55 protein-coding genes and 2 tRNA genes are annotated in these 54969 nt (G+C 71.0%); 29 read left to right on the forward strand and 28 right to left on the reverse strand.

Going from position 1 to position 54969, the window contains the following annotated elements:
* Both AB0G16_RS04150 and AB0G16_RS04155 read left to right on the forward strand, forming a co-directional pair.
* Positions 1-768, forward strand: a 768-nt coding sequence (locus AB0G16_RS04150; RefSeq protein ID WP_362798303.1) for an ice-binding family protein, incomplete at its 5' end; no start/stop codon positions are given.
* A 140-nt stretch (positions 769-908) separates the two neighbouring features.
* Positions 909-1181, forward strand: a complete 273-nt coding sequence (locus AB0G16_RS04155) for a GlsB/YeaQ/YmgE family stress response membrane protein (protein WP_362798306.1) — start codon at positions 909-911, stop codon at positions 1179-1181.
* A 926-nt stretch (positions 1182-2107) separates the two neighbouring features.
* Here the strand turns inward: AB0G16_RS04155 and AB0G16_RS04160 are convergent.
* Positions 2108-2193 (reverse strand) — tRNA-Leu (locus AB0G16_RS04160).
* A gap of 165 nt (positions 2194-2358) precedes the next feature.
* On the opposite strand from AB0G16_RS04160, the gene AB0G16_RS04165 reads away from it, so the two are divergent.
* The 7 genes from AB0G16_RS04165 to pknB all read left to right on the forward strand — a co-directional run bounded on the left by AB0G16_RS04165 (position 2359) and on the right by pknB (position 11236).
* Complete coding sequence (locus AB0G16_RS04165; RefSeq protein WP_362798309.1) at positions 2359-3099, forward strand: DUF3662 and FHA domain-containing protein; 741 nt, start codon at positions 2359-2361, stop codon at positions 3097-3099.
* A 17-nt stretch (positions 3100-3116) separates the two neighbouring features.
* On the forward strand, positions 3117-3584 hold the full coding sequence (locus tag AB0G16_RS04170; protein ID WP_362798312.1) for an FHA domain-containing protein: 468 nt from the start codon (positions 3117-3119) through the stop codon (positions 3582-3584).
* Positions 3581-4891: a PP2C family serine/threonine-protein phosphatase gene (locus AB0G16_RS04175; RefSeq protein ID WP_362798315.1), complete on the forward strand. Its 1311-nt coding sequence runs from the start codon at positions 3581-3583 to the stop codon at positions 4889-4891. The genes AB0G16_RS04170 and AB0G16_RS04175 overlap by 4 nt, the downstream gene beginning before the upstream one ends.
* 4 nt (positions 4892-4895) lie before the next feature.
* Positions 4896-6272, forward strand: a complete 1377-nt coding sequence (locus AB0G16_RS04180) for an FtsW/RodA/SpoVE family cell cycle protein (RefSeq protein ID WP_362798318.1) — start codon at positions 4896-4898, stop codon at positions 6270-6272.
* Positions 6269-7726: a penicillin-binding protein 2 gene (locus AB0G16_RS04185; RefSeq protein ID WP_362798321.1), complete on the forward strand. Its 1458-nt coding sequence runs from the start codon at positions 6269-6271 to the stop codon at positions 7724-7726. Before AB0G16_RS04180 ends, AB0G16_RS04185 begins: the two co-directional genes overlap by 4 nt.
* The gene (locus tag AB0G16_RS04190; RefSeq protein WP_362798324.1) at positions 7723-9276 is read left to right on the forward strand and encodes a serine/threonine-protein kinase; all 1554 of its coding nucleotides are present in this window, start codon (positions 7723-7725) and stop codon (positions 9274-9276) included. The genes AB0G16_RS04185 and AB0G16_RS04190 overlap by 4 nt, the downstream gene beginning before the upstream one ends.
* An 82-nt stretch (positions 9277-9358) precedes the next feature.
* On the forward strand, positions 9359-11236 hold the full coding sequence (gene pknB / locus AB0G16_RS04195) for a Stk1 family PASTA domain-containing Ser/Thr kinase (protein ID WP_362798327.1): 1878 nt from the start codon (positions 9359-9361) through the stop codon (positions 11234-11236).
* A gap of 119 nt (positions 11237-11355) precedes the next feature.
* Here the strand turns inward: pknB and AB0G16_RS04200 are convergent, their stop codons facing one another.
* The 3 genes from AB0G16_RS04200 to AB0G16_RS04210 form a co-directional block, all read right to left on the reverse strand.
* The gene (locus AB0G16_RS04200) at positions 11356-11928 is read right to left on the reverse strand and encodes a gamma-glutamyl-gamma-aminobutyrate hydrolase family protein (protein ID WP_362798330.1); all 573 of its coding nucleotides are present in this window, start codon (positions 11926-11928) and stop codon (positions 11356-11358) included.
* Positions 11925-12083 carry a hypothetical protein gene (locus AB0G16_RS04205; protein WP_362798333.1) on the reverse strand — a complete coding sequence of 53 codons (159 nt, stop codon included), beginning with the start codon at positions 12081-12083 and terminating at the stop codon, positions 11925-11927. The genes AB0G16_RS04200 and AB0G16_RS04205 overlap by 4 nt, the downstream gene beginning before the upstream one ends.
* Positions 12084-12286: 203 nt before the next feature.
* Positions 12287-12907, reverse strand: a complete 621-nt coding sequence (locus tag AB0G16_RS04210) for a class E sortase (RefSeq protein ID WP_362798336.1) — start codon at positions 12905-12907, stop codon at positions 12287-12289.
* Between the two features lie 211 nt (positions 12908-13118).
* Here AB0G16_RS04210 and AB0G16_RS04215 point away from each other — a divergent pair, with 211 nt between their 5' ends.
* A complete protein-coding gene (locus AB0G16_RS04215; RefSeq protein ID WP_362798339.1) occupies positions 13119-13364 on the forward strand; it encodes a cell division protein CrgA in 246 nt (81 codons plus the stop codon).
* Between the two features lie 50 nt (positions 13365-13414).
* Here the strand turns inward: AB0G16_RS04215 and AB0G16_RS04220 are convergent, their stop codons facing one another.
* The gene (locus AB0G16_RS04220) at positions 13415-14290 is read right to left on the reverse strand and encodes a rhomboid family intramembrane serine protease (protein WP_362798342.1); all 876 of its coding nucleotides are present in this window, start codon (positions 14288-14290) and stop codon (positions 13415-13417) included.
* A gap of 326 nt (positions 14291-14616) precedes the next feature.
* The gene (locus AB0G16_RS04225; protein ID WP_362798345.1) at positions 14617-15153 is read right to left on the reverse strand and encodes a peptidylprolyl isomerase; all 537 of its coding nucleotides are present in this window, start codon (positions 15151-15153) and stop codon (positions 14617-14619) included.
* Between the two features lie 219 nt (positions 15154-15372).
* Between AB0G16_RS04225 and AB0G16_RS04230 the strand changes: the two genes are divergently transcribed.
* Positions 15373-15900: a hypothetical protein gene (locus tag AB0G16_RS04230; protein WP_362798348.1), complete on the forward strand. Its 528-nt coding sequence runs from the start codon at positions 15373-15375 to the stop codon at positions 15898-15900.
* A gap of 251 nt (positions 15901-16151) precedes the next feature.
* Positions 16152-17243: a hypothetical protein gene (locus tag AB0G16_RS04235; protein WP_362798351.1), complete on the forward strand. Its 1092-nt coding sequence runs from the start codon at positions 16152-16154 to the stop codon at positions 17241-17243.
* A 245-nt stretch (positions 17244-17488) separates the two neighbouring features.
* Here AB0G16_RS04235 and AB0G16_RS04240 read toward each other — a convergent pair whose 3' ends face one another.
* Positions 17489-18082, reverse strand: coding sequence for a hypothetical protein (locus AB0G16_RS04240; protein WP_362798354.1), 594 nt, complete (start codon positions 18080-18082; stop codon positions 17489-17491).
* 130 nt (positions 18083-18212) lie between these two features.
* Here AB0G16_RS04240 and AB0G16_RS04245 point away from each other — a divergent pair, with 130 nt between their 5' ends.
* Positions 18213-18881 carry a response regulator transcription factor gene (locus tag AB0G16_RS04245; RefSeq protein ID WP_362798357.1) on the forward strand — a complete coding sequence of 223 codons (669 nt, stop codon included), beginning with the start codon at positions 18213-18215 and terminating at the stop codon, positions 18879-18881.
* 1 nt (position 18882) lies between these two features.
* Positions 18883-20439 (forward strand): HAMP domain-containing sensor histidine kinase, encoded by a 1557-nt coding sequence (locus tag AB0G16_RS04250; RefSeq protein ID WP_362798359.1) that lies wholly within the window; start codon positions 18883-18885, stop codon positions 20437-20439.
* Positions 20440-20477: 38 nt separating this feature from the next.
* Here AB0G16_RS04250 and AB0G16_RS04255 read toward each other — a convergent pair whose 3' ends face one another.
* The 5 genes from AB0G16_RS04255 to AB0G16_RS04275 form a co-directional block, all read right to left on the reverse strand.
* Positions 20478-20945, reverse strand: a complete 468-nt coding sequence (locus AB0G16_RS04255; RefSeq protein ID WP_362798362.1) for a hypothetical protein — start codon at positions 20943-20945, stop codon at positions 20478-20480.
* Positions 20942-21367 carry an SgcJ/EcaC family oxidoreductase gene (locus tag AB0G16_RS04260; protein ID WP_362798365.1) on the reverse strand — a complete coding sequence of 142 codons (426 nt, stop codon included), beginning with the start codon at positions 21365-21367 and terminating at the stop codon, positions 20942-20944. The genes AB0G16_RS04255 and AB0G16_RS04260 overlap by 4 nt, the downstream gene beginning before the upstream one ends.
* 308 nt (positions 21368-21675) lie before the next feature.
* Entirely contained in the window at positions 21676-22287 is a 612-nt protein-coding gene (locus AB0G16_RS04265; protein WP_362798367.1) for a PadR family transcriptional regulator, read from the reverse strand.
* Between the two features lie 127 nt (positions 22288-22414).
* Positions 22415-23641 (reverse strand): hypothetical protein, encoded by a 1227-nt coding sequence (locus AB0G16_RS04270; protein ID WP_362798370.1) that lies wholly within the window; start codon positions 23639-23641, stop codon positions 22415-22417.
* Positions 23638-24150 (reverse strand): SigE family RNA polymerase sigma factor, encoded by a 513-nt coding sequence (locus AB0G16_RS04275; protein WP_362798372.1) that lies wholly within the window; start codon positions 24148-24150, stop codon positions 23638-23640. The genes AB0G16_RS04270 and AB0G16_RS04275 overlap by 4 nt, the downstream gene beginning before the upstream one ends.
* 283 nt (positions 24151-24433) lie before the next feature.
* Between AB0G16_RS04275 and AB0G16_RS04280 the strand changes: the two genes are divergently transcribed.
* Together AB0G16_RS04280 and AB0G16_RS04285 are read left to right on the forward strand one after the other, a co-directional pair.
* The gene (locus AB0G16_RS04280) at positions 24434-25366 is read left to right on the forward strand and encodes a GNAT family N-acetyltransferase (RefSeq protein ID WP_362798374.1); all 933 of its coding nucleotides are present in this window, start codon (positions 24434-24436) and stop codon (positions 25364-25366) included.
* A 321-nt stretch (positions 25367-25687) separates the two neighbouring features.
* Entirely contained in the window at positions 25688-26722 is a 1035-nt protein-coding gene (locus AB0G16_RS04285; protein ID WP_362798376.1) for a L,D-transpeptidase family protein, read from the forward strand.
* Between the two features lie 88 nt (positions 26723-26810).
* Here the strand turns inward: AB0G16_RS04285 and AB0G16_RS04290 are convergent, their stop codons facing one another.
* Positions 26811-27752, reverse strand: coding sequence for a ribose-phosphate pyrophosphokinase (locus AB0G16_RS04290; protein ID WP_362798378.1), 942 nt, complete (start codon positions 27750-27752; stop codon positions 26811-26813).
* Positions 27753-28000: 248 nt separating this feature from the next.
* Here AB0G16_RS04290 and AB0G16_RS04295 point away from each other — a divergent pair, with 248 nt between their 5' ends.
* Positions 28001-28672 (forward strand): hypothetical protein, encoded by a 672-nt coding sequence (locus AB0G16_RS04295; RefSeq protein ID WP_362798380.1) that lies wholly within the window; start codon positions 28001-28003, stop codon positions 28670-28672.
* A 56-nt stretch (positions 28673-28728) separates the two neighbouring features.
* Here the strand turns inward: AB0G16_RS04295 and AB0G16_RS04300 are convergent, their stop codons facing one another.
* The 3 genes from AB0G16_RS04300 to AB0G16_RS04310 form a co-directional block, all read right to left on the reverse strand.
* Positions 28729-29973, reverse strand: coding sequence for an RNA polymerase sigma factor (locus AB0G16_RS04300; RefSeq protein ID WP_362798382.1), 1245 nt, complete (start codon positions 29971-29973; stop codon positions 28729-28731).
* A 30-nt stretch (positions 29974-30003) separates the two neighbouring features.
* Entirely contained in the window at positions 30004-30384 is a 381-nt protein-coding gene (locus tag AB0G16_RS04305; RefSeq protein ID WP_362798384.1) for a YciI family protein, read from the reverse strand.
* 231 nt (positions 30385-30615) lie between these two features.
* On the reverse strand, positions 30616-31899 hold the full coding sequence (locus tag AB0G16_RS04310) for a hypothetical protein (protein WP_362798386.1): 1284 nt from the start codon (positions 31897-31899) through the stop codon (positions 30616-30618).
* A 221-nt stretch (positions 31900-32120) separates the two neighbouring features.
* Between AB0G16_RS04310 and AB0G16_RS04315 the strand changes: the two genes are divergently transcribed.
* Positions 32121-32693, forward strand: coding sequence for a GNAT family N-acetyltransferase (locus AB0G16_RS04315; protein ID WP_362798388.1), 573 nt, complete (start codon positions 32121-32123; stop codon positions 32691-32693).
* Positions 32694-33852: 1159 nt separating this feature from the next.
* Entirely contained in the window at positions 33853-34653 is an 801-nt protein-coding gene (locus tag AB0G16_RS04320; protein ID WP_362798390.1) for an aminoglycoside phosphotransferase family protein, read from the forward strand.
* Here the strand turns inward: AB0G16_RS04320 and AB0G16_RS04325 are convergent.
* The 6 genes from AB0G16_RS04325 to AB0G16_RS04350 all read right to left on the reverse strand — a co-directional run bounded on the left by AB0G16_RS04325 (position 34541) and on the right by AB0G16_RS04350 (position 39329).
* Positions 34541-35161: an NUDIX domain-containing protein gene (locus AB0G16_RS04325; protein WP_362798392.1), complete on the reverse strand. Its 621-nt coding sequence runs from the start codon at positions 35159-35161 to the stop codon at positions 34541-34543. The genes AB0G16_RS04320 and AB0G16_RS04325 overlap by 113 nt on opposite strands.
* A gap of 187 nt (positions 35162-35348) precedes the next feature.
* The gene (locus AB0G16_RS04330; protein WP_362798394.1) at positions 35349-35690 is read right to left on the reverse strand and encodes a VOC family protein; all 342 of its coding nucleotides are present in this window, start codon (positions 35688-35690) and stop codon (positions 35349-35351) included.
* A gap of 303 nt (positions 35691-35993) precedes the next feature.
* Positions 35994-36599: a S26 family signal peptidase gene (locus AB0G16_RS04335; protein ID WP_362798397.1), complete on the reverse strand. Its 606-nt coding sequence runs from the start codon at positions 36597-36599 to the stop codon at positions 35994-35996.
* Positions 36596-38407 carry an ABC transporter ATP-binding protein gene (locus tag AB0G16_RS04340; protein WP_362798400.1) on the reverse strand — a complete coding sequence of 604 codons (1812 nt, stop codon included), beginning with the start codon at positions 38405-38407 and terminating at the stop codon, positions 36596-36598. Before AB0G16_RS04340 ends, AB0G16_RS04335 begins: the two co-directional genes overlap by 4 nt.
* Complete coding sequence (locus AB0G16_RS04345) at positions 38404-38916, reverse strand: TlpA disulfide reductase family protein (protein WP_362798403.1); 513 nt, start codon at positions 38914-38916, stop codon at positions 38404-38406. Before AB0G16_RS04345 ends, AB0G16_RS04340 begins: the two co-directional genes overlap by 4 nt.
* A gap of 254 nt (positions 38917-39170) precedes the next feature.
* Entirely contained in the window at positions 39171-39329 is a 159-nt protein-coding gene (locus tag AB0G16_RS04350) for a hypothetical protein (protein ID WP_362798406.1), read from the reverse strand.
* A 464-nt stretch (positions 39330-39793) separates the two neighbouring features.
* On the opposite strand from AB0G16_RS04350, the gene AB0G16_RS04355 reads away from it, so the two are divergent.
* From AB0G16_RS04355 to AB0G16_RS04365, 3 genes are all read left to right on the forward strand, one after another.
* Complete coding sequence (locus AB0G16_RS04355) at positions 39794-43186, forward strand: serine/threonine-protein kinase (protein ID WP_362798409.1); 3393 nt, start codon at positions 39794-39796, stop codon at positions 43184-43186.
* A 189-nt stretch (positions 43187-43375) separates the two neighbouring features.
* The gene (locus AB0G16_RS04360) at positions 43376-44023 is read left to right on the forward strand and encodes a class I SAM-dependent methyltransferase (RefSeq protein WP_362798412.1); all 648 of its coding nucleotides are present in this window, start codon (positions 43376-43378) and stop codon (positions 44021-44023) included.
* Between the two features lie 191 nt (positions 44024-44214).
* Positions 44215-44910, forward strand: coding sequence for a DUF6188 family protein (locus AB0G16_RS04365; RefSeq protein WP_362798415.1), 696 nt, complete (start codon positions 44215-44217; stop codon positions 44908-44910).
* A 214-nt stretch (positions 44911-45124) separates the two neighbouring features.
* Here AB0G16_RS04365 and AB0G16_RS04370 read toward each other — a convergent pair.
* The 4 genes from AB0G16_RS04370 to AB0G16_RS04385 form a co-directional block, all read right to left on the reverse strand.
* Positions 45125-45200, reverse strand: a tRNA-Ala gene (locus AB0G16_RS04370).
* A 313-nt stretch (positions 45201-45513) separates the two neighbouring features.
* Positions 45514-46251, reverse strand: a complete 738-nt coding sequence (locus AB0G16_RS04375; RefSeq protein WP_362798418.1) for an HAD-IA family hydrolase — start codon at positions 46249-46251, stop codon at positions 45514-45516.
* Positions 46252-46280: 29 nt separating this feature from the next.
* A complete protein-coding gene (locus AB0G16_RS04380; protein WP_211264163.1) occupies positions 46281-46400 on the reverse strand; it encodes a DLW-39 family protein in 120 nt (39 codons plus the stop codon).
* Between the two features lie 531 nt (positions 46401-46931).
* The gene (locus AB0G16_RS04385; protein ID WP_362798421.1) at positions 46932-47216 is read right to left on the reverse strand and encodes a GNAT family N-acetyltransferase; all 285 of its coding nucleotides are present in this window, start codon (positions 47214-47216) and stop codon (positions 46932-46934) included.
* A 485-nt stretch (positions 47217-47701) separates the two neighbouring features.
* Between AB0G16_RS04385 and AB0G16_RS04390 the strand changes: the two genes are divergently transcribed.
* The 3 genes from AB0G16_RS04390 to AB0G16_RS04400 all read left to right on the forward strand — a co-directional run bounded on the left by AB0G16_RS04390 (position 47702) and on the right by AB0G16_RS04400 (position 49292).
* Positions 47702-48076, forward strand: a complete 375-nt coding sequence (locus AB0G16_RS04390) for an STAS domain-containing protein (protein ID WP_362798424.1) — start codon at positions 47702-47704, stop codon at positions 48074-48076.
* A gap of 183 nt (positions 48077-48259) precedes the next feature.
* Positions 48260-48631 carry an STAS domain-containing protein gene (locus AB0G16_RS04395; RefSeq protein WP_362798427.1) on the forward strand — a complete coding sequence of 124 codons (372 nt, stop codon included), beginning with the start codon at positions 48260-48262 and terminating at the stop codon, positions 48629-48631.
* Positions 48632-48827: 196 nt separating this feature from the next.
* A complete protein-coding gene (locus AB0G16_RS04400; RefSeq protein WP_362798429.1) occupies positions 48828-49292 on the forward strand; it encodes an ATP-binding protein in 465 nt (154 codons plus the stop codon).
* A 133-nt stretch (positions 49293-49425) separates the two neighbouring features.
* Here AB0G16_RS04400 and AB0G16_RS04405 read toward each other — a convergent pair whose 3' ends face one another.
* Positions 49426-50142, reverse strand: a complete 717-nt coding sequence (locus AB0G16_RS04405; RefSeq protein ID WP_362798432.1) for a DUF2071 domain-containing protein — start codon at positions 50140-50142, stop codon at positions 49426-49428.
* Between the two features lie 370 nt (positions 50143-50512).
* Between AB0G16_RS04405 and AB0G16_RS04410 the strand changes: the two genes are divergently transcribed.
* The 4 genes from AB0G16_RS04410 to AB0G16_RS04425 all read left to right on the forward strand — a co-directional run bounded on the left by AB0G16_RS04410 (position 50513) and on the right by AB0G16_RS04425 (position 53987).
* Positions 50513-50842: a putative quinol monooxygenase gene (locus AB0G16_RS04410; RefSeq protein WP_362798435.1), complete on the forward strand. Its 330-nt coding sequence runs from the start codon at positions 50513-50515 to the stop codon at positions 50840-50842.
* 913 nt (positions 50843-51755) lie between these two features.
* The gene (locus AB0G16_RS04415; RefSeq protein WP_362798939.1) at positions 51756-52046 is read left to right on the forward strand and encodes a MerR family transcriptional regulator; all 291 of its coding nucleotides are present in this window, start codon (positions 51756-51758) and stop codon (positions 52044-52046) included.
* 102 nt (positions 52047-52148) lie between these two features.
* Positions 52149-52691: an isochorismatase family cysteine hydrolase gene (locus AB0G16_RS04420; RefSeq protein ID WP_362798438.1), complete on the forward strand. Its 543-nt coding sequence runs from the start codon at positions 52149-52151 to the stop codon at positions 52689-52691.
* A gap of 396 nt (positions 52692-53087) precedes the next feature.
* Positions 53088-53987: a manganese catalase family protein gene (locus AB0G16_RS04425; protein ID WP_362798441.1), complete on the forward strand. Its 900-nt coding sequence runs from the start codon at positions 53088-53090 to the stop codon at positions 53985-53987.
* Positions 53988-54359: 372 nt separating this feature from the next.
* On the opposite strand, the gene AB0G16_RS04430 is transcribed toward AB0G16_RS04425, so the two are convergent.
* The gene (locus AB0G16_RS04430; protein ID WP_362798444.1) at positions 54360-54968 is read right to left on the reverse strand and encodes a hypothetical protein; all 609 of its coding nucleotides are present in this window, start codon (positions 54966-54968) and stop codon (positions 54360-54362) included.
* Between the last annotated feature and the right edge of the window lies 1 nt (position 54969).

Here is a 54969-nt window from a genome sequence, read left to right on the forward strand (position 1 = left end):
ACCGTCACGCCGGGCACCTACACCTCCGCCGCCGGCACCTTCGGCATCACCGGAGAGCTCACCCTCGACGCCCTGGGGGACCCGGATGCGATCTTCATCTTCAGAACCGCCTCCACGCTCATCACCGCCTCCGCCAGCACCGTCACCCTCACCGGCGGCGCCCAGGCGCGCAACGTGTTCTGGCAGGTGGGAAGCTCGGCCACGCTGGGCACCGGCTCCGAGTTCACCGGTACCGTCCTCGCCCTGACCTCGATCACCGCCACCACCGGCGTGACCGTCAACGGCCGCCTGCTGGCCCGCAACGGCGCCGTCACCCTCGACACCAACGCCGTGACCGTCCCCACGACCCCCGGCCCCCTGTCGATCAGCGTGCCTCCGGCCGCCGATCTGGGCTCCGTGAGGGCCGGTGCGGCCGGCCTGCCGGGCGATCTCGGCGAGGTGACCGTGACCGACGACCGGGGCGACTCACCCGCCGCCTGGGTGGTGACCGTCAGCTCGACGGACTTCACCACCGGCGGGGGCGCGGGGGCCGGGACCATCCCCAGGGAGTTCATCGGCTACTCGCCGGGGCCGGTCACGCGGACGACCGGTGACGCGACCTTCACCCCCGGAGCCCCCGGCGATCTGGACCCCGCGCGTATCGCCTTCTCCGCCTCCGAGGGCAGCGGGAACAACTCGGCCACCTGGAACCCGACGATCACCGTGACGCTGCCGGTCGGGGTGGTGACCGGGATCTACACCGCCACCATCACCCACTCGGTCGCCTGACACCCCCGCCGTGACCGGGCGAGACGTCCGGAAGTGGCCGGGCGAAGACGGATGTTCACGCGGTGTCGTCATTCCGTTATGCATCATGCCCCTCGCCAGGGGCATACGCCTTGCAAGTCAATCAATGAGGAAGTGTGGACATGACAGTCACCGGCATCATCACCGCCATCGTTATTGGAGCCATCATCGGTCTTCTGGGACGACTCGTCGTACCCGGGAAGCAGAACATCCCGATCTGGCTGACCATCGTGGTCGGTATCGTCGCCGCCCTCATCGGCACCGCGATCGCCCGGGCCCTCGGGGTCTCCAACACGTCGGGCATCGACTGGATCGAGATCATCATTCAGGTGGCCGTCGCCGCCGTCGGTGTCGCCATCGTCGCCGGCATGTACGGCAGGCGCGGCGTCCGCTAGCCGGTCGGCGTACGGCGTCCGGAGAGATCCGGGCGGGTCCGTACGCGTCGGCATGCCGTGACACGCGGCGGTCCCGGCCCGCGACCGCGGGCCGGGACCGCCGACGGCGTGGACCCGGATCATCGGCCGCCGACGCCCGGCGACCCGGGGCCGCGGCGATCCCGGCCACCCCGTGCCCTCGCCGGCCCCGGTGGTCTCGACGCCCCTGTGCGGCGCCGCCGTCAGGTGCCACATTTCTCCATAGCCGCACGAATCGCGATCACCACGCCGGTCGGCCGGCGCCGGGGGCCGCTCACCGGCCCATCGGCGCGCGGACTCCGGCGACGACTCCACGGGAAGATCGTCCCCGGTCCTCGCCCCGGGTGAGACACGCTTTCCTGCCCGCCGATCCGGTATGGAGCGCGGCCGTCGACAAGGACGACCCGGACCCGGTCGAGATCGCACCGCGATGCCCGGCGCCGGACGCCCACGAGGCCGTCGAGCGCAGCTCAGGGGTGCCGAACCGTGGCATCGCCGCACAGAGCCAGCAGGGAGCCAGCAGGGAGCCCGCAGGGAGCCCGCAGGGGCCTTCCAGCTGCCCGCCGACTCAGGAAAATTCTCAGCCGGCTTGCCGCCCCGCACCGACGGCGGCCCGCAGGCGCGTCCGCCGCAGAGCCACCGAGCCTCCGGACGGCCGGAACCCCGAACGATCACTCGCGGCTGAGAACCGCACGGGACCGGCAGACCAGGCCGACCGCGTGGCGACTCTCTCAGCCATGAGCGTAATACGCGCAACCCGCACGAAAGTGATCTGCAAGCCAGACGGGATAGACATCTCCGCATGCCCGGACACGCCGCGGAACCTCGTACAAGCAAAGAAGCCCCGGCTCTTGCGGAGCGGGGCTCTCTTTCGTCACTGTGGACCCACCGATTTCATCGGTGTTTCCTGGTGGGCGAGGAGGGATTTGAACCCTCACGTCCTTTCGGACACACGGACCTGAACCGTGCGCGTCTGCCGTTCCGCCACCCGCCCTTGTTGGGTGCGGTCGAAACATTAGCACGGATCGGCCGTTACCCATGAACCCGGATACGATCCTCCTAGATGCCGAAGCGGAGCAGCTGGGTGCGAGAGAGCGAGGACCGACCGACAAGCCCCCAAGCGGCCGCGACCACATAGACGGAGGAGGGGAGGTACCCGGTGGGAGTCCTTCAGCGTTTCGAGCGGAGGCTCGAAGGCTTGGTTGAAGGTGCCTTTGCACGGGCGTTCAAATCTGACCTTCAGCCGGTAGAGGTCGCCAGTGCGGTCCAACGCGAGATGGACGAGCGGGCGGCGATCGTCGCCCAGGGGCGCACCCTGGTGCCCAACGACTTCGTGGTCGAGCTGTCCACGACCGACAGCGAACGCCTGGAGGTCTACGCCGACAGCATCAGCCTGGAGCTGGCCAACCTCGCCAGGGAGTACGCCAAGGAACAGGGCTACTCCTTCGTGGGGCCGGTCAGGGTCCGTTTCGAGATGGCCGACGACCTCGCGGTCGGCCTGTTCCGCATCCGCTCGGGCGTGATCCGCGGCGCGACGGTCGAACAGGACGAGATCCGCACCCCGGTGAGCGACGTGCCCACCGGGAACCGGCAGGCGTTCCAGGGACGCCCCCGCCTGCTGGTCTCCACCCAGGACGACCCGCAGGGCCAGCGGTCCTTCGACCTGACGACACCGGTGACCCTGCTCGGCAGGGGCACCGACTGCGATCTGCGGCTGGTCGATCCGGGCGTGTCCCGGCACCACGCCGAGCTGCGAGTGGAGGGCCCCCAGGTCGCGCTCGTCGACCTCGGCTCCACGAACGGCACCTTCGTCAACGGCCAGCCGGTGCGCCGGGTCGAGCTCCAGAACGGCACTCGTGTCACGCTGGGGCGCACGACTCTGGTTTTCCGGCGCGATTAAAGGTAAACAGACGGTCCATGTCCGAGCTCACGCTGCTGCTGATCCGGCTCGCCTTCCTCGCGGTGCTGTGGTTCTTCGTGATTGCCGCGGTCGGTGTGATCCGGACAGACTTGTTCGGGTCCCGCACGGCCGCCGCCGTCCCCGCGCGCAAGGTTCCCAAGCCGGCGAAGCCCGCGGCCAAATCCAAGAAGGGGGAGCCACGGCAGATGGTCGTCATCGGTGGCCCCCTCCAAGGCACCACCATCGATCTCACGGAGACGCCCATCACCATCGGCCGGGCGAACGACGCGACGCTGATAGTCAGCGACGACTACGCCTCCAGCCGGCACGCCCGGCTCTTCCCCCAGGACGGTCAGTGGATCGTGGAAGATCTCGGCTCCACCAACGGCACGTATCTCGACCGCTCCAAAGTCACCCGTCCGACTCCGGTGCCGCTCGGTGTTCCGATCCGCATCGGTAAGACCGTCATCGAATTGCGCAAATGACCATCGCACTCCGTTACGCCGCCCGCTCAGACGTCGGCCTCCTCCGCGAAGGCAACGAGGACTCCGCCTACGCCAGCGGCCGCCTGCTCGCCGTCGCGGACGGCATGGGCGGCCACGCACACGGCGAGGTGGCCAGCTCGGTCGCCATCGCCGCGATGTCCTCGCTCGACGTGGACGCGCAGGGGGGTGACCTGCTCAGCGCCATCGAGGCGGCGGTACGCGACGCGAACCGCAGGCTGCACGAGATGGTGGGCCGGGATCCCAGCCTCAAGGGCATGGGCACCACCCTCACCGCCATGCTCTGGTCGGGGACGCGGGTCGCCCTGGTCCACGTGGGCGACTCCCGGGCCTACCTGCTGCGCGCGGGTGAGCTCTACCAGATCACCCACGACCACACCCTGGTGCAGTCGCTGGTGGACGACGGCCGGATCACCCAGGACGAGGCCGCCACCCACCCCCAGCGGTCGATCCTGCTCCGGGCGCTCGACGGCAGCGGCGAGGTCGACCCCGACCTGTCCCTGCGCGAGGCCCAGCTCGGCGACCGCTACCTGCTCTGCTCCGACGGCCTGTCCGGGGTGGTCAGCGCGGAGACCCTGCACCACACGCTCTCCACGATCGAGGATCCCGAGGGGGTGGTGCGGGCCCTGATCGATCTGGCCAACCGGGGCGGCGGTCCCGACAACATCACCTGCGTGGTCGCCGACGTGCTGGAGGTGGACGAGGGCTTCACGTCGCGCACCGAGGCCGCCGTGGTCGGCGCCGCCGGTTCCGGGATGCCCCGGTCCGAGCCGCCGGACACCCCGGCCGGTCGTACCGCCGAGGCGGTCACCATGCCCCAGCCGGTGATCTCCGACGCCGATGACGACGACGAACCGGTCATCAGGGCCGCGGCCCGACCGGTCAGACGCCGCCGGATGTGGCCCCTGCTGGCCTCGACCGGCGGCGTCGTCGTGCTCGGGAGCGTCCTAGGCTGGTACTTCGGCAGTCAGTGGCTGGAGGACCAGTACTTCGTGGGAGCGAGGGGCGACGAGATCGTGGTTTTCCAGGGCGTGAAGACCAATCTCGGCCCCTTCGAGCTCTTCGACGTGGCCCGGAGCACCACCGAGTCGGTCACCGCCCTTGGCGCGTTCCAGCAGGGCCAGGTCCGCGACGGCATCCCGGTGGAGACGGTCGAGGCGGGTCTGAAGAAGATCGAGGAGCTCAAGACGACCGCCGCCGGAGCGGGTGGGAAGAAGCCGAGCGCGACGCCGAGCGCCTCGGCGTCCTCCGCACCCGCGAGAACCCCCGAACCCACGAGGTCACAGTAGAGACATGAGCACCCCTAGCGCCGAGCCCGTCCTGCTCCCCGCCAAACGGCGGGTGGCCCAGCTGGCCATGCTCGCGTTCGCGATCGTCATCGTGATGCTGGCGTACGCCAACGTGGGGCTGGCGCTCGACAACCAGATCCCCTCGGGGATGCTCACCTACGGCCTGGGGCTGGGCGGCCTGATGCTGGCCGCCTACCTGGTGCTGGCGAAGTTCGCGCCCTGGGCCGACCCGCTGATCCTGCCGCTGGTGACACTGGTCAACGGCATCGGCCTGGTGGTCATCTACCGGCTGGAGGCGGCCGACATGCCCGGCGCCTCGGCCTCCAACCAGCTGCTGTGGACCGCGGTCGGGGTCGTCATGTTCTCGGTGACGCTGATCGTGGTGCGTGACCACCGCGTGCTGCAGCGCCTGACCTACACCATGGGCGCGGTCGGCCTGCTCCTGCTGGTCGCGCCGCTGCTGCCCTTCATCGGCAAGGAGATCAACGGCGCCCGCATCTGGATCGGCGTCGGCGGCCTCACCCTGCAGCCCGCGGAGTTCACCAAGCTCGCGCTCGTCATCTTCTTCGCCGGTTACCTGGTCGCCAAGCGCGACGTGCTTGCCCTGGCCGGGCGGCGGCTGCTCTTCATCGACCTGCCCCGGGCCCGCGACCTGGGCCCGGTCCTCATCATCTGGGGTCTCAGCCTGAGCGTGCTGATCCTGCAGAAGGACCTCGGCTCCTCGCTGCTGATCTTCGGCACGTTCATCGCGATGCTCTACATCGCCACCCAGCGCACCTCGTGGGTGCTCATCGGCATCCTGCTCTTCGTCGGCGGCGCGGTCCTGGCGGGAATGCTCTTCAACCACGTGCAGCAGCGCTTCACGGTCTACCTCAACCCCGAGGACCCGGAGCTCTACTACCAGGTCGGCGGCAGCGGGCAGCTCATGGAGGGCCTGTTCGCCCTGGGTGAGGGCGGCATCCTCGGCACCGGTCTGGGCCAGGGCCACCCCAACCTGATCCCGCTGGCCTTCTCCGACTTCATCTTCCCCGCCGCGGGCGAGGAGCTCGGCCTGACCGGGCTGATGGCCCTGCTGATGGTCTACGCGCTGCTGGTGGAGCGCGGCCTGCGCACCTCGATCTCGGCCCGCGAGCCGTTCTCCAAGCTGCTGGCCGGTGGCCTGTCGTTCATCCTCGCCTGGCAGGTCTTCATCATCGTCGGCGGCGTGACCAACCTGATCCCGCTGACCGGCCTGGTCACGCCGTTCATGTCGCAGGGCGGCTCCGCGCTGCTGGCCAACTGGATCCTCATCGCCCTGCTCGTACGCATGTCGGACACGGCGAGGAAACCCCCGCCCCAGGCCATCCAGGACGAAGGAATGACGCAGGTGTTCCAGCGATGAACGGTCCCCTCAAGCGCGCCGCCCTCGCCTGCATGCTCATGTTCGGCCTGCTGATGATCAACGTGAACTACCTGCAGGCCGTGCGGGCCGACGACCTGCGCGACAACGCGCGCAACACCCGCAACTTCTACGCGCGGTACGAGGTCGAGCGCGGCCGGATCACCGCGGGCGACAAGGTGCTCGCCGAGTCCGTCAAGACCGGCGACACCGAGTTCCCCTTCAGCCGGCGCTACCCCGAGGGCAAGGTCTACGCACCCGTCACCGGGTTCTTCGCCCCCGAGAGCGCGAGCGACATCGAGCGGGCGAAGGACAAGCTGCTCGACGGCACCAGCCCGAGCCTGCTGATCCGGCGCAGCATCGACCTGTTCACCGCCCAGCAGTCCAAGGGTGCCAACGTCGACCTGACGATCAACCCCAGGGCGCAGGAGGCGGCCTACAAGGCGCTGGGCGACAGCGGCAAGAAGGGCGCGCTGGTCGCGATCGAGCCGAAGACCGGGGCGATCCTCGCGATGGTCTCGATCCCCACCTACGACCCGAACCCGCTCGCCAAGCCCGACAAGGAGGCGGTCAACGCCGCCTACGAAAAGCTGGCCGAGAAGGACGACAGGCCGCTGGAGAACCGGGCGATCAGCCGCACCTACCCGCCGGGGTCGACCTTCAAGGTGGTCACCATGGCGGCGTACCTGGAGAGCGACGACACCCTGGGCCCCGACAGCCAGGTCGACGCCCCGCAGGTGCTCGACCTGCCCGACACCACCGCCGACCTGCCCAACTACGGCGGGGCGGCGTGCGGCGCCGGGCGCGTGACGCTCTCGTTCGCGCTGGAGAAGTCCTGCAACACCCCGTTCGGCAAGATCGCCATGGAGCTGGGCTACGACGCGCTGGCCGAGCAGGCGCGCAAGTTCGGCATCAACGGCGACCCGCTGCAGATCCCCATGGCGGTCGCGCCCAGCAACATCGGCCGCGAGGAGGACAAGGCGGCCCTCGCCCAGGCCTCCATCGGCCAGCGCGACAACCAGATGACCCCGCTGCAGATGGCCATGATCGCCGCCGGGATCGCCAACAACGGCGTGGTCATGAAGCCGTACCTGGTGGAGAAGATCGCGGACGCCGAGGGCGGCCAGGTCGAGAGCGCCGACCAGGACGTGCTCTCCACCGCGATGAGCGAGGACAACGCGCGCAAGCTCCAGGAGATGATGGTCAACGTCGTCGACAAGGGCACCGCGAGCGCCGCGCAGATCCCGGGCGTGAAGGTCGGCGGCAAGACCGGCACCGCCGAGACCTCCCAGGGCCGCGACCCGCACGCCTGGTTCATCTCCTTCGCCCCGGCCGAGGACCCCCAGGTCGCCGTCGCGCTGATCGTGGAGTCCGGAAGCGCCGGCAGCGACGCCTCCGGTGGCCAGACGGCCGCTCCGATCGCCAAGAGGGTGATGGAAGCGGTGCTGGGTAGATGACCGCGTTGCTCGGGGGCCGGTACCGCCCGCTGGGGCGTATCGCGTCGGGCGGCATGGGTGAGGTGTGGCGGGCCGAGGACGAGCTCCTCGGCCGCGAGGTCGCGGTGAAGCTGCTGCGCGCGCACGTGGCCGAGGACCCGGAGTTCCGCAGGCGGTTCCGCTCGGAGGCGCGCATCGCGGCCGGGCTCTCCGACCCGGGCGTCGCGCAGGTCTTCGACTACGGCGAGGCCGAGGGCGTCGCCTACCTGGTCATGGAGCTGGTGCCCGGCCAGTCGCTGGCGGGCATCCTCAAGCGGGACGGCAGGCTGACCCCGGAGATCACCCTCGACGTGGTCCACCAGACCGCCAGGGCGCTGCACGCGGCGCACAGCGGCGGGATCATCCACCGGGACATCAAGCCGGGCAACATCCTGGTGACCGAGACCGGTGTGATAAAGATCACAGATTTCGGCATCGCCCGAGTGCTGGAGGCGGCTCCGGTCACGCAGACCGGCATGCTGCTGGGCACCGTCCAGTACGTCAGCCCGGAACAGGTCTCCGGCGACCCGCTGACGCCCGCCACCGACATCTACTCGCTCGGCGTGGTCGCCTACGAGTGCCTGGCGGGGCGCGCGCCGTTCGTCGCCGAAACCCAGGTGGCGGTCGCCCTGATGCACATCGGCGAGCCGCCGCCCCCGCTTCCCGACGACGTGCCGACGATGGTCCGTGACCTGGTGATGGCGTGCCTGTCCAAGGACCCGGCGCGGCGCCCGGCGGGCGCCAGGGAGCTGTCGGAGCGGGCGGACGTGCTGCTCGACGCGCTCACCGCCTCCGGCGCCACCGGGCTGGGCACGCTCACCGACCCGGCCGGCTGGCGGGCCGAGCCCGCCACCGAGTGGCCGCGGGAGGTCGTCTCGTCGCCGGACCCCGCGGGGACCCCACCCGCGCCCCCCGGCGCGTACCGGGAGACGGGCGGGGAGGCCGGAACCGCCGGGGGGCGGGGCGGCACCGGCGACGTGCGACCGGGCGCGTGGCGGCCGGGCACCACACCGCAGGCCCCGCCGTCCGCCGTGCCGCCCGCCGTGCCGCCGACCCTGCCGCCCGTCGCACCGCCCACCGTGCCGCCCTCCGGGCCGGCGCGGAACGCCGGGCGCGGCAGGCGCAGGACGACGATGATCGCCGCCGCCGTGGCGGGGTGCGCCGCCGCGGTCGGCCTGGGCACGCTGGCCGCCCGCGAGCTGGGGGACCGGCCCGGTGACGGTGATCCGGCAAGGCCCGTCGTACGGTCGAGCCCGGCCACCGAGACGCCCACCGCGCGGCCGGGCAGGAGCAGTCCCCCGGCGAGCAGACCGCCGATCCCACCGACGAAGTCGAGCCGTCCGGCGGTCACGCCGTCGGCTACGGTAAGCACATCGGCCACGCCCACGGCACGGCCGAGTACGTCGCCACCGTCCAGCCCGAGCCCGACGACTCCCACCGCCACGCCCACCGCCCCGACGGCGACACCGAGTCCAGAACCCAGTGCGACTCCAGACCCCGGCGACACGGACCCGCCGAATGAGGAGACGTGATGCGGCAACGGGTCGATGATGGACACCGGTGGCCCAAGAGCTCACCGGCACCCAAGATGAACGGTAAGGGACAGTGCAGGAAATGACTCAGCCCCGACGCCTCGGCGATCGCTACGAGCTTGACGGCGTCGTCGGGCGTGGCGGCATGGCCGAGGTCTATCGCGCCCGAGACATCCGGCTGGATCGGATCGTCGCCATCAAGACCCTCCGCGCGGACCTGGCCAGGGACCACATCTTCCAGGCGCGTTTCCGCAGGGAGGCGCAGTCCGCCGCGTCGCTGAACCACCCGTCCATCGTCGCGGTCTACGACACCGGCGAGGACGTCTCCGAGGGCGCGCCGGTGCCCTACATCGTGATGGAGTACGTGGACGGCCGGACCCTGCGCGACCTGCTGCGCGCCGACCGGCGGCTGCTGCCCGAGCGCGCCGCCGAGCTGGTCGACGGCATCCTGCGCGCGCTGGACTACAGCCACCGCGGCGGCATCGTCCACCGTGACATCAAGCCGGCGAACATCATGATCACGCGCAACGGCGACGTCAAGGTCATGGACTTCGGCATCGCCCGCGCGATGGCCGACTCGGCCGCGACCATGACGCAGACCGCCCAGGTGATCGGGACCGCCCAGTACCTCTCGCCGGAGCAGGCCAGGGGCGAGCGGGTCGACGCCCGCAGCGACCTCTACTCCACCGGCTGCGTGCTGTACGAACTGCTGACCGGGCAGCCGCCCTTCACCGGTGACTCGCCCGTCGCGATCGCCTACCAGCACGTGCGCGAGGACCCGATCCCGCCGTCGCAGATCGACCCCGACATCCCCCCGTGGGCCGACGCCATCGTGCTCAAGGCGATGGCCAAGGACCCGGCGCACCGCTACCAGAGCGCCGGGGACATGCGGGCCGACATCCAGCGGGCGATGTCCGGCATCCCCACGGACGCCCAGACGATGACCATGGCCGCCGGGAACACCACCGCCTACAACCCGGCGACGCGGACCATGCAGGCCCCGCCCCCCGGCGGCCCCGCCACCCAGCGCACCACGGCCGTCCCGGCGTACGAGTACGGCACCGAGACGGGCCGGCCCGCCGGCGAGCGCGGACGGCGCCGCCAGCAACCCGGCGGCAACACCGCGGTCAAGACCGCCGCGTGGATCCTCATCCCGCTGCTGGTCATCGGCGCGTTCATCGGCGTGGGGTACATATTCCTCTCGCCGGACACCGCCACCGTCAGCGGCAAGGTGAAGATCCCCCCGCTGGCCTCGCAGAACGCGGAGGCGGCGGCCAAGACGCTCAGCGGCCTCGATCTGAAGGTGAAGACGGTCGAGGAGTTCGACGAGGAGGTCCCCAAGGGCGTCGTGATCGAGACCGACCCGGCGGCCGACACCGAGGTCGACAAGGGCGCCGAGGTGACCCTCAAGGTCTCCAAGGGCGCCGAGAAGATCGAGGTGCCCGACGTGATCGGCAAGACCGCCGAGGAGGCCCGGACCATCCTCGAGGAGGCCGGTTTCGATCCCGTCCTGCAGACCAAGGCCTCCAGCCGTAAGCAGGGCATCGTCTTCGAGACCGTGCCGGAGGCGGGCAAGAAGCACAACAAGGGCGAGAGCGTCCGGATCTACGTGCCCAAGGAGGCCGTGGAGGTGCCGTCGGTGACGAACCTCACCGTCAAGGACGCCAAGGACATGCTCAAGCAGCTCGGCTTCAAGTCGAAGGTCGTGACGCAGCCGAGTGACCTGCCCAAGGACACCGTGATCAGTCAGTCCCCCGAGCCCGGCAGCAAGTACCAGCCCGGCACGACGATCACGCTGGTGGTCTCCAGCGGCGAGGCGCCCCAGCCGACCGAGCAGCCGACCCAGCCGTCGGACGAGCCGACCGTCCCCGACGAGCCGACCGACCCGGACCCGAACCCGGAGCCCACGGAGACCGACGACGGCACGATCTTCGACGAGGCACCGCAGGACGGGAACTGACCCCTCGGGCCGGGGGACGAGAAGGGCTCCCGGCCCGGAGACGAGAAAGAGTCCTTCCGCCACTCGGGGGCGATGGCGGAAGGACTCTCACTGGTCAATCGTCCAGCGGTGGGCCCGCGTTACACCAATCTTCCGAGCCAGTTCCCGAGCAGCCGGTGACCGTGCTCGGAGATCACCGACTCGGGGTGGAACTGCACGCCCTCGACCGGTGCGGTGCGATGCCGTAACCCCATGATCACGCCGTCCTCGGTGACGGCGGTGACCTCGAGCGTCCGGGGGACCGTCCCGGCGAGCACCGTCAGCGAGTGGTAGCGCGTCATCGTCGCCGGCGAGGGCAGTCCGGCGAAGACGCCGCGTCCGTCGTGCGTGACCGCGCTGGTACGGCCGTGCATGGGCTCGGGAGCCCGCGTGACGGTCGCGCCGTGGGCGACGGCGATGGCCTGATGTCCCAGGCAGACGCCGAGCAGCGGGATGCCGCGGGCCTCGCAGTGACCGACCAGCGGGACGCTCACCCCCGCGTCCTCGGGCGTGCCGGGGCCGGGACTGATCAGGACCCCGTCGAAACCGGAGGCGTCCTCGACCGACACCCGGTCGCGCGGGCGCACGTCACAGACGGCGCCGAGCTGCCGGAGGTACTGCACGATGGTGTGGACGAAGCTGTCGTGGTTGTCGACGACGAGGACGCGGCTCATGGGCCCGCGACGGTCGGGTCGAGGGAGATGCGGGGTTCGATCCAGGGGAACACGACATACCAGAGTACGACCGTGGCCAGCCCGACCAGCACCACGGCGGTGAAAACCTTGGTCGCGAGGCTTCCGGGGAGCACCCGCCAGATCCATCCGTACATGAGACTCCTCGTCCGGTCCTTCGGGTACGCCGCTCCTCGCGGGTACGCCTTTCCTCACGGGTATGCCGTCCTTCGATCCGGGCGGGATCGTCGGGTCCGCCCGGGGCCGTCGGGTCCACTCGGGGGCCGTCGGATCCGTCCGGGGAACGCCGGATCCACTCCCGCCCCCGTCCGGGCCGGCCGGCTCACCGGGCTCACCGGGGTCACTCGGGGCGTTCACGGCGGCCCCGGCGCTCGTCCAGCTCTCCGAAGACGATCAGGCGCTGGGCCGCCGAGTACTCCGGGTGGCAGGTGGCGAGCGTGATCACCGCCTTGGTCGGCTTCCGCCCCGGCCGTCCGGGAACCGGCGCGATCACGTCCACCTCGGTGGGCTCGACGACCCGCTTGCCGGTGACGCGGTAGGTGTAGCGGGCCTCACGGGTGTCCACCACCAGGGGATCTCCCGGCTGAAGCTCGTCGAGGCGGTTGAACGGCGCCGCATAGGTCGTCCGATGGCCAGAAAGGACGAAATTACCGACTTTTCCTGGCATCGCGGTCCCGGGGTAGTGGCCCGGTCCCATCCGCAGCCGGTCCGGGTCGACGCCCTCCACGACGGCGTACCGGTAGTCGCCGCCCAGCCGGGGGATCCTCAGCATCGCCACCGCCCCGCCCAGCCTGATCGGGCCGAGACCGGCCTTCTCCTTCTGGACGAGTTCCCGCTGCAGCAGCAACTGCTGCCCGGCGGTGTAGGAACCGGTGCCCCACAGGAGGTAGGCGCAGAAGAGCAGGACGATCAGGCCCGCGGTGACGCTCAGGTCGCTCACGGCCCTCAGCATGGCTCTCATGGGGGCAGGGTATTCACGGCGATACCGCGCCGGCGGCGCCTGATCGCCGCCTCTGTGCAACATTTGCCACAGGATGGTGCCCCGCGGAATCGCCATCGCCCGTGCGCGCGGACTATCCTTACACGGAACTTCACCCACCAGCGACCACGCTGACCGACACGGCCTGCGCACGATCCGGATCGCGCAGGATTGACGCAGGAGAAGAACCCCAGTGCCCAAGCCCAAGACGCGCAAGAAGCCGGTCTACACCCCGCCGCAGGCCTCCCAGCAGGTCAAGATCAGTCCGCGCTGGCTGGCACCGGTCATGGTGACCTGCTGGATCGTCGGCATCCTGTGGATCGCCATCTACTACGTGGTCCCCACCGCGCCCCTGTTCGGCACCCTGCAGAACTGGAACCTGCTGGTCGGATTCGCCTTCATCATCTTCGGCGTGATCCTTTCGACCCGCTGGCGTTGACGTTTTCCACAGGCGCCGTCCACACCCTGGGGAAGCATCAGGGTGTGGATCTACCCCAGGAGCCCGAGCCTGGCGTTCACGGCGAACGGCGGTAGCACCAGCACCAGCGCCACCAGGACGACCAGGATCGCCACGCATCCACCCCACTGGACCGCGTTGCGGTTCCTGCTCGGGGCGAAGGCGAGGACGGCGGCCACCACGGTGCCGGTGACCAGGCCGCCGAGGTGTCCCTGCCAGCTGATGCCCGGGATCACGAAGGTGAGAACGGTGTTGATGCCGATCAGCCAGAGCACGCCGCGGACGTCGTAGCCGAGCTTCCTGCCGAGCACGAACATCGCGCCGAACAGGCCGTAGATCGCGCCGGACGCCCCGACCGCCGAGAGGCCGAACAGGTAGATCGCGACGGACCCGCCGAGCGCGGAGAGCAGGTAGAGGGTCAGGAACCTGGCCGCCCCCAGTCGCCTCTCCAGCTCCGGGCCGAGGGCGTACAGGGCCCACATGTTGAACAGGATGTGGGTCAGCCCCAGCCCCCCCGACGTCATCGGCTGGTGGAGGAAGGCACCCGTGACCAGCCTCCACCACTCGCCGTAGTAGGCGACCATGCCGGAGTTCATCGCGAAGGTGCTCAGCACCAAGTCGGTGCGCGCGAGCTCCGCGGCGTAGGCCAGGAGGTTGATGATCAGCAGCGCCCAGGTGACCCTGGGCGTGGTGACCGCCTTGCCGCCGAAGACGGCCTGCGCCTGGCGCATGCCCCTGCTGCCCTCGGCCACGCACTCGGGGCACTGGAAGCCCACCGAGGCGTCGCGCATGCAGTCGGGGCAGATGGGACGTTCACAGCGCTGGCAGCGGACGTAGGTCTCGCGTCCCGGGTGACGGTAACAGGTCGGGACGACGGTGCCGGGCTCGTCGGACGGCTGGGTGGTCATGATGCGTGGCTGGCCCCTTCGAGCGGTGTGTCGTCCACAGACTGCCAGCCTATTCACGATCGCGCGCCCTCGCGCACCCCTCGGTCACGACCGGGCCGCATTCCCGAGAACGCCCCGGAGGACCCGGATCCACCGGCGTCCGGCCCCTGACCCCTGGCTCTTGGCCCGGGAAACCTCCCGAAGGCCCCCGGAGACGCGAAGGTCCCGGAAACGCGAAGGTCCCCGGAAACGCGGACGGCGGCCTCCGAGGAGGCCGCCGAACGGGCGATCCGCGCCGTACGCGCCCGGGGGCCGTGGATCCGGCTCCGTCGCGCGCGGGCGGAGGATCAGCCCTGTACGCGCTCGATGGTCACCGACTCCAGCACCACCGGCTCGGTGGGGCGGTCGCGGGCGTCGGTCTCGGTCTTGGCGATGGCGTCGATGACCTCCTGGCCCTCGATCACCTCGCCGAAGATGGTGTGCTTGCCGTTCAGGTGCGGCGTGGGCACCACGGTGACGAAGAACTGCGAGCCGTTGGTGCCGCGGCCGCCCTGGATGCCGGCGTTGGCCATGGCGAGCAGGTACGGGCGGTTGAAGAAGAGGTCCGGGTGGATCTCGTCGTCGAACTTGTAGCCGGGGCCGCCGACGCCCTGGCCCAGGGGGTCGCCGCCCTGGATCATGAAGCCGGAGATGACACGGTGGAAGACCGTGCCGTCGTACAGCCTGGCGGTGGACTTCTCGCCGGTCTCCGGGTGCACCCACTCGCGGGTGCCCTCGGCGAGCTCGACGAAGTTGCGCACGGTCTTGGGCGCGTGGTCCGGGAAGAGCTGGACCTTCACGCCACCGCGGTTGGTATTGAGGTTCGCGATCAACTTCTCAGCCATGATCGGACTGCCCCCTTCAGGTCGTTCAGGTCGTTGGCAATGCCTGTGCAACGTATTGCTTTTGTGACGCTTTGACGATTTCGGCCGCAACCGCAGGCCCGCAACCATCCTCCCATGGGCCGTCATGATTGAGCCGCCTTCGAGCGGGAAGGGGTGGCGGCGGGGCCCCAACGAATGGGGAGGTTGATTGTGCCTCTAGCAGTGTTTGGAAAGCGCCAGATGAAGATCGTGGCACCGGAAAGGTCGCTGCGCCACGTGAAGGCTCAGGCTGCCCGCGCAGCGGACCGGGTCGGCCCGATGGCCGACCAGGCCCGCGAAGCGGCGAGCCACGCCCGCGACGTGGCCGGCGAAAAGATGATCGTCGCCCGCGGGTGGGCGGCGCCGAGGCTCGACGCCGCGGCGCACTCGATCGAGGAGCAGCTCGCGCCGAGGATCAGCGCCGCGCTGACCCAGGCCGCCGCGAAGATCGATCCCACTCCCGCGAAGTCCAGGAAGTGGCCGGTGGTCCTGCTGGTCGCGGGCGTCGCGATCGGAGCGGCGGGTTACGCGATGTACCGGCGGAACGCCGACCAGTGGGCGGACACGCTCAAGGACAGCGCCTCCGACGCGTCCCAGTGGGTCGGGCAGAAGACGGAGGCGGCGGCCGGCGCGGTCTCCGAGGTGAAGAACGACACCACCTCGAAGACCGGCGAGACCGGCGGCACGGCCGACTCCAGGGCGGAGCACACCTCCAAGACACAGCCCTGACGGTCGGCGTACGCCGGAGAACGAACGCGGCGTACGGCACTTGCCGGGCGTACGGCCCGCACCATCACGATGGTGCGGGCCGTACGTCTGCGCGAAGGCCCGTCCGGTGGCGTTCCCGCGCGACGCCCTCTCCGGTGGCACGTCCGCGCGGCGCCCGTCACCGCGGTGCGCCCGCGCGGCGGCCGGTCCGGCCGTTGACCGATTAACCAAGCGCTTGTTAGATCGGGGTTCCCGAGGCAGAAGGAGCCCCGATGACCCTGTCACCCCTCGACGATCACCCCGTCCACCAGTCGCCCGAGGTGATGCGGCACGTCGCGACCTCGGACCGCAACTTCTACGACCGCTACTACTTCAACTGCCACGCCGGCTCCGACGAGCTGATGCTCATCGTCGGTCTCGGCCAGTACCCCAACCTGGGGGTCACCGACGCGTTCGCCTGCGTGCGGTACCGGGACCTGCACCGGGTGGTCCGGGCCTCGCGCGAGCTCGGCGTCGACCGGATGGACACGCGCGTCGGGCCGTTCAGGGTCGAGGTGATCGAGGGGCTCCGGCGGCTGCGGGTGGTGCTCGACCCCACCGAGCACGGCCTCTCCTTCGACCTCCTGTGGGAGGGCACGATCCCGGCCACGCTGGAACCCCGGCACTTCGTACGCCGGCAGGAGCGCGTGGTCTTCGACTCCTCCCGGCTGGCCCAGACCGGCCGGTGGACGGGACACATCACGATCGGCGACGAGCGCGTCGAGGTCACCCCCGACCGCTGGCAGGGCAGCCGCGACCGCTCCTGGGGCGTCCGCCCGGTCGGCGAACCCGAACCCCCCGGCATCCAGGCGCGCGACGCGGGCACCTTCTACTGGCTCTACACCCCGGTGCGGTTCGACGACCACGCCATCCTGTGCATCGTCCAGGAGGACGAGAAGGGCCGCCGGGTGCTGGAGGAGGCGGTGCGGGTGTGGGGCTTCGGGTCCGCGCGCGAGGGCGAGGAGGAGTACCTCGGGCGTCCCGAGTACCGCCCGGTCTACCGGGACGGCACCCGGGACGTGCGCGAGGCCGTGATCTCCTTCGCGCCGCCGGGCGGGAGGCCCTTCGACATGCGGTGCGTCCCGCTCCTGCCGGTGCACCTGATGGTGGGCACCGGGTACGGCCTGGAGGCGGACTGGAGGCACGGCATGTACCAGGGCCCCGGCCCGGTGGTCCAGGGCGTCACCCACACGCTCCCCGGGGACGCCGCCGTCATGTGGGGGCTGGTCGACGCCGTCGGCCGCTTCGAGTACGAGGGCAACGTCGGTCACGGCCTCTACGAGTACTGGGCCCTGGGCCCGCACCCGAGCTTCCCCGGGGGCTGATCCCCGGCCCCCGCCCCCTTCCGCGCCGTCCGGCGCCTCCGCCGTGGACCCGCGGGCCCCGGACCCGGGACCCGGGACGTGGGACGTGGGACCCGGGACGTGGGTTCGCAGGCCTACCGGTTCCGGCGGGTCCACGGACACGGGCCGCGGGCCGGCCGGGTCACTCCCGCACGGATCTCACCGGCCGGCCCGCGGGGTCTCTCTCCGGAGTCAGCCCCCGTGGCCCTCCGGACGTCCGCGCGGGCTCACCTCTCCTTGACGCAGGTGACGAGCGGTTTGCCGCCTTCGAGGGTGACCTTGGTCTCGGCCCTCGTGGTCGTGGCGCCACCGTTCCCCCCGGGAACGGGCACCGCCTCGGAGATCACGAGATGCCCCTCCTCCCCGGGTGCTCCGGCCTCGTCCCGCTCGGGCAGGGCCAGGCTTACCCTGTCCGGCCGCGCGTCCTTCCCCGCGGGATCGGCCTCCTCCGGACGGACCGCGACCGTGACATCGGTGTCCCCGGACCCGGCCTTCGCCTCTCCCGCCCTCCGCTCGCCCGTCTTCGGGGCGACCCGGACGGCCGCGTCCTTCCGAGGTCCGGGGGCGCCGCCCGCCTCGGCCCCGGACGGGACGGCGGGGACGGCGGGGACGGTGGAGGTCTTCCCGTCCTTCTCCATCTTCTCCATCTCGTCCCGGGTGAACGTCCGTACCCTCACGGCCACCTGGCCGCCTCCCTCGCAGGCGAAGACGACGACGTCGTCCTTCGGGGACGGCGTGCCGTCGGCGTTGGCGGCCCCGGTGAGCGTGCCCATGAGGGCTCCCGTCGTCACCAGGGCGGTGGCGAGCACACGGATGCGCATGGTTTCTCCTTGTCGGGTGGTCGAGCGGGTCTGGAGATCACAGGTTCCCTGCCGTCACCTGAGCCCAGGCTGAAGGTCCCGGAAAGCGTCTTCAGGTTGGCTTTAGGCGTCGTACGGCACGCTGATCGGTATGCGTGTGCTGCTGGTCGAGGACGAGAAACGCCTGGCGCGTCTGCTCAAGGAGGGACTGGCGGGTGAGGGCTTCGCCGTCGACGTCGCCCACGACGGCCGCGACGGGCTGTGGATGGCGACCGAGAACCCGTACGACGTGATCGTGCTCGACGTCATGCTGCCCCGGATGAACGGGTACACCGTCTGCGCCAGGCTCCGCGACGCGGAGAACTGGACGCCGATCCTCGTGCTCACCGCCAAGGACGGCGTGCACGACGAGGCCGAGGCGCTGGACACCGGGGCGGACGACTTCCTGTCCAAGCCCTTCTCCTACGTGGTGCTGCTGGCCAGGCTGCGCGCGCTGGTGCGGCGGGGCGGCACGGCCAGACCGGCGTCCATCACGGTCGGCGACCTGACGGTGGACCCCGCGGGGCTGCGCTGCCGCCGGGGGGAGGTGGACATCCCGCTCACCCCCAAGGAGTTCGCGGTCCTGCACGGCCTGGCGCGCAGGCAGGGCGAGGTGGTCTCCAAGCGGGAACTGCTGGCCCAGGCCTGGGACTTCTCCTACGACGGCGATCCGAACATCGTGGAGGTCTACGTCAGCGCGCTCCGCCGCAAGATCGATTCACCGTTCGGCCGCTCCTCGCTGTTGACCGTGCGCGGCGCCGGTTACCGGCTGGAGGCCTGAGATGACCTCGCGCCTGTCGGTACGGCTCCGGGCCACGCTCGCCGCCACGGCCATCGTCGCGGTCGCGCTCGGTGTGGCCGCGGCGGTGCTCGTCGGGGTGCTGAACGGGAGCCTGACCCGCAGTGCCGCCGGCGAGGCCGCCCGCCGTGCCGGGGCCACCGCCGACGTGCTCACCGCCGGCGCCGCGCGGGACGGCCTCGTGGTGAGCGGTACCACCAGGTCCGGTGAGCCGGCCGTCCTCGATCCCGACGTCAAGATCTTCGCCAGAACCGTGTCGCCGGACCGCGCCCTCTCCACCCGGGCGCCGGACGGCGCCCCGGCGCCCGGGAGGGGCCCCGGAGCACCGCGGACGAGAGCCGGGGAGCGCACCGGGGCGCCCCACGCGAGGACCGGGCAGGACACCGGGCCGTCGCACGCGAAGGCCAGGACCGTCACGACCTTCGTCGAGAGCGCGACCCCGGCCGGGACGGACGAGATGACGCGATGGGCGCCCGGCGAGTCCTTCACCCTGGCCACGGTGCCGGTGGACACCGCCGACGGCGTGGTGGTCGTGCAGGCCAGGGCGTCGCTGGAGGCCGCCGACGACGCCCTGCGGAGCCTGCGCGGCCTGCTGGTCCCCGGCATTCCCGCGCTGCTCCTGCTGGTGGCCGTCCTCACCTGGCTGGCCGTCGGCCGGGCGCTCGCGCCGGTCTCGGCCATCCGCGCCGAGATGGCCGACATCACCGCCAGCGACCTGCACCGGCGGGTCCCGGTGCCACGGGCACGCGACGAGATCGCCCGCCTCGCCGAGACCATGAACCGTACGCTCGACCGGCTCGAGGTCGCGGTCGGGCGGCACAGGCGCTTCGTCGCCGACGCGGCCCACGAACTGCGCAGCCCGCTGGCCGTCCTGCGGACCCGCCTGGAACTGGCCCCGCCGGGACCGCCCGCGGACGAGGCGCTGACCGACGTGGAACGGATCCAGGCGCTCACCTCCGACCTGCTGCTGCTCGCCAGGCTGGACGCCGGCGAGCCCGCCCGCACCGAGGAGGTGGACGTCGGGCAGGTCACCGCCGAGGAGGCGGCCCGGGCGCGGCCCAGGCCGGAGGTCGAGGTCAGGATGGAGGTGGCGGCCGACGCGGTCGTGCTCGGATCCGCCGGGCAGCTGCGCCGTCTGGTCGCCAACCTGGTGGACAACGCCGTGCGCCACGCGGACGCGACGGTCGTCGTCCGGCTGACCGCCGACGGGGACGAGGTGGTGCTCGACGTCCGCGACGACGGTCCGGGCATCCCCGCCGAGCACCACGAGGCGATCTTCGACCGGTTCACCCGCCTGGACGAGGCCAGGGACAGGGACGCGGGCGGGTCCGGCCTCGGGCTGGCCATCGCCAGGGACATCGCGGTACGGCACGGCGGCGTCCTGCGCGTGGTCGCCGGACCCCCCGGGGCGTGGCTCCAGGCCCGGTTCCCGGCGACGGGACCGGGCCTGTCACGTCGGCGCGAGCCGCCTTCCTCCCCCGCGGCGGGACCGTCCGCGGGGGACGCCCGTGCCGGCCGCGCGATCGTCCCGCCGGCGTGAGCCTTCTTCCGCCACCCTCGCGGCGCGGCCCGCGGGGTTCAGAGCGGGCGCGCGGGGCACCCCAGCTCGTCGCCGATCAGCCGGAGCGCTTCGGCGAATCCCCGCCGGGTGTCCCTCCGGAACCCGACGAAGAAGCGGTTGGCGAGCGGGACGCCCCATCGCCACCGGGTCGCCACGTTGCGCACCCGGTGGGTGAGAAGGGTGCCCCGGGGGTGCGGTGCGACGGTGTACTCGCCGCGGTACCACCAGCCGCCCTGGAAGGCGATGGTGTCCACGCCCTCCCGGCCGTTACCGCCGCTCCCGCTCACCTCGACGGTCATGGCGTGTGCCGGTGTGCCGAGGGTGAACCGCTCCGGTCCGCCCGAGACGACGCCGCCGTGCGCGGTGAGCAGCCAGAGGTTGTCCGGGCCGACCGGGCCGGGACGCACGGCCAGCACCAGCCGTCCCACCCGGTCGGGCGGGGCCTCGACGACCCCGGCCGCCTCGAACAGCGGGGCGGGCCTCACGGCGAGGTCCTGCGGGTGTTCTGGAAGGCGGTGAACCTCCAGGCGTCGTCGTGTACGGCGACCAGGGTGACGATCGAGTCCCGGGCCGGGTCGGGCGGGGCGTCGGCTCCCGTCACGGAACCGGTGAAGATCACCACGGCGACGTCGGGCCGTACCCGCCTGATGTCGGCCCCGTCCCTTCCCGCGGGGTCGCCCGTCAGGCGCGAGCCCTTGAGCGGTCCCTCGAACAGGGCGCGGTGCGCCTCGACGACGGCCGGGCGGCCGGTCAGGCGGAGCCCGAAGAAGGTGACGTAGTCGGCGTCCTCGGTGAACAGCTCGCCGTAGGCGTCGGCGTCGCCCGCGTTCCAGGCCTCGGTCAGGCGTCCGAGCAGGTCGCGGATCTCGGCGTCGGCGGACGCGGGCGTCGGTGTGGGGGTGGACATGGGTCTTCTCCTCGCGATGGGCGAGGGGCCTATCCTTGGAGTTCAGGAGTCCGGGACGGCCGCCTCGCGGTCGGTTCGGTGCTTTCTCCGCCGGCCGGGTGTTGGCGCACCCGGCCGGCGCTCACGGCCGCCGGTCGGCGGCCCTCTCGTTCGCGTGCGGTCCTACGGTCCTTTCGTCCGCGTGCGGGCCACGGCCCTTCCGGTCATGGGCGGCCGGAGGTCGGTCTTCCGGTCGTGCGCGGCCGGGGTCCGGCCCTCGGGCCGCGTACGGCCGGGGTCCGGCCCTCCGGTCGTGGGCGGCCGTGGGGTCATGCCGGTTCCGCGTCCACGCCGGTCCGGCCGAGCAGCTCGCGGTTGCCGGCGTCGCCCCAGGTGACCTCGCCCGACTCCAGCCGGGCCAGCAGGCGGCGTACCCAGCCGAGCTCGGCCGTGCGCAGGGCGTGCTCGTACTCGACCTCCAGCAGCAGGACGGGCGGAAGCCCTCCCTCGGTCAGCCCGCGCAGGCTCTCGGCGGCCGTGACCACCTTCCCCTCCAGGGTGGCGGCCCGGCCGCGCAGCGCCCGTTCCACCTCGGCCGGGGGAAGGCACCCCGCCATGGAGAGCGCCGCGACGAAGACGAGGCCGTCCGGCCCCACCTCCTCCAGCGACCGGCGCAGGCGGGTGGCGAGCTCCGCCCTGCCCTCGCCGGTCAGCTCGTAGACGGTGCGCTCGGGCCGCCGTCCCTCCCTGCCGGTGTGCGCGGGCACGATCAGCTCGTCCCTGACCAGCCGGTCGACCGCGTGGTAGAGGCTGCGCGGCAGGCCGGTCAGGTAGTCCTTGTGCGTGTCCACCACGAACCGGTGCATCTCATAGGGATGGCTCGGCCTGACCGAGAGCAGCGCGAGCACGGTCAACCCGGCCAGATCCGCTCCCCGTGCCATGACCGCCCCGTCGTCTCGTTAGTGCAAATTTCCTTATGGCAATCCGCACTATAGCGACATGCGCGTGAGCCGTACAAGACATGATCTCGTACGGCTCATGCGGGGCCGGCCGGCCCGTGGGGACGGGTCAGCGGGTGGTGAAGACCGGTTCCCAGCTCTTGCCCGCCACCTCGCTGTTCTCCCGGTAGCCGGACAGGGGGACGGCCTCGCCGCCGTTCAGGCCGACCAGGATCAGCCGGTTGCGGAACTCACCGCCCACGCAGTCGTCGTCGCCCTTCGTCTCGCAGGCCCACACGATGAGACGCTCGTCGTCCGCCCACGCCACGGACTGCTCGATCCAGTACCCGGGGGCGGAGTTGAACGGGACCGTACCCCCCGTGGTCAGGTCCTGGACGCCGACGATCGCGCTCCGGTCGGGACTCTGGACGGCCAGACGCCTGCCGTCCGGCGAGAGTCCGGCCTCCTGGTAGGTGTCGGCCTCCTTGGACGGCGCGGCCCGGGCGTTGCCCCGAAGGTCGTAGTACCTCTTCACCGGGGACCCGCTGGAACTGTGCTCCCAGACGAGCGTGCCGTCGTCCGCCCAGGAGAGGTCGTTGCGGGTCGCCATCTCGTCGGGGTGCTGCGGCAGGCCCTGGAAGGTGGACCGGCCTTCGGCGAGGTCGACGACGGTGAAGCCGACGCGGCTGGGGGCCGACGTCCGCCGCCCGCCGTCCTCCATGACGTAGGACTCGTCGGGGTTGGCGGAGTAGTTCGTGAGCAGCAGCCTGCTCGCGTCCGGCGACCAGTACACGGACGCGGCGGGACGGTCCAGGGCGATCCAGCGGACCTCGGTCCCGCGCCCGGTGAGAACCCCCACCCGGTTCGCGGGGACCTTCTCCAGGAACGCCGCGGCCCTTCCCCCCCTGGCGACGTCGAGCCAGGCCCACGGGGTGGGCTCGTAGCGGCCCAGATCCCGGTCGTAGCGGTGCCAGGTCATCTTCCTGACCTGGCGGTCCTCGGAGATCTTCTCCTCGGCCCAGGTGTAGTAGGAGTAGGCCGCCGTGGTGCCCGCGGCCATCAGGGTCTTCGGCGGCGAGGAGTCCGGGTCCGCGGCGGTCTCGGTGGACGGGTCCGGCTCGGCGACCACCACGGTGATCGCCCCCCTGTCGTCCCGCGGCGCGTCCCGCTGGATCAGGGCCGGGACGGTGACCGCCGCCGCGACGAGGCTCGCGGTCGCCCCCGCGACCACCGCGAACGTCCGCAGCCGGGTCCGGCCGCGCCGCCGGAGCACCGATCCGGCCAGGTCGCCGGCCGGTACCGGAGCCTGTTCCGACCACTCCCTGAGGGTCTGCCTCACCAGTTCGTCGATGGTCATCTCGTCACTTCCCCGAAGATCGTGTACGGCTCCTTCAACTCGGGTGCGAGGACGCGCAGGCGGGCCAGGGAACGGTGGGTGGTGCTGCGGACGGTGCCGACCGAGCAGCCGAGGATTCCGGCCACCTCGGCCTCCGGGAGGTCCTCGTAGTAGCGCAGCACCAGTACCGTCCGCTGCCGGGGCGTGAGCCTGGCCAGGGCGCCGCGCATGACGATGCGCAGGTCCGTTCCTCGCGTGCCGTCCTCCAGGGCTCCCTCCGGCGGGTCGGCGACCACGGTCTCGCCGCGCCGTCGCCACCACGACACCTGCTGGCGGTACATCACCTGCCGCACGTACGCCTCGGGCGTCTCCACCCGTTTCCATCTGGCGACCGTTTTGACCAGCGCGGTCTGCAGCAGGTCCTCCGCCGCGTGCTGGTCGCCTCCGGTCAGCAGGAAGGCCAGGCGCATCAGCGCGGGAGAGCGCGCCGAGACGAACTCGCGGAAACGTCGCTCCTCTGCGGCGTCCACGATCACCTCCACTTCGCGTTGTCCTCCTGTAGACGCGCCGGGACGCCCGCCGCTATGCCTCCATGCGGACACGGTTTCTTCACGGACGAGGTTCATCACGGACGAGGCTCCTCGCGGACGGGGCGCGGGAGGTTCCGGCGGATCGTACGCGGGTGGGGCGATACGTCCGACCATGTCCCTTCCGGGACATCGGGGTGCGCCCCGGGGAGGCGGGCGGAAGAATGCGGTGCGCCGGGACGGCACCCCGTCGTTCGCGGAGGACCCCGGAAGGACATCGGACACGGTGCGGAACGTCGTCGCGCGCCCCTACGGGGGCCCCTCCGACCTGCGGAGGATGCAGGATCTCGTACGGGCCGCCTGGCACGCGGCCGCCCTGCCGCACGTCGGCGGCCTCGCCTGGAGCAGGTTCCAGCACGTGGACCGGGAGGCGGAGTGGCCGACCATGCTCTGGGAACGCGGCGGCGAGACGCTGGCCTGGGGATGGGCGATGCCCCCGGGTGAGCTGGAGCTCTTCGTGCATCCCGAACACCCCGGGCTGGCCGACGAGGTGCTCGACTGGTTCCACGGGGCCGGTTCCGGGGGTGGCGCCGGGGCCGGTTCCGGGGGTGGCGCCGCGGGCGAGACGGCCGTGACGATCCTGACGGGTGAGGAGCGGCTCGCCGCGGCTCTGGCCCGGCACGGCTACCGGCCGGGACCGGCGGACGCGCCGTTCCAGGTACGCATGTCGCGTGACCTGAGCGACCTGCCGGAGCCGGAGGTGCCGCCCGGTTTCACCATGCGCCACGTGCGCGGCGAGGAGGACGTGGCCGAGCGGGTGGCCGTCCACCGGTCGGCGTTCGCCCCCTCCTCGGTCACCGAGGAGAGCTACCGCAACGTCATGCGCGCGTGGCCGTACCGGCCGGAACTGGACTGCGTCGTCGAGGCGCCGGACGGGCGCCTGGTCGCGTACTGCCTGATCTGGCCCGACGCCCTCAACGGCGTCGGCGAGCTGGAACCGGTCGGCACGCACCGGGACTTCCGGCGGCTGGGGCTGGCCCGCGCGGTCTGCCTGTACGCGCTGCACCGGCTCGGGCGGACGGGGGCGGCCGGCGCGATCGTCCAACCCCGGGGGGACGCGGGGTATCCGGTGCCGGCCCGGTTGTACGAGGCGATCGGCTTCCGGACCGTTGACCGGACGGTCCGCCACACGCGGCCCGTCGAGGCACCGCGTCCCTGAGCGGAGCCCCCCGCGGGGGCTCCTCCCGGACGAGACCCGTTCCCGGACGAGACCCGTTCCCGGGTGGGGCCCGCTCCCGGGTGAGACCTGTCTCCGGGTGGGGCACCCGTCATGGGGGCAGGTGCGCGCGTCCCCGCGTGTGCGATCGGCGGTCACCCCGTCGCGCCGAAATCACTGCGTCAGCATTAATGCGAACATATCTTTTTTGTGGCGAAAATTCCCCTACGACGATCATCCGTCCGCACGCGGTGGTATAACTCTTACTTCCTGGCAAGCGGCATTACAGGGTTAATCAACCGTGCCAGCGGATAGACGTCACATATGCGAAGCATCATCCACCGCCGTCTGGTCGCGATCTCCGCCTTCGCCCTGTTCACGGCCCTGTCCTGCGGCACCGCGGGAGCCATGGTCGACCCGTCACCGAACTTCCGGAGAATTCCCCTGCCGGACCAGTTCACCGCCCTCAGGGAGGGGAGCAGGGGAATCGAGGTATATAACGTTAGAAAAAGGCTTAATCGACTCGGCTTTCCCTCGGGAAATCTCACCCTCACCTACGACGACGCCCTCCGCATGACGGTCTGGGCCTTTCAGAAGGCCAACGGCCTGAGGCCGGTCAACAGGATCGACCCGCCGACCTGGCGTGCCCTTCTGCACCCCCGGCCCATCAGGCCCCTGGTCAGGAACGGCGAATCCGAACGGACCGAGATCGACCTGCGGCGCGGGCTCCTCACGGTCTGGAGCGGTGGGCGTCCCGTGCTGGTCAGCCACATCTCCACCGGCGCGGGCAGGTCGTACTGCGTGAAGGGGCACTGCGGCTTCGCCGAGACCCCGGTCGGCGACTTCCGGGCCGGGCAGCGGGCGCCGGGCTGGTCCACCGGAATCCTGGGGTCGATGTTCCATCCGGTCTACTTCAACGGCGGCATCGCCGTCCACGGCTCCACCCTTGTCCCCCGATATCCCGCCTCCCACGGATGCGTCCGGGTTCCGCTGCACAACGCCGTCGCGCTCTACCGGCTGCTCCGGCCCGGCCACCCGGTCCACGTCCGGCGCCCCCGGCTCCGCGACGAGCACCGCCCGGCGCCCGGCCGGGAGCGGGACCTGCGCGCTCCCGGCGAACGGCACGGGGCCTCGCGCGGCACCGGACCCGCCCTCCGGCCCGCCCCCGCCCGGAACGCGACGCCCGGCCGGGGCGTCCCCGGAAGCGCCGCGGTCTCCCCCGAGCCGCCCCGGCCGGGTCACACCCGCAGGACGCTCCGGCCGGGTGGCATGCGCGGGGCGACCGGGGACGTCGTCACCCCTCCTGGCGCTCTTCGTCCGCGCGCCGACGCCCTTCGTCCGCGCGAGCAAGGTCGATGAGCTCTGGAACCGGACGCGGCGGGAGGAACCCGCGGCCTCGGGCGGCTCCTCCCGCCGCGTCCGAGGTGTGAGGGCGCCTCGATCGGGGTCAGGCGTCGAACAGGGCGCTCACCGATTCGCCGTCGTGGATCCGGCGCATGGCCTCGGCGAGCGCGGGGGCGATCGACAGGACCTTCAGCCTGGAGCCGGGCTTGACGTCGGGGACGGGCACCGTGTTGGTGCAGACGACCTCCTCGACCTCGGCCCGGTCGGCCAGGCGGTCCACGGCCCCGTCGGCGAAGAGACCGTGCGTGCAGGCGACGCGTACGGAGCGGGCCCCCCGCTCGCGCAGGCGGTCGAGCAGTTCGATCACCGTCGTACCCCGGGCGATCTCGTCGTCCAGGATGATGACGTCCTTGCCGGTGACGTCGCCGATCACCGAGCTGATGACGACGCGGTCGTCGCTCAGCCGCTGCTTGGCCCCCATCGCGACCCCCACGCCGAGCATCCGCGCGAACGTCGCGGCCTCCTTGGCGTTGCCCAGGTCGGGGGAGACGATGACGGTGTCGGAGAGGTCGTACCGGCGGAAGTGGGCGGCAAGCTCACGCAGGGCGTGCAGGTGATCGACGGGGACGCTGAAGAACCCGTGCACCTGGGGCGAGTGCAGGGTCATGGTGAGCACCCGGCCCGCCCCCGCCGCCACGAGGAGGTCGGCGACCAGGCGGGCGCCGATGGAGATGCGGGGGGCGTCCTTCTTGTCCGAGCGGGCGTAGGCGTAGTGCGGCATCACCACGGTCGTCCTGGCCGCCGAGGCTCCCCTGGCGGCGTCCAGCATGAGAAGCAGCTCGACGAGGTTCTCCTGGACCGGGGGGACCAGCGGCTGGATCAGGAACACGTCCCGTTCCCGGCAGTTGGCCTGCAGCTGCACCTCCACGCAGTCGTTGGCGAAGCGCTTGACCCGGACCGGATGCAGCGGGGTCCCGAGGTGGGCGCAGATCTCGGCCGCCAGCTCGGGATGGGCACTACCGCTGAACACGGTGATGTCTCGCACGAGGCGCTCCTTGCCTGTGTGATGGTCCGGATCGGCCGATCCCACGGCCGTGTGTCACCGGTGACCTCGGACCGGACTCCGGCTTCGCCCCCAAGCATCGCCGACGACCCCGCGCAACGATCGGACGGGGTCCGGGCAGGCCCGGCGAGGACGCACCGGGTCCGGGCGCGCCGGGTCCGGGCGCGCCGAGATCCCCGGCTTCCCGTGACGGGGCCGCGGGATGGCGGAGCGGCGGGCACACTGGGCACATGCGAATCCGCGCCGCCGTACCCGCCGCGCTCGTCCCGCTCGTCGCGCTCGCCGTCCTCCAGGGCGTGTCCGCGTGCTCCCCCGGTGAGCCCGGCGCGTGGCCGCGGACCGCGTCCCCGCGTTCCCCGTCGCCTTCGGTGATCGCCCCGGCGGTCTCCGCCACCCCCCGCCCCTCCGGGACCTTCGAGTCCTCCGCCGCGCCTCGGTCCTCCCCGGTCGCCGCGACGGTACGGTGCGAAACCGCGGTCGGCGGCGAACCCACCCCCTCCGGCGACCTGGGAATCATCGATGACGCCGTGGCCCTGCCGACGAGCGAGGCGTACGGGCAGGCCCTCCAGGTGTCCGAGGTGAGGCTGCCGGACGGGGGCAAGGGCCTCTTCGCCAAGCAGGGCCTCCTCGTACGGCGCGGGCAGCACGTCGAGCTGACCGTTCCGGAGGCGATGACCGGCCGTCTCTGGATGGCGTGGGGCCGTCCGGGCCGGCTCGGGGCGCGCGTGGTGGTGGACCGCTGTGAGGCGAGGGACGAGTGGATCGCCTTCGTCGGCGGGTACACGGTCCGCGAGGCCGGATGCCTTCCGATCCTGGTCAGCGTCAACGGGGGCACCGCCCGGGAGGTCCGCGTCGGCATCGGCGCGCCCTGCCCGGGGCAGCGGCCCGCTCCCCGCCCCTGAACCGGGCACCGGTCGCGACGGCGAACGTCCCGCCCGGACCACCCCACGGCCGGCGTTCAGCCGCTCGCGGGCATCGAGGCCGCGGCGGCCGCCCGCTTCACGAGCAGTGCGCGCTCGCGTGCCGTCGGCGCCAGGCCGGCCGCCCGCCGCAGTTCCCCGGCCGCCTCGGCGTACCGCCCCAGGCGCAGCAGGACGTCGCCGCGCACGGCACCGACCAGGTGGTAGCGGGCCATCCGGGGGTCGGCGCGGACGGCGTCGATCGCCTCCAGCGCGGCCCGGGGACCGTCCGCGTGAAGCAGCGCGACCGCGCGGTTGAGCGCCACCACGGGTGAGGGCGCGAGTTGGGAGAGAGCGTCGTACAGGGCGGCGACGGCCTCCCAGTCGGTGTCCTCGAACCGGCGGGCGCGGGCGTGGCAGGCCGCGATGGCAGCCTGCACGGTGTACGGCCCCAGCGGCCCGCCCGCCCCGCGGGCGCGCGCCAGGCAGGACAACCCGTGGGTGATCAGCGTGCGGTCCCAGCGGGAGCGGTCCTGGTCCTGGAGCAGGAGGAGCTCGCCGTCCGGACCGGTGCGGGCACGGAAGCGGGACGCCTGCAACTCCATCAGCGCCACGAGCCCGTGCACCTCCGGCTCGCGAGGCAGCAGAGCGGCCAGGACGCGGCCGAGGCGCATGGCGTCCTCCGCGAGATCCCGCCGGACCCACTCCTCACCCGAGGTTCCCGAGTAGCCCTCGTTGAAGACGAGGTAGACGACCTCCAGCACCGCCGACAGCCGCGCCGGCAGCTCCTCGTCGCCGGGCACCTCGAACGGCACCTGCGCCTCGGACAGCGTGCGCTTGGCCCGGGAGATCCGCTGCCCCATGGTGGCCGAGGGCACCAGGAACGCGCGCGCGACCTCCTCGGTGGTCAGCCCGCCGACCAGGCGCAGTGCCAGTGCCGCGCGTGACTCCCGGGACAGGATCGGGTGGCAGGCGACGAAGATCAGCGACAGCAGCTCCGAGTCCGCCGAGCGGCCGGCCTCGCCCTCCGGCGCCAGGAGGTCGGCGGCGAGCCGGGCGTACCTCTCGTCGCGCATGCGCTCGCGCCGGATCAGATCGATCGCCCGGCGCCTGGCCACGGTCGTCAGCCAGGCGCCGGGACTGCGCGGGACGCCCTGCCGCGGCCACTGTTCGAGGGCGGAGACGAACGCCTCCTGCGCGATCTCCTCGGCGAGCCCGACGTCCCGGGTCACCCGGGCCAGGAAGGCCACCAGGCGCGCGGACTCGATCCGCCACACCGCCTCCACCGTGCGCCGCACGTCCATCAGGTCTCCCCCGGCCCGGAAGGCGCGTCCTCAGCCCCGCGCTCCGGGGGCTTCGAAGTCCTCCTCGTAGTACGGGCGCACCTCCAGGACCGACCGCGACCTGTTGCCGGGGTGGGTGGGGCACTGCCTGGCCCACTCGACGGCCTCCTCCAGGGAGCTGACCTGCCAGACCCAGTAGCCGGCGATGATCTCCTTGCTCTCGGTGAACGGGCCGTCGACGACCGAGGTCGTCCCGCCCTCGAAGACCACCTGCGCGCCCTCGGAACTCGGCCTGAGACCTCCGCCGTCGAGCATGATGCCCGCCTTCGTCAGCTTCTCGTTGTAGGTCTCCATGACCGCCCTCATCTCCGGCGTCGGGCCGAGCCCGGCCTCGTCGGCACCGTCGACCTTGATGACCACCATGACCTTCATGACATCTCCTCCATCCGCGGGACCGCCCCGCCGTCCTGCCGAGCGGTCTTCTCACCCGGACGTCGAACGGGCGGGGGGCCGTTTCTACATCACGGGCCCGCGTGTTCGTCGATCGCCCGGACCCGGGCGCGGGGACGGTGACGGAACGCCGCGACACCCGTTCCCCGAACGTGTCCGCCCCCGAACGCAGGGTCCGTTCCCCGAACGTGTCCGCCCTACCGGACGCGAGCCCTAGAGGAAGCGAGAGCTGCGGACCGGTCCCGGGGAGTGGACGCGGTCACGCGGGCCGTCGGCCGGCCACAGCGGCGCGACGGCGGCCGCGAACCCGGCCGGCGCCTCGTCGGTGTCGGGAGGCGTGGCGCCGTCACCGCCGTCGGGGACGGGGTCCGCGCACAGGATCTCGTCCGCCAGTTCCTCCGCGGTGCGCTCGTCGGCCGGGACCCGCCTTCCGGCACCGCCGGCCGTGAAGTGGGTCCTCTCCTCCCACGGCGCGACGACCATCTGGCAGAGCAGCCCGTTGACGTCGGCGCTGACGGCGGGCGGTTCGGTCCAGCAGGTGGCGTGCTCGTACAGGATCTGGCCGTCGGCGCGTCCGTGCAGGGCCACGAGCAGTTCGCCGTCGTCGATCTTCCTGAGGTCGTGGGCGATCACGACGGTGTCGGTCCGGCCGGGGGCGAAGGGCTCGGCGGGCAGCCCCAGCACCCGGGAGGCCGCCAGCCCGAGGGCACGGTCACCCCGTCCCGGCAGCAGGGACACCGTCCGAGGGCTCCGGCCCGCCGCCTCCAGGACGGCACGCAACCGCAGCAGGCCGTGCAGGCAGGTGCCGAAGCCGTCGCTCACGTAGGCGTACCTGCCGGTCATTCCCTCGTCGAAGCCGTAGGGGGACAGGGTGACCAGGACGCCTCCGGACAGGACGAAGTGCCAGCCCCGCAGGTCCCGTTCGCCGAGACCGCCGAGGGCCTGGACCGCCCGGGCCCGCGCGAGCATCCTGGACAGGCGTCCGTGGGCCGGCACCCAGTACTCGTCGTCGGGGAAGGGCAGTCTCGCCGACTTCGCGGCGGCACGGGCGACATCGCCCGCCATCAGCGCGTTGTAGGCCAGCAGGTAGCGGTCGGGCCACACGGGCAGGTCCGCCTCGTGCTCGGCCAGGACGGCCACCGCGTCGCCGTGCCGGTACTCGTCCTCCAGGGCGGCCACCAGCTCCCGCAGGATCTCCGGCGAACCCGGGTCCAGCCTCAGCGCCGCCCGCAGGGCGGGGATCGCCAGGAAGGAGGCGCCTCGCCCGACGCACGCGTAACCGTAGGCGTACAGCGCCTGCGGCCGGTCGGGGTCGGCGGTCACGGCCGCCGCCGCCTCGGCCAGATCGGCGAAGCCCGCGAGCTCCGCCGCCCGTCCGGCGAGCGGCGCGACGTCACCGATCGTGAACCGGTCCGCGGTGAGGCGCAGATGACGCATGAGACCGGCGGCGTCACCGGCGTCCGCCAGTGCCCGCGCCTCCTGGAGATCACTGTCCATGCGACGAAGCTACTGACAACGGCGCGAGGAATCATTGGAATTGTCCGGCCACCGCGCCCGGAGAAGTCCCGCCGATCTGCCCTATCGGGGGTCGCGCCGATCCGTCGCACAGAGGGTCCGCCGATCGTCTCACCGCTGCGAGGCGTTCGTGACACCGGAGACGACGGTCGCCTGCCGAAAATCCGTTTGACCGGCGGGGGACCGGTCGGAACGATCGAAACATGGACACCCCCGTCGAGTTCCTGAGGTTCTCGCCCGAAGACACGGCATCGCTCGCCGATTTCCTGACCCAGGAGGAATGGCCCTACCACGCGGGGACACAGGACCGGGAGGAGATCATGCGCGCGGCCGCGGAGGGCCGCTACGACGACGAGCAGACGAGAACGTTCTGGGTGCTCGCCGACGGGGAGCGCGCGGGACTGGTCAGACTGCAGGACCTCGACGACGGCGGCCCCATGTTCGACCTGCGGATACGGCTGGCCCGGCGGGGGCGCGGAATCGGCACGAAGGCTGTGGCCTGGCTGACCGGTTACCTGTTCACCGAACTTCCCGACGTCACCAGGATCGAGGGCCAGACCCGTCAGGACAACCACGCGATGCGAGCGGTCTTCCGCAAGAACGGCTTCGCGAAGGAGGCGCACTACCGGGATGCCTGGCCAGGCCGGGACGGCACGCTTCACGACGGGATCGGTTACGCGATCCTGCGGCGCGACTGGGTCTCCGGGACGGTCACGCACCCGGACTGGCACGACGACCGGAGAGACGGCGCGGTGACCGGCGAGACGGCGCGGTAGCCGCTCCCGGCCCGGTGTCCGTGAGGTCGTCCCGGAAGGTCCTTCGGAACTCTTCGATCAGTGGCCACAGCCGGCTGTCCCACTGATGGAACGTATCGGCATCGAGATCGATGCGCTGATCCTTGTCGATGATCTTCGCGTTCGGCGCACCGAACTCGGAAGGTGCGTCAAGGCCGGACGGTGCGTCTAGACCGGACGGCGTCGTGACCGGTCGATGCGTCGTCTCCGGGGCGTCGCGACCGGCCGGAAGGACCGCGACCACGAGAATCAGGGCGACTCCCGAGATCGCCGCCAGCCGACGGCGTGCCCGGCCAGGCCGGAGCCGTGGTGAGCCTTTCATGACCATCTGCCTCCTCCAGCGCGTACGGACACGTCCGGCGGTTCACGAGCGACGTCGCGAGAGCGGCGAGGAGCCGACGCCCCGCGACCGGTTCGGAAGATCACGTCGCGTGGTTCCGTGATCCGTCGCACTCGAGGCCGAGGAGGGTTGCGTCCTGACCCGTGAGCCCTCGCACGGATCGCCTCTGGTGATCCGTGCGAGATCCCTCTTCGGTGACCCTTGCGAAAGGAACATGGCATTCGCGGTCCGGCGTTTCCGCGACCGATTCATCGTCAGACCGTACCGGTCATGATCAGGTCCGTACGACGGGCCGTCGAGCGACGGTGAACACGCGCTGACATGAGCGGCCGCCGGACGCGGTACAGCCCGTTCTCGCTGTTTCACGGCTACCTCAGCAGCGACTTCGACCGCTGACGACCGACACCACCGACGCGCCGGCCCGCCCGTCCTCCCACGTCCCGCACGCCGGCGGCCCGGAGGCGGAGAGCCGGGACCCGTCCGCACGTGTACGCCGGCGACGACCGGCCCGGCGGAAACCCGGTGGTGTGATCGGCCGGCGGGAGGTAATTTCACTCATGTCCGGCTGATCAAGGAGGTCGACATGACGTGCACTGTCCTCAGCGAGGTGGCTGCCGCCGCTGCGACGCGTGAATTCGCCGCACTCCGACCTCGGCCCTCCCGGGGCCTGTGACCCGGTCGGACTCACGAGTTCCTCGCCGCCAGCGGCTCACCGCCGGTCGCGGATTCGTCCGCGCCGCCGGCCGGAGCGCCCTCATGGGCGCTCTCTCACCGCTTACCGCGCCAACACGAGGAGAGTTCGTGGACTCCGCATCATCCTTCGAGCCGCTGACGGCGGCCGAAGGCGGACCCAGTCATGTCATCCGTTCCGGCCGGACCGTCAGGCGTCCCGCCCGGCCCTGGACCGGCACCGTCCATGCCCTGCTACGCCACCTGGCCGACGCCGGGTTCACCGGTTGCCCGCGGGTGGTCGGCGACGGCTTCGACGCCGACGGCAACGAGGTGCTGACCTACGTCGAGGGCACCATCGTCCACCCGCGGGCCTGGTCGGACGAGGCCGTCTGGCAGGTCGGCGGGCTGCTCCGCGACCTGCACACCGCCACCTCCGGCTTCCGGCCGCCGCCGGACGCGGTCTGGCAGCCATGGTGGATGCACCGCACCGGCCCCGATTCGGTGATCGGACACTGTGACGCCGGACCGTGGCACACCGTGGTGCGCGACGGCCGTCCCGTGGCGTTCATCGACTGGACCCTGGCCGGGCCGGTCGACCGCCTCGACGAGATCGTCGCCGTCGCGTGGTGGCACGCCCAACTGCACGACGACGACATCGCCGAACGCCACGGCCTGCCGGACGCGGCCACCCGCTCCCGGCAGCTACGGCTGTTCCTCGACGGTTACGGACTGCCCGCCGCCGGGCGAGGCGGCCTGGTCGACCGGATGATCGAGTTCGCGATCCGCGACTGCGCGGCCGAAGCGGTTCAGGCGCGGATCATCCCGGACTCGACGGATCCGGCACCGCTGTGGGCACTGACCTGGAGGGCTCGTGCCGCCGACTGGATGATCCGGCACCGGACCCTGCTGGAAAACGCCGTACAGGCGTAGCGGCAGGGTTTCGCGACCGGGGGATCGACCACGGTCGATCCCCCGGTCGTGCCCGCGACGCGTCCGGGATCGCCGAGCGCGAGGAACGGTCGACGCGGTCCGGCTCAGTGGAGCCGGCCGTCCCGGTGCAGGTGGTCGAAGATGATCTGATCGACGGGGACACGCGGTCGCGGTCGCGGTGGGTGAGCCAGACGAGTTCTTCGATCTCGCCGCTGGGAACCGGCGTTCCCCGGTGGTCGGCGGTGTAGCAGGTCATCCGCACCACGACGCCGTCGGCGTGGCCGTGTGCCCGGGCGTGGAAGGTGCCCAGGTGCCGGGCGGTGGCGGGGACGATGGTGACGGCGAGTTCCTCGTCGATCTCCCGGACGAGGGTGTCGAGGTCGGTCTCACCGGGTTCGCGCTTCCCGCCGGGGATGTAGTAGACGCTCTTGCCCTGTGATCGGGTGCTGAGGATCCTGCCGTCGTCCAGGTGGATCCAGGCGATCTTGTCGATGGTCGTGGTCGTCATCGTTCTCCTGCCGGTGGCCGACGGTGGGCGAAGGTCCGCGCGGCGTGCTCGCCGGGCGTTCGAGGAGCCCGCCGCCCGCGAGGGTCGTCCCCGCACGGACCGGGGCGACCGGCCGGAGGCCTGCTTCGTCCTCCGATGACGGGGGTCGGCCCGGCGATGACCGGATGCCGAGCCGGCCCGGACCGGTTCACAGCGGAGCGCCGCCGAAGCCGATCTCGTTCCCGTCGGGATCACGGTAGGTGGCCTTGCGTACGCCGTTGGAGTAGGTCTCCCGCTCGGCGGGGGCGAGCCCTCGCTCGGCGATCTGCGCGACGAGCGCGTCGAGGTCGCCGACGAAGATCGTGTGCATGGCGTGACCGGCGTGATCGGGTCGCTGCTCGATGAAGACGGACCGATGTTCCGCGAGCTCCCAGACGGCCTCCGTGTCGCTCGCGACGAACGTCGGCGGAGAGCCCAGCAGCCGTTCGTACCACTTCAGAGCCGCCGCGTACTCGGTGACCGGAATTCCTGCGTACAGGTCGAGGGGCATTCCGCGATCATATGAGCTTCCTCCGGCTCCCGCCGTGAGACGTGGCCCGCCCCGTCCTCCCCCGTGGTGGCCTGTTCTGATCGGAACCGGCCCATGGGGCCGCCCGGTGTCCCGCCGGTGTCCGGCTCCGTCTCGTGGCTGGAGCCGGGCACGCGGGTGCGCCGGGACCGGGGAGAGGTGAAGGTTCCGCACGGCCGGCATCTCGCGTCACCCCGGACCGGGGACGCCCTCGATCGGCCGTGACGACGGGAGGGCTCGGTGATCCCGTGCTCCGGGTCCGGCGATCGAGGACCGCGCGACGGTTCACCCCCCGTTTCGCGGCAGCCGGCGGACCATGACGCCGACCATCTCGTCACCCCGCACGAAGCCGAAGTCCCGGGAATCCCAGCTGCTGTTCGGATTGTCGCCCAGCACGACCAGGGAGCCCGGGGGAACGACCTTCTCGGGTACGTCGCGAAGTGCGGGGACACGGCTCCTCGGCACCGGTTCGCCCGCCACCGCGGCCGCGCGCTTGACGAGCAACCGCCAGCCCGGGTGGTCCGGCCTCTCCGGCAGCCCGGCCGCCTCGTCCGGGTCGAGGCCCGGCGGCAGTCCGTCCAGGGGAGCCGGATCCGTGATCCTGACGATGACGATCTGGCCGGTACGGGCCCGCCTCGTGCGGCGGACGAGCACCCTGTCCCCGGAGCGCAGACCGGGTTCCATGCTCGGCCCGTCGACGGTCGCGACCAGGTAGCGCCTACGGATCCACCACAGGGAGGCGGCCGTCATCGCCAGCACGGCGGACACCGCCGACGCCGGCACGGCCGATGCCGCGATCGAGTCATGGCGCCCCCGGGAGCGGGCCCTCTTGGCGGACGCCGCCGGAACCGCCACGGCCGATGCCGCCGTCGGCGGCCTGCCCGGCCTCATCGGGTCTCCTGGTAACCCGCGGCCTGCAACCGGAACAGGCGGGCGTAGTGGCCGTCCGCCGCCAGCAGCACCTCATGCGGTCCCAGCTCGGCGACCCGCCCCTCGTGGAGTACGGCGATGAGGTCGGCGTCCCGTACGGCGCTGAGGCGATGGGAGATCAGCAGGCTCGTCCGGCCCGCCCGGTACTCCCGGATGCGGGTGTGGACCTCGTGCTCCGCCTCGGGGTCCAGGCCGGAGCTGGGCTCGTCGAGGATCATCAGATCCCTGCCGTCGCGGACGAGGGCCCTGGCCAGGGCGAGACGCTGCCACTGCCCGCCCGACAGCACCACTCCGGTCTCCGGGTCACCCTTGTCGGCCTCGGAGAAGAACATGCGCGTGAGCAGCGTGTCGTAGCCGCGCGACAACTGCGCGACCGTGTCGTGCACCCCGGCGCGGACGGCCGCGTCCCGGATGCGGGCCGGGTCGTCGAGGGAGGGCAGGTCGCCGAGCCCGATGTTCTCGGCGGCGGACAAGTCGAAGTTCATGTGGTCCTGGAACACGGCACTGATCCGCCCGCGAAGCTCGGCGGGAGGGATGTCCCGCAGGTCCACGCCGTCCCACAGGATCGTGCCGCGCGTGGGGTCGTACATCCTGCACAGGAGCTTGATGAGGGTGCTCTTGCCGGCGCCGTTCAACCCCACCAGGGCGACCGCGCAGCCGTGCGGGATCGTCAGGTCGACCCCGCGCAGCACCCACGCGTGGTCGTCGCTGTAGCGGAACCAGACGTCGCGCAGCTCGACGCCCCGGCGCAGTTCCGGGGCCGGGCCCTCGTCCACGCTCGGCAGGTCCGGCTCGGTCCCGATCACCGCGACGTAGTGAGAGAAGGTGAGGAGCAGCTCGTGGCTGGAGGCCACCGAGGAGACGAGCGAGTTGAGCGCCGCCTGGACGCCGCCCACGGCCGCGATGAACATGGCGACGTCACCGACGCTGATCGAGCCCTGACGGGCGGTCACGACGGCCCACCAGAGCCCCGCTCCGGCGACGGCCGCGCTCAACGCCGTGAGGCCGCCCTGGGTGACCAGCTCCCGTCGGTCCATCCGGCTTTCGGCCGTGTCGACCGTGCGCCGCTCCGCCATCATCCGCGCGCGCAGGAAGGCACCGATGCCGAACACCCGGATCTCGGTGGCGGCCTGCACGCCGGTGAGCAGCCGGCCGTAGAAGAACTCGCGGCGGTGGATCTGCTCCGTCTCCCACTGAAGGGCGGCCCGCCTGCGTGAGAGCAGCAGCTCGGCGACGAGGGCCGGGATCGCGGCCAGCAGTACCAGTGCCGTCATGGCGGGGCTCAGGATCAGCAGGGAGCCGACGAACCCGACGAGGGACAGCGCGCCGGACAGGCTCCCGCAGACCCCGCTGACGAGGTCGCCGGTGTTCCTCGCGGCCTCCTGGGCCAGGCGCAGCCGGTCGAGGAAGACCGGGTCCTCGAAGCGCCGCAGACCGATCTGCCGTTCGGCCGCCGCGAACAGCCGGTCGGTCGCGACCACCCGCGCGCGGCGGCCGGTCTGGACGTTCAGGAAGCGGCCGATCCCCGGGAGCGCGGCGGCGGCCAGGCCGGACGCGGCCAGCCCGAGCGCGAGCCCGGCGACCTCCCCCTCGGGAGTGGTCAGCCGGTCGATGACCGATTTCGTCAACCAGGCGGTGGCGATCGGGGCCGCCGCTCCCGCGAGCGTCACGAAGACGTAGCCGCTCGCTCCTCCGGGCGCCGATCTCCAGGTCAGCGACAGGGCCTCCGCCGCGGCGGAGGCCAGTCCCCGCACTCCTCCGGTGTTCATGCCGTCGACGTGAGAGGGAGGTCCTCCATGCGGCCGCCGGCGGCGACGACGCGGTGGTCGGGCCCGAGCAGGTAGAGGGCCGGGGTCCAGGTGTTCTGGAAGGCACCCGCCACCGGGCCCTCGAAGTCCTCGACGACGACCCGGGCCATCGGCGAGAGCGCCTCGACCGCCTCGGCGTCCTCTCCGGCGACCACGGCCAGGACGTTCTCCCGCCCCATGGCGCGGGCCTGCGCGGTGAAGCGGGGAATGAGCTTGTGGCACGGCTCGCATCCGGCGGAGAAGAACCCGACCAGTCCCTCGACCGTTTCGTGGGAGACCGGCTCACCGTCGAGGGTCACGGCGGCGAACTCGCCGGTGGGCGATCCCGGTCGCAACGCGATGGGAGGACCGGAGTGCCCGGCCCCCTTTCCGTCCAGTTGCCTCAACCGGCGGACGAGACCGAGGGTGAGCAGCAGGTTGAACACGCACAGCAGGCCGAGGAGCACCACGGCGGCGGTCAGGTAGGACATTCAGGAGTACCTCGCGAAGAGATCGACGACGTCGTCGAGGGAAACGATCAAGATCGCTACGACCGCCCCGCGGTGCCCGTGAGGGCCGTGCCGCCGGACGCCGGACAGGCCGTCGGGCACCGGCAGGCGGCCGGGGGGAGCACGCCGGGTCCGCTTCACGCGTACCGCGTCCACGCGTCCACGCGTCCCGGTGCCCCGGTGTCCCGCGGACGGCGGCGGGAACCGCCGCCCGCGGGATCACTATGTCGATCTCGTCAGCAGGAGCCGACCTTGCTGGTCGTGCACCCCTCGTTCAGGCAGCACGTACGCAGGTACCGGATGCCGTTCGAGCAGTAGTAGGTGTTGCTGCAGCCGGCTTCCACGGTCACCTTGTGGGCAACACGCGACAGCAGGCGATCGACCAGACCGATCATGGTGTTTCCTTTCCAGCTCTAGCCGAGATGGTTGGTGATCACGATAATCAAGTCTTCCGAATTACGGCGCAATGGCCTGGCCCTAAATCCCTGGAAATGTTCGAGCGACGCAGCGTCCCGAGTTTCAGACACGCACTATTGGCCGACCGATGTGCACCGAATGAGGTTCACGACGATTGGACGACACCGGGCCCGCGGGGGCGGCCGGGAGCCCCATCACTCTTGGGTCATGGATAGTGCCTGTTCGTAGGCATGACCGGGTGCGCGCACGGGTGCATGAATTGTCACGGACCGGACGAGAGAAACGCTCGTTACCGCGCCCGATCGGCTACCGTCTGAACGGGCTCCGGCGCAGGAAGGACCGAAATTCGGTAAGCAGATCTTCAAGATATGCGCGGCAACTCATCGGCGGCGCGAAACGTCACACCATGAACGGTGATCAATGTGTGAAGAAAGGGCCGGCCATGTCCCAACCGCTGAAGCCCGGTGATCCACAGCGACTGGACGGGTACTGGCTGGCCGGGCGCCTGGGGGCGGGCGGTCAGGGCGTGGTCTACGACGCCTACCACGACGGCGGCACCCGGGTGGCGGTCAAGGTCCTGCACACCACCCACGACACCCATCTGGACCGCATGACCAAGGAGGTGCACGCCGCCCGGCGGATCGCCTCGTTCTGCACCGCCAGGATCCTGGACGCGCGCCTGGAGGGGCCGCGTCCCTACATCGTCAGCGAGTTCATCGACGGTCCCAGCCTGGAACAGGCGGTGAAGCAGGGCCGCCGTTTCGGCGGTGACGAGCTGCACCGGCTGGCGATCGGGATCGCCACCGCGCTGGCGGCGATCCACCGCGCCGGTGTGGTCCACCGCGATCTCAAGCCCGACAACGTGCTGCTGGGCCCCGACGGTCCCCGGCTGATCGACTTCGGGATCGCACGCACCGCCGAGATGTCCCTGACCCCGACCGGGCCGCCCATCGGCACCCCGCGTTACATGGCACCGGAGGTCTTCCACGGCAAGCGCGCCGACGCCGCGGCCGACGTGTTCGCCTGGGGCGCGATCATCGTGTTCGCCGCCACCGGGACGCCCGCCTTCCCCGGGGAGTCGGTTCCCTCCATCTACTACCAGGTGCTCAACCACGAGCCGGACCTGAACGCGCTCCCTTCGAGCCTGCGGCCGCTGGTGGGGGCGGCCCTGGCCAAGGACCCGGCGAGTCGCCCCGCGTCCACCGCACTGCTGGCGGCGCTGGTGGGAGGTCCGGCCGCCTTCGGCGACCTGATGGCGGCCGCCAGCGCCCAGGCCGAACTGCTGGGGCGGGGCGAGCCGACCGATCCGGCGCTGGGCACGGTCGCCGAGGACGTCTACGCCCGCCTGACGCCCCAGGAGCGTGACGTGGTGCCGGAGGTGTTCCTGCGGCTGGTGGCGCTCACCGACGGCGGGGATCTGAGTCCGCGTACGGCGTCGCTGGAGGAGGTGCTGGATCGCGGGTCGGCCGAGGAGGAACGGGCGGTGCGGCGCGCGCTGGAGGCCTTCGACCCGATCGTGGACTGCGTGGACGGGCGGGTGGTGCTGGCGCGGCCGGCGGCGCTGGGAGCCTGGCCCCGTCTGCGCGCCTGGGTGCGGGAGGCCCACGACGGCCTGGTGGTGCACCAGCGCATCCGCCAGACCGCGCGCGCGTGGGCCGAGAACGGGCGCAGGCCGTCCGACGGGTTGGACGGGCGGCAGTTGCAGGAGGCGTTGGTGTGGGCGGCCGCCGGACACCGGCACCTGCGGCTGAACCGCCTGGAGCGTGAGCTGCTGGACGCCGGCACCGTCGCCCAGGCCCGCGCCGCCCGACGCCGCCAGATATTCACCGGGGTGCTGGCGGTATTGCTGGTGGTGTCCATGACGGCCACGGGGCTCGCGGTGCGGGCCCAGAGGAACGCCGACGAGCAGCGGGACCTGGCCCTGTCGCGCCAGCTCGCCGCGCAGAGCGAACTCGCCACCGGCGATCCCCGGCTGTCGGCGCTGCTGGCGGTGGCCGCCTGGCGTGTCGAACAGACCCCCGAGGCCCGGCTCGCCATGCTCAACGTGCTCGGCAGACCCGACCGCGCGGTCCTCACCGGCCACGCCGGCTACGTCGAGTCGGTGGCCTTCAGCCCGGACGGACACACCCTGGCCACCGCGGGCCTGGACGGCACCGTGCGACTGTGGGACGTGCGGACGCGCGAACCCATCGGCACCCCCCTCACCGGCCACATCAGCGGTGTCAGTTCGGTGGCCTTCAGCCCGGACGGACGCACCCTGGCCACCGCCGGCAGCGACAGCACCGTGCGACTGTGGGACGTGCGGACGCGCGAACCCATCGGCACTCCCCTCACCGGCCACGCCGGTTACATCGAATCGGTGGCCTTCAGCCCGGACGGACACACCCTGGCCACCGCCAGCAAGGACGACACGGTGCGGTTGTGGGACACACGGACGCGTGAACCCGTCGCCTCACCCCTGGCCGGCCACACCGACGACGTCAATTCGGTGGCCTTCAGCCCGGACGGACACACCCTGGCCACCGCCGGCAGCGACGACACCCTGCGACTGTGGGACACGCAAACCCGTGAACCCATCGGCTCACCCCTGACAGGCCACACCGACGACGTCGAATCGGTGACCTTCAGCCCGGACGGACACACCCTGGCCACCGCCGGCAGCGACGACACCCTGCGACTGTGGGACACGCAAACCCGTGAACCCATCGGCTCACCCCTGACAGGCCACACCGGCTTCGTCTCCTCGGTGGCCTTCAGCCCGGACGGACACACCCTGGCCACCGCGAGTTGGGACAACACGGTGCGGCTGTGGGACGCCCGGACGCACAAACCCATCGGCACCCCCCTCACCGGCCACATCAGCGGTGTCAGTTCGGTGGCCTTCAGCCCGGACGGACACACCCTGGCCACCGCGGGCAGCGACAGCACCGTGCGACTGTGGGACACGCGAACACGCAAACCCATCGGCTCGCCTCTGGCAGGTCATACCGACTACGTCGAGTCGGTGACCTTCAGCCCGGACGGACACACCCTGGCCACCGCGGGTAACGACGACACCGTACGGCTGTGGAACGTGCGGACACGCGAGCCCATCGGCTCACCCCTCGCCGGCCACACCAGTGGCGTCAAATCGGTGGCCTTCGGCCCGGACGGTCACACCCTGGCCACCGCGAGCAGGGACAACACGGCGCGGCTGTGGGACGTGCGGACGCGCGAGCCCATCGGCTCCCCTCTCACCGGCCATACCGGGTTCGTCTTCTCGGTGGCCTTCAGCCCGGACGGACGCACCCTGGCCACCGCGAGCAGGGACAACACGGTGCGACTGTGGGACGTGCGGACGCACAAACCCATCGGCAACCCCCTCACCGGCCACACCGACGGCATCGATTCGGTGGCCTTCAGCCCGGACGGACACACCCTGGCCACCGCAGGCATCGACAGCACCGTGCGACTGTGGGACGTGCGGACACGCAAACCCATCGGCACCCCCCTCACCGGCCACACCAGGTTCGTCTCCTCGGTGACCTTCAGCCCGGACGGACACACCCTGGCCACCGCGGGCAGTGACAACACCGTGCGACTGTGGGACGTGCGGACGCACAAACCCATCGGCAACCCCCTCACCGGCCACACCGACTACGTCGAGTCGGCCACCTTCAGCCCGGACGGACGCACCCTGGCCACCGCGAGCATGGACAGCACCGTGCGGCTGTGGGATGTCGGTTTTCCGGCCGACCCTCCCGGGGCGGTCTGTGCCGTCGCCGGGGGTTTCATGACCGCTGAGGAATGGGAATCCGATGCCCCGGAAGTCGCCGTCCAGAAGGTATGCCACTGAGCCGCGTGCAGAGGAATCACACACCGTGTTCATCGCACGGGTGGACAGCACGTTGTGTCCGCGTGCCTGCCGTCAGGGCCCGCCGATGATCCGATCGCTCTCGCCGACGGACGCCGGACACGGCCGATGCGCACCGGCGTTCAGATCGGCCCCGTGGGGTGATCGAGACGTGTCACGTACTGTGAATCCATGAAGGATCCTGGTCGTCAGGTCACGTACTGGGACACCGTCGGCGCCGAGAAGACGTTCACCCACCCCGTCGACCTCGGCTGGCTGACGACCGTGGACCCGGAGGCTCGAATCCTGGACTACGGCTGCGGCTACGGACGTGTCATGGCCGAGCTGAGCCAGCGGGGCTTCTCCGACGTGTCGGGAGTGGACCTGTCCTCCGCTCTGATCGCGCGGGGGCGCCGGCTGCATCCCGACCTGCGCCTCGCGGTGCTGGAATCCCCACCAGACCTGCCGTACCCGTCGGCGAGCTTCGAGGTCGTGCTGTTGTTCGCGGTGCTGACGTGCGTTCCCGACGACGACGCGCAGCGGGCGCTCCTCGCCGAACTCGTCCGCGTCCTGGTACCCGGCGGGCTCCTCTACATCAGTGACATGCTGCTGCAGGACGACGAACGGAACCGGGACCGCTACGCCGCCTACGCCCGGCGGTTCGGAACCCCCTACGGGGTGTTCGCCACCGGCGACGGCGCGGTGGTGCGGCACCATGACACAGCCGAACTGCGCGCCCTCCTGACCGCGTTCGATCTCATGGAAGAGCGTCAGACCTCCGTCGTCACGATGAACGATCACCCGGCGCGAGCAGTGCAACTGCTGGCCCGCAAGCGGTGAGCCGTGCCGAGGAACGGGACACGGTTCGTCGATCACCCCACCGTCCACGGCACGAGGGCAGGGCCAGAGGCGCACGATCACGCCTCGTGGAGAGGCTGAGCGAGGCGTTCGGCCGGTCGTGAGCGATCGTGGTCAACCCCTCGTCGCCCTGTCCGGTCACACGCCGATGGCACGGACGGCAGGATGATCCGGTGAAGCTCAACGAGAAGGTCGCGGCGCGGATCGCGGAGGAGTGCCTGGACCGGTGGCGACGTGTCGCGCGCTACGACGAGCTCGCCGTGATGGAAGAGAACGGCGACAAGGACTGGAAGCACGTCACCGGCGAGGACGGCCGGGAGTACAAAGTCCTTGCCTATGTGCTTCCGCACGGCGACGGGACGCTTCGGATGATGGTCTCGGTGAACCACCGCAGGACAGATCATGCGGTCGCTGACCCGTTGATCCGGGGAGCGGTCATGCGCTCGGACGGCATCGTGACCACGCCGGCGGATCCGGCCGAGCTGGAGGACCGGTGGATTCTGCCCTACAGGGGGATGCAGGTGGTCCAAGTCCGGGTGAGTCATCAATTGACGTTGCTCCTCGACGGTGACGCCCAGGTGGACATCGAGTCCACGGCGACGCTCACCACAGGCCCGCTGACTGCTCCCGATGCGGAGCCGCTCCAACTGGCCCCTGAGCGCCAGGAGGTGGCGCCGGCCCTGGCGCTCTTCGGCGCGACGATCGTGTCATCGGTCGCCTTCAAATCTGGTGCGCTGCGGTTGGTCTTCGACACCGGGACGCACCTGAACGTGAAACCCGATTCCCGATACGAGGCGTGGAGCACCCGCGGTCCTGACGATTTACGCTTCGTCTGCCTGCCGGGCGGCGGGTTCTCGATTTCTCGATGAACGGAGGAGCCGGTTCGGGCGATTTCGGTACGCGGCTCCCTGAACTGCTGCGACGCAGCTCAGGGACGGCCCTCTCCTGTCCGTGATCACCCGTGCCCCCTGCTCCTCGATCGCACCGGCACACGGGTGGCGGGAGCATAAGAAGGCCGGATGAAGGCCAAAGCCCAGGTTGCGGCGACCATACCTGACCTGGGCTTCTTCGTGTCCGTGAGGGTGGTGGAGCCTAGGAGATTCGAACTCCTGACATCCTGCTTGCAAAGCAGGCGCTCTGCCAACTGAGCTAAGGCCCCGAGATTCAAGCCGGTGGCCTGGGGAGATGCCCCCTGCACACGGCCTGCTTCAGTCGTACACGGTAGCAACAGGACCCGCTCCTACGCCACTTGAATGGGTGCGGCGGGCGCCCTCGGGCGCGGGCGTCTGCGGCCGGAAGCGAAGTGATGAGCCGGGCGTGACAGTGATCGGACCGGGACGGTGCTCCGGGGGCTGCGCGGGCAGGTCCGGCCCGATGGGCCGGGAGCGGCGCGGGCGGTCCGAGGCCGGTGGACCGGAACGAAGCGGGCGAGAGTCCAGGGGAGGGCGGGGCGAGATCGGACTCGTGACGGCCTAGCGGGCGGCGACGGCCACCGGGGGCTCGGCCGGGGCACCTACCAGGAGAAGTTCGGGAAGGTCCGCGACGGAGTCGAGGAGGTGGGTGGCTCCGCCCTTGAGAAGGCGTTCCCTGCTGTGGACGCCGGTCAGGATCCCGGCGACCACGGACGCGCCGGCGCGGCGGCCGCTGAGCATGTCGCTCTCGGAGTCGCCGATGACCGCGACCTGGCGGACGTCCTCGACGCCCAGGCGCAGAACCGCGGTGAGGACCAGGTCGGGCATGGGACGGCCACGGCCGGCGTCCTCGGGGCACAGGGCCAGGTCGATCTTGTCGGCCCAGGGCAGGGCTGCCAGCACCCGCCCGAGCATGGCGCGGCTGAAACCGGTGACGAGACAGATCTTGATCTCGACGCCACGGAGCTTGTCGAGGGCCTCGACCACTCCGGGCAGCGGGACGAGACCCGTACGGTCGATGGCCCCCTCGTAGGAGCGCTCGAACGTCAGGTTGGCCGCCTGAGCCTGGGCCTCGTTGTCCGGGAAGATGCCACGGAAGACGTCGATCTTGGAGCATCCCCGGGACCGGTGCACGTGCACCATGGCGCGGGCGTACGCACCGGTCCCGGGCACGATGCCCTGCGTGGCGATCGCCTCGGCGAACGCCCGCTCGACCATGGCGACGTCACCGACCGTGGTGCCTGCCAGATCCAGGCAGACAAGCCTGATGGGTGTCACTCCATCGTGAGCAAGGATCATGAAAGCACCCGAATCGGTAGCCGCGTATGTCAGTTCTCGCTGCCGGTGGCCTCGGTCCACAGGTCCAGCTCGGCGCGGTCGGCCTGCACCTTGCGCCAGACCAGCAGCCCCCCGAGGGCGACGAGTGCCAGAACGAGCAACTTCTTCACGGTGTGACCCCATCTTCTTGAGAAGTCTCACCAGCCGGGGTGAGACAACGCCCGGTTCGAACGGTTCCCTGCAGCCTAGCAAGGGACCGGGCCATGATCCGATCGGCCCGACCGAGCCGCCATGGCCGATCTACGCCAACCGGGTGATTGCCACTGTCATGCCGTACGCTTCGCGTTTGGATGATCACGGTACGTCGTGATCCTTACTGCGAAACCGTCCTCGCTCTCACGATAACCCCCGCATGGGCCTGTTCTCGCCGCCCCCGGCCGCCCGCCGCCGGTCGGCGGCGGGCCGCATCCGGGCCGGGCCCCTCGTGACCGGCGGTTCCGGCCGCTCCGGCGCGATCCGATCAGAGGAGGAACCACACAGACCCGCTCGTTATCGACCAGATCTGAGCGATCCGGCGGATCCGGCGATCCCGGGACAGAAACCCAGGGAGTCCAGGGGCCCAGGGAGGCGCAGGAGACTCAGGGACGGCGTCCGGGCGACGAGGGTCCGGGGAAGGGGGAGGAGCCCGTGCCCCGGATCGCTCAGGTGCCCTCGACGAGGTCGGCGTAGTCGGGGTGGCGGTCGATCCACTCCTTCACGAACCAGCAGAGGGGGACGACCCTGGCGCCCTCGGCGCGGGCCGCGTCCAGTGCCGTGCGGACCAGCGCGGATCCCACCCCTCTGCCCTCGTGCTCGGGCTGGACCTTGGTGTGGGGGTAGACGATGACCCCGTCACGCCGGACGAGGTCGAGCCGTCCCGCGGGCCGGCCCTCCACCTCCGCCAGGTAGGAGTCCCCGCCGGGGGAGAGCCTGACGTCCACCTGCATGGATTCTCCTTCGTCGGACCGCCGTACGGCGGTTCTCCAGGGGCCTGCCGGCCGGAGGGCGGGAGCGACGGCTCCGCCGGAGGTGCCCGGCCGTGTCGTCACTCACAGCCGATCTCGCGCGGTGTTCATTCCCGCGGCCGTTCCCGTCCCGATTCCATGCCTTCCCACGCCGCCCTTTTCCAAGGCCCGTCTCCGCGTCCCGCCGGACCCGTCCCCGTCCCCGTCCCGTCCCGTCCGCTTCCGCCCCCTCCAGGTCCGCTCCCGCCCCGTTCCAGGTCCGCCCGTTTCCGGTCCTTTTCGGGGACGGACGGCGGATTCGTGCATACCGGAAACTCGGAAGCGGTGGCCGTATCGCGGGGCGCCTGATTGAAGGATGATGAGAGCAGGTCCCGGCACTGCCGGTATCCATGGCGATCAGCCGACACACCCTGCACCGTCAGGGCAGGCGTCGACTGACCTTCATGCGCACCTAGAAGGTGATCGCAATGATGGGTGACATCGGCCACGGCTCACTACGCGTTCTTTTCACCGGTATGCCTCCCGGCGTGCGCTGCGAGGGCGACATCGACGTGGGTACGCGGGAGATCCTGGTCCGGGCGCTGACCATGGCGCTGGAGCGGACCTCCGGTGATCTTCATATCGACCTGCACGACGTCGGTTTCATCGACGTGGGCGGGCTGAGGGTGCTGGCGGAGGCGGCGTTCGGGCTGGAGGAGGGCCGCGCGCTGCTGGTCGACGGGCTTTCACCCCACACACGACGGATCATGGAGCTGTGCGGTTGGACGGAGGTTCTCATCACCGGTCCAGAGAACCTATCTTCTGGTGGGATAACTACAAATTGCTCCTCAGTTGTACCGTAAGGGTTCTCTAGAGGAATTCGGAGGACCGCAGCTGAGAGCAGCCGGATCGACCCCGCCCCCCGCCACCAGGCGCCGACCTGGGGTGATCCTGACCGGGTCGGCACGCTCCTGTTCCGCTCTGGGCCGGCCCGGCGGCACCCCGGCCGCCTCTCCCTCCACCCGACCGTTTGCAGAGGTATATCCGTGAGCGCTGCCGTCCGAGTGACCGACGTGTCCGACCCCGCCGTGGAGGAGATGCTCCTTCTGGCCGTGGCCGGCGAACTTGACTACAGCAACGCCGAACGCTTTCACCATGACCTGCACCAGGCCATCGGGCAGGCCGGTGGCGACCTCGTCATCGACCTGACCGAGTTGACCTTCTGTGACTCCACCGGGATCCAGACCTTCCTGAACGCACGCAAGGCCGTCCAGGATCGCGGGGGCAACATCGTCCTGGTGAACCTGCATCCCCGTCTGGAGCGGCTCTTCCACCTCACCGGTCTCCTCCAGGCCTTCGGCGTCCAGCCCACCGTCGCCGACGCCGTCAGTTCCCTGCGCCCGAGCTCTCCCTCGTAGTCAGCCGCCCGGCCCCGGCCTTCGGATATTCACGACGGATGTGACCGAATGAACTTCCGACGGCCGTGGTGGTCGTAAGTTGGCAACGAGCGGGCAGGTGTCTAGCATCGTGTAACTCGTCAGCAACGCCCTGATTCTGGAGCAAGTCGGCTCGCCCCCCGGTGACTGCCAGATAAGGCGACGTCAAGGGGGTGTCGTGACCGCCGACCACGGCCAGCACTGGCCGATCGACGAGGATCTCAGTGCGCTGCGGGAGCGTCTGCACCATCACGCCGTCCAAGCCGGCATGTGGGGCGAACGCCTGGACGATCTCCTCCTCGCGACCAACGAGGCGGTCATCAACGTCCTGGAGCACGGCGGCGGCAAGGGCACGCTGGACATCTGGCGGAACGAGACGCATCTGACCGTCGACGTCACCGACACCGTCGGGGTACTGGCGCGCGAACACGTCCCGGCACAGCGCCCCACCGGCACCGTGCGAGGTTTCGGCCTGTGGCTGATGACCCAGTTGTGCGACGAGTTCGTCATCGAGCAGATCACCGAGGGATCCCGGGTCCGGCTGCGGATGGACCTGCGTGTCCCGTCGGCCCGGAACGGGTCGCGCGGCCCGGCGGGCTCCAGGCTCGACGATCCCGGTCCGGAGGCCCAGACCCCGCGTTGAGGGGGAAGGGGTCCGAGCCGCGCCCCGAGCCCCGGCCGTCCCCGGCCCCGGTACGGCGGTGCCGCCGCCGTACGGCGGCGGCCGGCGGGTCGCCCGCCACGGCGAGGGCCCCGTTTCCCGCCGGGCGCCTACGTCATCGGCCCCACATGCCTATCCGTACCGTCACCCCGCGCGAGGCGTGCAGCACCGGGGCGTCGTCGGGAGCGGTGAGCCCTCCGGCCTGGAGCAGGTCCTGGTCCAGGCGGAGCAGGCGGGCGTGGCGGAGCGGCCAGTCGGCGTGCTCGATCCGGGCGGTGGCCGTCCTGCCCCCGACGGTGGTGAACAGCCGGTAGCGGGCGGTGAGGAAATGCGCCAGCTCGTCGCGCTCGGACTCGTCGAACGGGTCTCCCATCTCCACGTCCGCGTCGCATCGCGCGCCGGCCGGTCCGGGCCAGCGCCGGCGACAGCGGTAGCCGCGCCGCGCGCCCGATGCCCGGACGGCCATGCGGGACCAGAAGTAGGGCAGCCGGTAACCGGCCCGCGCACCGAGCACGGCCGGCAGGAGACCGGCGTCCAGGGAGAGGAACCAGACACCGTCGCGCCCCTGTTCGTCCCGCACGTACGTGCGCACGTTGGTCTCGGGGAAGCGGGAGAGCCAGGGCAGGGCGGGCAGGCCCGGGGGGCGTACGTCCTCCATCAGGAAGGTGGTGAGACCGACCCAGGCCGAGCCGTCGAAGGTGTCGACGGTGAGCCCGGCGGGCAGGAGCCGCTGGAGCGCGGCGGGCGGGTACCGCCAGTGCATGAAGGTCATCTCGGACCAGCGGTGGTACATGACCGGCCGGGTCACGTGCGGGGACGGCGGGGCCTGCATGATCGGCTCCTTTGCGAAAGGGCGACGACACCGGTGCGGTGGTCTCGGGCGGTGGTCTCGGGCGACGGTCTCCGGCGAGGCTCTCGGGGCGAGGGCGCCGTGCCCGGAGCGGCCGGACCGTCCGGATCGCCGTCATCCGTCGTGTGCCGATCTTCCCCGCCACGGGCCGGGCATGCGGCCCGGGCGGCGGCACAGGGACCCGCCGGTGCACGCCGGGAGGTGCATGGCACGGTGTCGTACGGGGGCTCCCGCGACTCGATGCCGGCTCGGCCATCATGGCCATGACACCGTCCGTCCCCGTTTCGTACGCCGTCGGCGCACGGACGGTGGTCTCGACCGTCGATTCCGGCAGAGCGAAAGAGAGCAAATCATGATCTTCATCGCGGTCAGGTTCACCGTGCGTCCCGAGCGGGCCGACGAGTGGCTCTCACTCGTCGACGAGTTCACCCGGGCCACCCGGGAGGAGCCGGGGAACCTCTTCTTCGACTGGTCCAGGAGTGTCGACGCACCCGACCGGTTCGTCCTGCTGGAGGCGTTCGCGTCGCCCGCCGCGGGCGAGGAACACGTGAACTCCGAGCACTTCAGGACCGCCATGGCCTGGATGCCCGAGGTGATCGCGGAGACACCGGAGATCATCAATGTGGAGGTGCCCGGCGACGGATGGTCGCGGATGGCGGAGCTGACCCCCGCCCGGAGCTGAGCGGGACGGCCGGACAGCACGGCGCGAGGGTGTCGTCCCGTTCCGCGTCGTCCCCGGCCCGGACGGTGCCCGGAGCTCCCGGACGGTTCCGCCGCGAGAGCGGCTCCGTTCTCCCTCCGCTCCCGTCACCGGTGGTTCCCGATCGCCGTTCCACATACCTCCCGCCCCGGAAATCGAAAATCTGTCGTCGCCACGGTAGACATCGCCCATAGTCCGGAGTAGGGTTTCTGACATCGCAAGGGACGGATCCACAGGGCAGAGCAGTACGCGAGCATCACGACGAACTGCCCGGACGAAGTGGATGATGTGGACGAAGTAGCTGGAAGTAGTTGTACGACAGAAGGTCGGACGTGCCAGGGCCGATGCAGTGGAAGGGTCCCGGCCGTGGACGCGCTGTCGAGGCATTACCTGAGGTCAGAGGTGCAGGGATAGAGAAGGGAGCGTTGAACGCCATCAGGATCGCCCGTCACAGGTTGTTTCTCGCCGTACGGGCATCGCAGTTCCACGGATTGGACGGTGATCTACGGTCACGCATACGCGATCCCCGCGTCTCCGCCCCGTCGGGCGCGACGTGGAGGCAGTAGATCGGCCAGCCGGCCGGTAGATGGTGTTGAACCTCGTTTGGGCCCCGGTGCGTTATGGCACCGGGGCCCCTGTTCGCGTCCGGGAAGGTTGTATGGATCAAGTACCGATAGTGCCGGCCCTCCGACCGAGGGCCGACTCGCAGGACAAGGCTTTGCAGGACAAGGCCCCGCAGGACAAGGCTTCGCAGGGCAAGCAGGACAAGGGTTCGCGGGGCAAGGCCTCGCAGGACACGCAGGACAAGGTCGATACGAGCGACAACGCGCTCGGCACCGGCAGCGGAGCCGGAACCGGATCCAGGCTCGACGACGAGGACTACCCCGCCTACAGCATGGGCCGGGCGGCGGAGCTCGTGGGAGTGACCCCCGCCTTCCTGCGCGGCCTGGGAACCGCCCGCCTGATCGAGCCGCAGCGCTCCGAGGGCGGACACCGCCGCTACTCGCGCTACCAGCTGCGCCTGGCCTCCCGGGCACGCGAGCTGGTCGACCAGGGCACGCCCCTGGAGGCCGCCTGCCGCATCATCATCCTGGAGGACCAACTGGCCGAGGCGCTGCGCATCAACGCCGAGCTTCAGCGATCCCGTACGGGGCGGCCCGCCGAGGCGTCTCACCCGTCGGTATGAAAGGCGCGCTTCTCATACCGAGACACCGAGATACCGAGACACCGCCTCATCTTTACCTCCCTCCCCCGTGATGAAACCGACATCATGGGGCAGGGGGCCGGGATGAGAAACATTGCCGTCGTGGTGGTCGACATGCTGAACCCTTACGACCACGATGATGCCGACCTCCTGGAGAAGAGCGTCGAACAGATCATCGAACCACTGTCCGGGCTGATCGAGCGGGCCCACCGCAGCCCCCACGTTCGTTTGATCTTCGTCAACGACAATCACGGAGACTTCACCGCCGATCGCGAGGACCTGCAGCGGCGCGCGCTCGAAGGCAGGCGCCCCGACCTGGTCGAGCCGGTTCTCGCCCCGCCCGACTGCGCGTTCATGCCCAAGGTGCGCCACAGTGCCTTCTACGGCACACCGCTGGACTACCTGCTGCGCAGCGAAGAGATCGAGACCGTCGTGCTGGCCGGTCAGGTGACCGAGCAGTGTGTGCTCTACAGCGCGCTGGACGCCTACGTCCGTGAGTTCTCCCTGCGGGTGGCCCGCGACTGCGTGGCCCACATCCATTCCGACCTGGCCGAGGCGTCCCTGCGGATGATGGAGCGCAACATGCGCGCCGAACTCCTGCCCGCCGAGAGCTGCCTGGAGGTCTGAGCCGGGTACGGCCCGCCCGGCCTGGGTCCCGCCCCACCCGCCCGGCCGCACCTCGTCCCACCCCGGCTTGGACCGGCCCACCTCGCCCCCCTGGCCCGGTCCGGCTCGCCCGGCCCGGCCGGATGGCTCCGGCACCCTCGTACCGGATGAGCGGATGAGCGGTACGGACGGGCCGTAAGGGGAGCATCTCCACATAGGACAGAGCCCAGCCGTATGGGAAGAAATTTAAGCAGCCGGTCACGTGCACGGGCGTGTTCCTCTACCGCCCCCGGCGATGAAGCTGTTGGAATTTCTGGACGACCCCCATCAGATCCATCAGCGGGGTCAGCTCTGCGGCCGGAAGGTGGCACATGGCTCCGTGGACCCTGATCCAGAGTCCGACATGAGGAGCGGTTGATGTTTCTGCACACCAAGCCCTTGCAGTTCGAGGCCAAACCCGAGAAGCCCGATCCGGTCTACGCCCACAAGCTTCAGGAACTGCTCGGTGGCGCCTATGGCGAGATGACCGTCACCATGCAGTACCTGTTCCAGGGCTGGAACTGCCGCATGCCCGGCAAGTACAAGGATCTGATCATGGACGTCGCGACCGAGGAGATCGGTCACGTCGAGATGATCGCCACCATGATCGCCCGTCTGCTGGAGGGCGCGCCCGCCACCGCGACCACGAAGATGGCCGCGGCGGATCCGGTGGTCGGCGCCGTGCTGGGCGGGATGGACCCGCAGCAGGTCATCGTCGCCGGCGGGGGTCCCCTGCTGGCCGACAGCAACGGCTACCCGTGGAACGCCCGTTTCATCGTGGCGAGCGGCAACCTGCTGGCCGACTTCCGCGCCAACGTCGCGGCCGAGGCACAGGGCCGTCTGCAGACCGCACGGCTCTACAACATGACCGACGACCCCGGCGTACGCGACATGCTCAAGTTCAACCTGGCTCGCGACACCCTGCACCAGAACATGTGGCTGAAGGCCATCGAGGAACTCCAGACCGACGGCCTGGAGGAGGTCATCGTCCCGAACGCGCTGTTCGACGAGGAGTACGCCGAGCACGCCTCGGCGATCTGGGACCTGTCGGAGGGGACCGAGGGCACGACGGGCGGCTGGGCGGCCGGCCCGCAGCCGGACGGGCGGCACGAGTTCTCCTACCTCCTCGACCCCCAGCCGCTCGGAGGTCCCGGCACGGCGCCGCCGCCCGACCCCATGCTCTACGCCACCTACGACGGCAGCATGGGTGAGCCGAGCGGCCCCGCCTTCGGCACCGAGGCGGGTCCGCTGGGCAAGCTGAAGGACAAACTGACCTGACCCGTACGGCCTGTCCGTCTGCCCCGGCCAGGGCCGGCCTGACGAGCATGGCCCGGCCGACCGGGAGCACGGGCCCGTCCCGGCCGGTGCCCCGGACCGCCCTGATCCGGTGCGCGCGGGACGGCCCGCGCCGGCCGACGGCTCACCTCGGTGGTCTCCGCGCGGCGGCCACCGAGGACGAGCCGCTCTCGTGCCCGCGCCGGACGGGTACGGGGGGACGCCACCCGTGACACCCGTCCGACCGGGAATTCACGGTGGCGCCCCCTTCTCGTCTTCTTCGAGAGAACCACCGCGCCCTTCCGCCCCTCTCGCCTCGCTCACGGGCCTCGGGGAGCTCGGGGAGCTCGGGGAGCCCGGAGAAACTCGCGGACCTCACGTCCGCCGCTCGCGGGCACGGATCTCCGACGGAGACCTGGCCGTGCCGAGCGCGGCGAGAAGCTCCTCGGACAGCGGTTCACCCGCGTGGATCCCGTCCCGTCCGCGCAACGGCCCGTCACCGGGCCGCACCCGGCGGTTCCCGAGACAGAGCGAGGTACTCAGCGCGACACCGGGATCCTTCCCGATCAGGCCTCCCCGGGCGTCCGAGGCGAAGACCAGGTGGCGGGACCCGACGGCGAAGGAGTACCCGCACGCGGCCCCGTTCTCGTTGCTCGCCACCTCGATCCGGGCTCCGGCCCATCGCCCGTGGACCCGGCGATCCTCTCCCCTGCGGATCCGGTCCTGCTCCTTGCGGATCCGATCCCTTCCCTTGTAGACCTGATCGACCCGGAAGGCGTAGACGATCGGCGGCGGAGGCTCGGTCGTGGACCGGCGCCCCTGGCGGAGGGCGACCACCGTCCCGGTGAAGACGACCGCCGCGCGCTCCACCTGCTGCGAGGGCCTCAACGCGACGCAACTGCACGCGCACGCCGTACCCGGAACGGCCATGACGGCGGTGAAGGCGACGAGGGCGGTCAGAGCCGCGGCGAACCGTTGTCTCATG

This window comes from Streptosporangium sp. NPDC023615, assembly GCF_040640155.1.
In the GTDB taxonomy this organism is placed as follows: Bacteria; Actinomycetota; Actinomycetes; order Streptosporangiales; family Streptosporangiaceae; genus Streptosporangium.

What these genes read in the sequence shown, in the direction of transcription:
- AB0G16_RS04155 (WP_362798306.1), top strand. Translation starts at nt 909, where the DNA reads ATGACAGTCACCGGCATCATCACCGCCATCGTTATTGGAGCCATCATC.
- AB0G16_RS04170 (WP_362798312.1), top strand. Translation starts at nt 3,117, where the DNA reads ATGTCCGAGCTCACGCTGCTGCTGATCCGGCTCGCCTTCCTCGCGGTG.
- AB0G16_RS04175 (WP_362798315.1), top strand. Translation starts at nt 3,581, where the DNA reads ATGACCATCGCACTCCGTTACGCCGCCCGCTCAGACGTCGGCCTCCTC.
- AB0G16_RS04180 (WP_362798318.1), top strand. Translation starts at nt 4,896, where the DNA reads ATGAGCACCCCTAGCGCCGAGCCCGTCCTGCTCCCCGCCAAACGGCGG.
- AB0G16_RS04185 (WP_362798321.1), top strand. Translation starts at nt 6,269, where the DNA reads ATGAACGGTCCCCTCAAGCGCGCCGCCCTCGCCTGCATGCTCATGTTC.
- AB0G16_RS04190 (WP_362798324.1), top strand. Translation starts at nt 7,723, where the DNA reads ATGACCGCGTTGCTCGGGGGCCGGTACCGCCCGCTGGGGCGTATCGCG.
- pknB (WP_362798327.1), top strand. Translation starts at nt 9,359, where the DNA reads ATGACTCAGCCCCGACGCCTCGGCGATCGCTACGAGCTTGACGGCGTC.
- AB0G16_RS04200 (WP_362798330.1), bottom strand. Translation starts at nt 11,928, where the DNA reads ATGAGCCGCGTCCTCGTCGTCGACAACCACGACAGCTTCGTCCACACC.
- AB0G16_RS04205 (WP_362798333.1), bottom strand. Translation starts at nt 12,083, where the DNA reads ATGTACGGATGGATCTGGCGGGTGCTCCCCGGAAGCCTCGCGACCAAG.
- AB0G16_RS04210 (WP_362798336.1), bottom strand. Translation starts at nt 12,907, where the DNA reads ATGAGAGCCATGCTGAGGGCCGTGAGCGACCTGAGCGTCACCGCGGGC.
- AB0G16_RS04220 (WP_362798342.1), bottom strand. Translation starts at nt 14,290, where the DNA reads ATGACCACCCAGCCGTCCGACGAGCCCGGCACCGTCGTCCCGACCTGT.
- AB0G16_RS04225 (WP_362798345.1), bottom strand. Translation starts at nt 15,153, where the DNA reads ATGGCTGAGAAGTTGATCGCGAACCTCAATACCAACCGCGGTGGCGTG.
- AB0G16_RS04230 (WP_362798348.1), top strand. Translation starts at nt 15,373, where the DNA reads ATGAAGATCGTGGCACCGGAAAGGTCGCTGCGCCACGTGAAGGCTCAG.
- AB0G16_RS04235 (WP_362798351.1), top strand. Translation starts at nt 16,152, where the DNA reads ATGACCCTGTCACCCCTCGACGATCACCCCGTCCACCAGTCGCCCGAG.
- AB0G16_RS04240 (WP_362798354.1), bottom strand. Translation starts at nt 18,082, where the DNA reads ATGCGCATCCGTGTGCTCGCCACCGCCCTGGTGACGACGGGAGCCCTC.
- AB0G16_RS04245 (WP_362798357.1), top strand. Translation starts at nt 18,213, where the DNA reads ATGCGTGTGCTGCTGGTCGAGGACGAGAAACGCCTGGCGCGTCTGCTC.
- AB0G16_RS04250 (WP_362798359.1), top strand. Translation starts at nt 18,883, where the DNA reads ATGACCTCGCGCCTGTCGGTACGGCTCCGGGCCACGCTCGCCGCCACG.
- AB0G16_RS04260 (WP_362798365.1), bottom strand. Translation starts at nt 21,367, where the DNA reads ATGTCCACCCCCACACCGACGCCCGCGTCCGCCGACGCCGAGATCCGC.
- AB0G16_RS04265 (WP_362798367.1), bottom strand. Translation starts at nt 22,287, where the DNA reads ATGGCACGGGGAGCGGATCTGGCCGGGTTGACCGTGCTCGCGCTGCTC.
- AB0G16_RS04270 (WP_362798370.1), bottom strand. Translation starts at nt 23,641, where the DNA reads ATGACCATCGACGAACTGGTGAGGCAGACCCTCAGGGAGTGGTCGGAA.
- AB0G16_RS04285 (WP_362798376.1), top strand. Translation starts at nt 25,688, where the DNA reads ATGCGAAGCATCATCCACCGCCGTCTGGTCGCGATCTCCGCCTTCGCC.
- AB0G16_RS04295 (WP_362798380.1), top strand. Translation starts at nt 28,001, where the DNA reads ATGCGAATCCGCGCCGCCGTACCCGCCGCGCTCGTCCCGCTCGTCGCG.
- AB0G16_RS04300 (WP_362798382.1), bottom strand. Translation starts at nt 29,973, where the DNA reads ATGGACGTGCGGCGCACGGTGGAGGCGGTGTGGCGGATCGAGTCCGCG.
- AB0G16_RS04305 (WP_362798384.1), bottom strand. Translation starts at nt 30,384, where the DNA reads ATGAAGGTCATGGTGGTCATCAAGGTCGACGGTGCCGACGAGGCCGGG.
- AB0G16_RS04310 (WP_362798386.1), bottom strand. Translation starts at nt 31,899, where the DNA reads ATGGACAGTGATCTCCAGGAGGCGCGGGCACTGGCGGACGCCGGTGAC.
- AB0G16_RS04315 (WP_362798388.1), top strand. Translation starts at nt 32,121, where the DNA reads ATGGACACCCCCGTCGAGTTCCTGAGGTTCTCGCCCGAAGACACGGCA.
- AB0G16_RS04325 (WP_362798392.1), bottom strand. Translation starts at nt 35,161, where the DNA reads ATGACGACCACGACCATCGACAAGATCGCCTGGATCCACCTGGACGAC.
- AB0G16_RS04330 (WP_362798394.1), bottom strand. Translation starts at nt 35,690, where the DNA reads ATGCCCCTCGACCTGTACGCAGGAATTCCGGTCACCGAGTACGCGGCG.
- AB0G16_RS04335 (WP_362798397.1), bottom strand. Translation starts at nt 36,599, where the DNA reads ATGAGGCCGGGCAGGCCGCCGACGGCGGCATCGGCCGTGGCGGTTCCG.
- AB0G16_RS04340 (WP_362798400.1), bottom strand. Translation starts at nt 38,407, where the DNA reads ATGAACACCGGAGGAGTGCGGGGACTGGCCTCCGCCGCGGCGGAGGCC.
- AB0G16_RS04345 (WP_362798403.1), bottom strand. Translation starts at nt 38,916, where the DNA reads ATGTCCTACCTGACCGCCGCCGTGGTGCTCCTCGGCCTGCTGTGCGTG.
- AB0G16_RS04350 (WP_362798406.1), bottom strand. Translation starts at nt 39,329, where the DNA reads ATGATCGGTCTGGTCGATCGCCTGCTGTCGCGTGTTGCCCACAAGGTG.
- AB0G16_RS04355 (WP_362798409.1), top strand. Translation starts at nt 39,794, where the DNA reads ATGTCCCAACCGCTGAAGCCCGGTGATCCACAGCGACTGGACGGGTAC.
- AB0G16_RS04360 (WP_362798412.1), top strand. Translation starts at nt 43,376, where the DNA reads ATGAAGGATCCTGGTCGTCAGGTCACGTACTGGGACACCGTCGGCGCC.
- AB0G16_RS04375 (WP_362798418.1), bottom strand. Translation starts at nt 46,251, where the DNA reads ATGATCCTTGCTCACGATGGAGTGACACCCATCAGGCTTGTCTGCCTG.
- AB0G16_RS04385 (WP_362798421.1), bottom strand. Translation starts at nt 47,216, where the DNA reads ATGCAGGTGGACGTCAGGCTCTCCCCCGGCGGGGACTCCTACCTGGCG.
- AB0G16_RS04390 (WP_362798424.1), top strand. Translation starts at nt 47,702, where the DNA reads ATGATGGGTGACATCGGCCACGGCTCACTACGCGTTCTTTTCACCGGT.
- AB0G16_RS04405 (WP_362798432.1), bottom strand. Translation starts at nt 50,142, where the DNA reads ATGCAGGCCCCGCCGTCCCCGCACGTGACCCGGCCGGTCATGTACCAC.
- AB0G16_RS04410 (WP_362798435.1), top strand. Translation starts at nt 50,513, where the DNA reads ATGATCTTCATCGCGGTCAGGTTCACCGTGCGTCCCGAGCGGGCCGAC.
- AB0G16_RS04415 (WP_362798939.1), top strand. Translation starts at nt 51,756, where the DNA reads ATGGGCCGGGCGGCGGAGCTCGTGGGAGTGACCCCCGCCTTCCTGCGC.
- AB0G16_RS04420 (WP_362798438.1), top strand. Translation starts at nt 52,149, where the DNA reads ATGAGAAACATTGCCGTCGTGGTGGTCGACATGCTGAACCCTTACGAC.
- AB0G16_RS04425 (WP_362798441.1), top strand. Translation starts at nt 53,088, where the DNA reads ATGTTTCTGCACACCAAGCCCTTGCAGTTCGAGGCCAAACCCGAGAAG.
- AB0G16_RS04430 (WP_362798444.1), bottom strand. Translation starts at nt 54,968, where the DNA reads ATGAGACAACGGTTCGCCGCGGCTCTGACCGCCCTCGTCGCCTTCACC.